Here is a 42,934-nt window from a genome sequence, read left to right as displayed (position 1 = left end):
ATGTAGGTTGCCAGTAGTGTGTAGGGGGAGGTGGTGTTAGAAAGAGAGAAGAATGGAGAGGATATGATGTTTCGGGCAGAAGACGGATTAAGGGAGAGGCCACGGTCTCGTGGGCTGGGAGATGTGTATAAGAGACGAGAGGTGTCCGCGCGTTGCATTCCGGGGGGGGCCGTTCTAGGGCTGCTGGGGCCGGCCCCGGGTCCCACGGAGCCCCAGCAGCCCTAGAACGGCCCCGCCCGGAATGCAGCGCGCGGGCACCTCCGCAGCCGGAACCGTCAACGGTGACCGACCGCGCTCTACTCGGACGCCTGATCAGAGGCCTGGTCAGAGGCCTGGTCAGAGGCCTGGTCAGAGGCCGTAGACCCGCTCGGCGTTGTGCACCGCCACCATGTCGACGATCCGGATCGCGTCGTCGGTGGTGCAGTCACTGGCCCGCACCCAGGCGCCCAGCACCTGTCCCATGGCGCGGCGCCACAGGATCGAACCCAGTACATGCAGCTCGGGTGGTCCGAAGGCATCCGAGGAGTACAGCTGTTTGGCAAACGGAGCGGTCTCCAACGCCTCGGCCACCAACCCTGTCGATCGGACACCCAGGTAGTTGATCGCCAGGCCCACGTCGAAATTCACGTGATCGAAAGCCTGGGCCAGGTAGCCCGCGTTGCGCTGGAACGGATAGCAGTGCAACAGCAGCGTCGGCACGGGGGCCATCGAGCGCAACAGCGGTAACAGCAGCATCGGGTCGGCGCGGTGCAGATCCAGATCGCGGTCGCCGAACCCGACATGAACCTGGACGGGCAGACCGTGGGCGGCCGCCTCGTGCACCCCGAATGCGATCAGCACCGCACTGTCGACCCGCAGCGGCTGCGCCCGGGCGGCCAGTTCACGGGCATGGCTGACCACCTCGGCATCGGTCGGGCGGGACCAGTCGACGTCGAAGCCGATCCGATAGGCCGCAATCGTCTTGGTGCCCACCACAGCGGGATCACCGACCGCCGACTCCAACGCCGCGCGGAACGCCGCGGGAAAGTCCTCCGGCGCGGTGCCCCGCTCCAGCAGATCCTCGGTGAGCCGTTCGAGCCGCAGGATCTCCGACGAGGGCACATCGCTGAGCTCGGTGAGCTGTTGGGGGGTGGTGATGAGGTCGCCCTTGAACCCGGTGTCGACGACCCAGCGGGACACCTTGGCCGCGGGCAGCATGATGCGGGCCAAGTCGTCGGGGCTGAATTCGCTGCGACGCGCCCAGTATTCCGCCGCGCCGGCCAGCGGCTCGAGTCCCAGCAGCGGGGCGCACCACCGCCGGATGGAAAGGCCCAACGGAGAATCGAACTGCGTCATGAAGACCGGGATCGGATCGGTGGATGCCTCGTTGATGGCGGCCTCGAATCCGGCACGGTCGACCGTCCGGTTGAAACTGCCGTGGACATGGTGGTCGATCGGGGCGACGGCGCTCAGGTGCTCGGCCAGAGCGTCGGGCACCTCGTCGTGGACCCCGGCGAAAACGTCCGGCAACTCACCAGCCCGCATAGCGTGCGACCTCCTCGCTGTTCACTCGGCCCGCGACCGCGTCGGCGATGGCGGCGCCTATGATCTCGACCGCACGGCCGGCCTCCGCTTCGGTGATCACCAGCGGTGGCGTGATCTCCAGGACGTTGCCGCCGACGTAGTAGACGACCGCACCCAGCTGCCACGCACGGTAGACCACCTCGGCGGCCAGTTGCGGGTTGCGCTCGCCGGTACCGGGGTCGATGAGTTCCAGTCCGATGGCCAGACCGCGGCCGCGGACATCCCCGATGTGTTCGTCGTTCAACGCGTGCAGGCCCTGGGCAAGCAGCGCACCCACCTTCGCGGCACGCTGGGGTAGGTCGTCGCCAACAATGGTGGCCAGCACCGCCCGACCAGCCGCGGTGGACACCGGGTTTCCGGCCGTCGTCAGCAGTGCCGCGGCGGGCGGATGGTCGAGCATCTCGGCGGGACCCACGGCCGCCGAGAGCGGCAGCCCGCCGCCGAGCACCTTGCCGAAGGTGACGATGTCGGGTACCACGCCGTCATGCTCGAACGCATGCAAGGTGCCCGGCCTGCCCAACCCCATCTTGACCTCGTCGCAGATCATCGGGACATCGTGGCGCCGACACAGCGCATGCAGCTTGGCCAGGAACCCGTCGGGCGGCACGATCAGCCCGCCGTCGGACAGGATCGGTTCCACGATCACACAGGCGATCGTGCCGCCCGCGAGATGCTGCTCGGCCAGTTCCAGGCAACGGGCGACGTCGGCCCGGACGTCACCGTCGTCGGGGCGGTACGGGTTGGGGTACGGCAGGAACACCGCATCGGGGTCGGGCCGGACTCCGGCGTCCACATGCACACCGGACACCCCCATCGCGACGCCGACACCACCGTGGTAGCTGTGCTCGAAGGCAATGACGGTGCGGCGCCCGGTGGCGTGCCGGCACGCCCGCAGGGCCACGTCATTGGCATCCGAACCCGCATGACCGAGGTAGACCCGTCGCTCACCCACACCGGGCACCAGCGCCAACAGATCCTCGGCCAAACCCACCGAATCGGGATGCACGGCGGAGAGCCCGCCGGCGCCCGGGGCGGACCGGATGGCGCGGCTGACGGCCTCGACGACAGCGGGGTGACCATGGCCCAGCCCACTCGCCGTCCACGTCGCCGACAGGTCGAGCAATTCGCGGCCGTCGGTCGAGACCAACGTCGAGCCGAGTCCCGAGCGAACCTCCAGGGGGAAGAAGCGCAACTTCTCGATGCCCGCGATGACGGCCTCATCGCGCTGATACAGCGTGCTCACTGCACCGGCGGCGTGTTGGCGAGTTCAGCGGTCAGCGATTCACCGACCCGTTTGGCGATACCGGACGCCGCCAGCGCGATCACCAATCCGACTGCGCACCAATACAGCCCGAGCAGCGGCGCAGCGGTCCACTCGGTGGCATCCTTGACGTTGAACCACAGCACCACCGCGATCACCACGGCTCCGGCCAGTGGCAGGACCAGACCAGGGATCTTGTCCTTGCCACCGTGCACACCAAGGAACTTGGGCGCACCGACGAACCACGCGGCAGCCAGTTCGACCAGCAGGTAACACACCATCAGGCACACGGACCCGGCGACGGCGAACAGGAAGTACGTGTCGATGGCGTCGTTGCCGGTGCCCATATCGGGCCAGCCGGCCGCCCCGCAGATCAGGTTGACGACCAGCGCCACCCCGACCACCACCCAGGTGGCCAGGCGCGGGCCGCCCGTGCTCTCATGGATCTGTGCCAGCGCCCTGGGGCCGAACCCGTCTCGGCCGAAGGCGTACAGCATCCGGCCCGAGGTGGCCGAGGTGGCCAGATGACAACCGAACGCTGCGACGGTGGCGGTGAAGATGATCAGCAGCGAGAACCACTGCCCGATGTAGGTGCTCCCCAGGTCGCCCAGGGTGTTTCCCGAACTCTGGAACGCCTCGAGGCCCGCCGAGTCGGTTCCGAAGCCGATGACCTGGGCGAACATCACCACGACAAACAGCACGCCGGTGAGAAGCAGCGTCCCGCCGAGCGCCCGGGGGATGTTGCGGCCGGGGTTGTCGGTCTCCTCACCCATCGATGCGCACGCCTCGAAACCCGCCCAGGACAGGAACGCCGCGACCACAGCGCTGAGCACCGCCGAGGCCGAGACACCGTCGAAAGTGAACACACTGAAGTCGACACCGGTGGCCGGAGCGCCGCCCTTGGCGAAAATGACGACCACGAGCACGATCATCGCCAGGATGCCGATGCCCTCGATCCCGAGCAGGACCTTGGCCAATAACCTGACATCGCGACCGCCCAGCAGGAACGAGAGGACCGCGCCAACTACGACCACCACCAACCAGGGCACCTGGTAGGGATTGGGATTGTCGGGTTGCAGCTGGGCGATAAACGCGTTGACGAACGCGGACGTCAGCGCAAGCGTGCCGATGGCGAACCCCACGTAGGCACCGAGCATGGCGAACCCGGAGAAGAACCCGGCCCGCGGGCCGATGGTGCCACCGACCAGTCCGTACGCCGATCCGGCGTGGTTGAGATGCCGGGTCAGCCGGACGAAGCTGTACCCGACGAGCGACACGCCGACCAGCCCGATCAGGAATACCAGCGGGATGGCCTTGCCGACAGTGCCGATCAGGCCCTGGCCATTCCCCGACATCGCGAGTGTCGGTCCGACCAGGGCCACCGACATCGCCAGAGCCACCCAGAACGGCAGGCGGCGGTGTGGCAACTGACCGGCATCCTCTGACGGGGCGGCCGACGACGTGCTTGTACTCATCGGTGTACTCCTTTGCGGTGGGTCAACAACTCCACGCCAGGCGCAGCGCCTGGGTGATCTCGGTCGGCGAGCGATCGCCGTAGGTGCTCAGTTCGTGGCGGCGCACCGCAACAACCGCCTCGACGATCGCGGGGGTCAGCAGCTCGGCGGCCAGGTCGGAATGCGCCAGCACGTCGATCGCCTCGGCCTGCGCGGTCGGCAGTGGCGGCGGGTTCGCCGACGAGTGCGCCGGATTCTCGGGAATCTCCTCGGGGAGGTCGAGACTCGCCCGGAGGCCGCGCAGCGCGCTGCCCAGTAGCGCCGCGGCGGCCAGGTAGGGGTTTGCGCTCGGGTCGATCAGTTTCAGTTCCGCGTTGGCGCCATGCGGACTGCCGGGCGTGGCCGCGATGAATCGCAGCGCCGCCTCGCGGTTCTCCAGTCCCCAGCACGCCGCGGCTCCGGCCCAGTTGCCCGGTTTGAGCCGCAGCGCTGACAGCGCGGAGCCCGCGTAGACGCCAATCAGGTCGGGCAGTGCGGCGAGCACACCGGCGATGGCCGCACCGCCTCCGGGGCGGATGCCGTACGGTCCGCTGCCACCGGACAGCAACGGGCCCTGCTCGTCGGCCAGCGACAGGTGCAGGTGCGCTCCATTGCCGGCGATGCCGTCAAAAGGCACCGGCGCGAAAGAGATTCGTAACCCGTGCCGCGACGCCGCCCGCCCGAGGACGATCCGCGCACGGATCACGGCGTCGGCCGCCGCGACCGGTGTCGCCGGGGCCAGGGAGACCTCGAGCTGGTCGTGACCGTATTCGGTGTGGATCTGCTCGATGCTCAGACCGGCGCGTTCTGCGGTGGCGGCCAGGTCGACCAGGAACGCCGAGCGGTCCAGCGAGGTGCGCACACCGTAGGGCGACCACGCCTCGGTGGATGCCGGACTGCCGTCGGGCGCGATCATCGTGCATTCCAGTTCCGCTCCGATGCGCACGCTCAGGCCCAGGTCGGCGGCGGCCCGTTCGGTACGCGCCAGCAGGGAACGCGTGCACAGGGGCGCGGGGTCGCCGGCCTGATCGGTCAGGTTGCCGGGCGCCCAGCCGATACCTTCCTCGATGACCTCGACATCCGCCGGGTCGATGCGGATCCTGAGGTCGCCGGCGACGCCGATGCTCGGGGTGAACGCGATACCGGTGTCGACGCAGAACACGCTCCAGGACGGCGACACGCCCATACCCGAGCGCTGGAAGTCGCCGAGTCGCCGCAGCGGCACGTATTTCGCGCGGGTGACGCCGGCCGGGTCCGTGATCGAACCGGCCACCAGCTCAACGCCTTTGCCACGCAGATCATCTACACAACTGGCGAGTGCACTCGTCTCGGACTGCAACTCGGCTTCGCCCACCACCGACATCTGGCCTCCTTCGCCTCCACGAGTCTGGAGCGAACCTATGTCATAAGTGTTTCAGAAATATTTTTTTCGTGATTTTTGGTTGATTCGTAAGATCCGGGATCGGAGGATGCGTACATGTGTCGGCTCCTTGGCTACGTATCCGCTTCCCCGATCACGGTCGCGGACGCCGTGGGCGACGGTGTGCTCACCGACTTCGTCGCCCTCACCAAAATCCACGGCGACGGGTGGGGTACCGCCGCGGCGGTCGGAGCGGGGTCGCCCCCGCTGGCGCGGGTGTCGGCGCGCAGCGCACTGCATGACCCCGAATTCACCGAAGCCATACACGACGACGCGGCCGCCTCTGCACTGGTGCACCTGCGGTGGGCGACCGACGGGCTCGCCGTGGAACGGCACAACTCGCACCCGTTTGTCGCCGACGGCCTGGCCATGGCCCACAACGGCTCGATCAAACCGATGGGCCCGCTGGACGGCCTGCTCGAACCCGCCGTCGCCGCGTCGCTGCGCGGAGCCACCGACAGCGAACGATATTTCGCGGTGATCCGCCAACACCGCCGCGACGCACCGCATCTGGCCGAAGCGGTTCGGCGCGCCGTCGCACAGTTACGCGCCCTGTATCCGGAGGCCAGCCTCAACGCGCTGATCCTCGGCGAAGACCAACTCGTCGTCGTGCACGCGCACGCCCGCAGCGCGCTGCTCGACGAGGACATCGAGGAGATCAGCGCCACCGACCTGCCGGCCGAGCACCTCGAGGACTACTTCGCCTTGCGGGTGGCGCGCCCGCACGAGAAGGTGGTCGTCGTCGGTTCCACCGGCTTCGGCGACCTGGCGTGGGAGCCGCTGCCGCCGGAGTGTGTGGTGTCGATCGCGGTGAAGGACCTTTCGATGACGGTGCTTCCGCTCATGCAGGAGTGAGGACCATGACCGGCGAAGACCACCGGACGCCCGGCACCGGTGCCACCGTTGCCGAACGGACCGGCGCGGCCCTGTCCACACTGAGCAAGTCCGAACGACGAGTCGGCCGGGCCTTGCTTGCCGACTATCCGAGCGCGGGACTGACCAGCGCCGCGCGGCTGGCCGAACGGGCCGAGGTGAGCCCGCCCACGGTGCTCAGATTCGCCCAGTCCCTCGGCTACGAGGGATTCGCGGATCTGCAGGTGGCGCTGCGCGCCGAGCTGACCGCGCGGTCCAACGGGCCCATCACCCGACTGCCGATCGCACCGGCCGCCGACGGGCTGCTCGACCGTCTGCTGCAGCAGAATCAGGCTCAGAACAATCGGGCCGCGCAGACCCTGGCCCAGCTTCCTCCGGCGGCCTTGGAAGCGGCGGTCGCACTGCTGGCCGATGCGAGCCGTCCGCTGTGTCTGCACGGCGGCCGGTTCTCCCATCTGCTGGCCATGCATCTGGCCATGCATCTGGAACAGCTTCGGCCGCATGTGCGTGTGTTGGCCGAACCCGAGGGTCGCGACCTGGGCGCGATGATCGAGCTCGGCCGCAAAGACGTCTTCGTGCTGTTCGACTACCACCGCTATCAGCGCAGCGCGGCCGAGCTGGCCGCCCGGGTGCACCGGGCCGGAGCCACGATCCTGCTCATCACCGATGACCTCGCCTGCCCGGTCGCCCCCGAGGCGCAGGTCGTCCTCGCTGCCTCGAGCACCGTGGGCACCACCTACCAGAGCATGGTTGCCGGATTCGCCCTCACCGAGTTGCTCGTCCCGCTCGTGATGGAGGCCATCGGAGAACCGGCACGCACCCGGATGGCACTGTGGGAAGAACATCGCAGGGCCGAATTGCTCGAGTGATGCCCTCGAGTGATGTCCGATAGTCAGAGCCGGAGAGGCACCGATCGGGAACCCGCAACGTCGTGTTCGCACCCTGCCGGGATGCTCGCACCCCGCCGCCACACCGCGAGAGGGTCCGGCGGATATGCTTCCGGGCCTTTGGGCGGACCGCACGCCCGGCTCTAGACTCTGTGGTGATGCCTGAACGCCCCGACACCCCCGACACCACCGCCGATCTGGTCACTGCGGTGCGCACCGCGCTGGGCAAGGTGATCGACCCCGAATTGCGGCGCCCGATCACCGAACTCAACATGGTGAAGAACATCGAGGTGGCACCGGACTCGGCGGTGCACGTCGAGATCTACCTGACCACCGCGGCGTGCCCGAAGAAGACCGAGATCAGCGACCGCGTCGCCCAGGCCGTCGCCGATGTCCCGGGCACCGGCCCGGTGACCGTCGGCCTCGACGTGATGAGCGACGAGCAGCGCACCGAACTGCGCAAACAGCTGCGCGGCGACGCCGCCGAACCGGTCATCCCGTTCGCCCAGCCGGGCTCGTTGACCCGCGTCTACGCGGTGGCCTCCGGCAAGGGAGGCGTCGGCAAGTCCAGCGTGACGGTCAACCTGGCCGCCGCGATGGCCGCGCGTGGGCTGACGGTCGGGCTGGTCGACGCCGACATCTACGGCCACTCGGTGCCGCGGATGATGGGCACCACCGACCGCCCCACCCAGGTCGAGTCGATGATCCTGCCGCCCATCGCCCACGATGTGCGTGTCATCTCCATCGCCCAGTTCACCGAGGGCAACACCCCGGTGGTGTGGCGCGGCCCGATGCTGCACCGCGCCCTGCAGCAGTTCCTCGCCGACGTCTACTGGGGCGATCTGGACGTGCTGCTGCTGGACCTGCCGCCCGGCACCGGCGATGTCGCGATCTCGGTCGCGCAGCTGATCCCCGGCGCGGAGATCCTGGTGGTGACCACACCGCAGCTGGCCGCCGCCGAGGTCGCCGAACGGGCCGGTGCCATCGCCCTGCAGACCCGCCAGCGGGTGGTCGGTGTGGTGGAGAACATGTCCGGGCTGGTGCTGCCCGACGGCACCACCATGCAGGTGTTCGGCGAGGGCGGCGGCGCGCAGGTCGCCGAGCGGTTGTCGCTGGCGGTCGGCGCCGAGGTGCCGCTGCTGGGCCAGGTTCCGCTCGATCCGGCGCTGGTCACCGCCGGCGACTCCGGGGTGCCGCTGGTGCTCAGCGCGCCGGACTCGGCCGCCGGCAAGGAGTTGCGCAAGATCTCCGATGCGCTGTCGTCGCGGCGGCGCGGGCTGGCCGGGATGTCGCTGGGACTGGACACCAGCCGCCGCTAGCGCCGCTCAGGTCGCGACCCCGCCGGTCGCGCCGCTCAGGTCGCGACCCCGCCCGTCGCGCCGCTCAGGTCGCGACCCCGCCGGTCGCGCCGCTCAGGTCGCGGCCGCGCCGGTCGCGCCGCTCAGGTCGCGACCCCGCCGGTCACGCCGCTCAGGTCGCGTCGGTGTCGAACTTCGTCGGGCCCGGCGTGGCCGGCTCGCTGGGCGCGCGCTGCGCGGTGGGCGGGGCGACCACCGTGTCCTGGGGCTCGACCGCTGCGTCCGTACCGGCCTGCACGGGGTTGGGCGCCGAGACGGGCTTCTCGAATTTGCCGGTGAAGATCGAGTCGTCCCCGTCGAGCAGGTGTTTGGTGATCGCCGTGCGCGGGTTCATGCCCCGTAGTTTCTGCAGTTCGCTGAGCGGTTCCCGCAGATCCTCGAAGTCCGAGCCGAACTCCTCGCGCAGCTGACTGGTGGCGCCGGTGACGTAGTCGCGGGCCTGGCGCAGGCTCCCGGCGGTCCAGCGGATCGCCCCGGGCAGCCGTTCCGGGCCCAGCACGACGAGGCCGATGATCACCAGCACCAGCATCTCGCCCCAGCCGACGTTGGCGAACATCTCAGCTGGGTCCCGGCTCCGGGGTCACCATGAGGGTGACCTCACGGCCCTCGCGCAACACCTGGATCGGGACCTCCACCCCGGCCTTGAGCTGGCGCTCGGCGACGACGAACTCGTCGGCGTCGGCCACACTGCGGTCGCCGATCTTGATCACGACATCGTTCTCCAGGATGCCGGCCCGCTCCGCCGGGCCGCCGGCCTTCACGTTGGCCACCTGGGCGCCGGAGGCCACGTCGTTGCTGACCGACCGGGTCGTCAGCCCCAGCGTGGGGTGGACGATCTGGCCGTCGCGGATCAGTGTCTGCGCGACGTCCTTGACCTCGTTGACCGGGATGGCGAAGCCCAGACCGCTGGCGCTGTCGGATAACGACTTGCCGGCGGTGTTGATGCCGATGACCTCGGAATCCATGTTGATCAGCGGACCGCCGGAGTTGCCGTGGTTGATCGAGGCGTCGGTCTGGATGGCGTCGATGACGGTGTCGGTGTCCGAGCCGTCACCCGACAGCGGCACGGGGCGGTGCAGGGCGCTGATGATGCCGGCGGTCACGGTGCTGCGCAGCCCCAGCGGGGCGCCCGCGGCGATGACCTCGTCGCCGACGCGGACGTCGTCGGAGTTGCCCAGCCGGGCCACCTGCAGGTTGTCGACGTTGTCCACCTTCAAAACGGCCAGGTCGGACTTGGGGTCGCGGCCGACGAGGTTGGCCGGCACCTCGGTGCCGTCGTTGAACACCACCGACATCTTGTACTGACCGGGGTTCTTGGCGGCGTCGGAGATGACGTGATTGTTGGTGACGATGTAGCCGGCGCCGTCGATGACCACACCGGAGCCCTGCGAGCCCTGCTGGTCGCTGATGGCCTCGATGGTGACGACGGAGTCGGCGACCGAGGCGGCGACCTTCGCGACGCGCCCCTCGGGCGGTGCACCGTTGTCGGTGGTCTCCAGGGTGACCTTCGAGGTGGTGAAGGCCTCGACCACCTCCGCGGTCTTGCGTCCCACCCAGCCGCCGGCCAAGCCGATCACCAACGCGATCACCGCGAGCACCGCCAGCGCGGCGTAGGAGACCTTGCCGCCGAACAGGACGTCGCGCACGCCGAGCTTGCCGGTGGGGCCGCTGACGGGCGCGGGTTCCGGTGCCGTCACCGCCGGGGTGCCCAGCGCCGCGGCGGCTTCCGGGTCACGCCACGGGTCGTCGGGCTCGTCGGGTCCGCTGCCGGTCTTCTCGGCCTCCAGCGCGCCCGCGTCGACCGGGTGCCGCTGCAGGGACTCCCCGCCGGGGCCCGGCCGGCCGAAGGCCTCCTGCAGAACGGGGTCGCGGGGCTCGTCGTGGGGTACGAAGTCGGATTCGTCGCGGTAGCGCTTCGGGCGCAGGTCCTCGGCGACGAAGGACCCGTCGACCCCGGCGGGACGGCCGAAGGTGCGGCGGGATGCGTCGTCGACCGGGGGTCGGGACACGGGACGCGGCGCCAGTCGGGGACCGCCGCCTCCTGGGCCGAAATCATCCTGGTTGGAGCTCAAATCATCCTCTTCTTGCGCGCTCAACGAACCCGGGTGATCGGGTCGATGGGGATCGGAGCCGGCGCCGTCCACCCTACCGGCGCCGACGCCGGGTCCGCGGGGTGTCGTCGGGGAGCCGGTCGTCGGTGGGCTCCGGCCGGTTGTCGGTGGGCGCCAGCGGCGCGTGGGGAATCTGGGACAGCAACCCCATCAGCGAACTGGGGATGTGAATGGGACAGGAGTCCCGCAGCGCCGTGCGCGCCTGCTGCTGCGCCTCGACCTCGGCGGCGCACTCGGCGCACAGCGAGAGGTGATGGGCGGCGCGCATGTGGGCCCCCATGCGCAGCTCGCCGTCGACATAGGCGGCCACGGCCTCGGTGGACAGGTGCTCGGTGGACCCGAACTGGCGCGGCGCCCCCACCGGGGCATCGCTCTGGGAGGCGAACTGGGAGGGCAGCCAGGAGAACGCCCGGCGGAACACGTGACCACGGTCCACCATCACCCGACTCCTTCCCGCGACCGGCCCTGTGCGCGCGGCTCCACTGTTGAATGTAGCGCGCAAACCGGCCTCGGACATGCGGGCAACACGGTCAACCGCGCGCAGCGACCGCGCTTTCGTGATCCTGTGAATGTGCTGCGAGGTAGTCGCGGATCGCCTGCCGGCCGCGGTGGATGCGGCTGCGCACCGTGCCGAGCTTGACTCCGAGCGTCGCGCCGATCTCCTCATAGGACAATCCCTCGATATCGCACAGGACGACCGCGGCGCGGAACTCCGGGGCCAGTGAATCCAGCGCGGCCTGCAGATCGGCGCCCAGGCGCGAGTCGTGGAAGATCTGCTCGGGGTTGGGCTCGTCGGCGGGCACCCGGTCGTAATCCTCGGGCAGCGCCTCCATGCGGATGCGGGCACGCCGGCGCACCATGTCGAGGAACAGGTTGGTGGTGATGCGGTGCAGCCAACCCTCGAAGGTGCCGGGCTGGTAGTTCTGCACCGAGCGGAACACCCGGATGAAGGTCTCCTGCGTGAGGTCCTCGGCGTCGTGCTGGTTGCCGGACAGCCGGTAGGCGAGCCGGTAGACGCGATCGGCGTGCTGGCGCACCAACTCGTCCCAGGACGGCATGGCCGACTTGTCCCCGGTGGCGTCGAACACCGCGGTGCCCTGCGGCTCGTCGGGGGTCTCCACCCAGCCGGTGGCGGGATGGTGCTGCTCCGGGTGCGACATGGTGGTGGGCGCGAACACTGCGCTGGTCGTCGTGTCCTCCTGGCTCGGGCTGCCGTTTCGGATCGGCAGATCGTCGCGAACGTCGCCTGTGGCAACATCCACCCGCCGCGAGCTATTCCCGGGAAACCGACTGCCGCGATCCATGCGCAATACCGTCGTCCATGGGCGTGTGCTGGGCATATGAGCAAACTGAACGTTTCCTGAGAAACCCGGCGGGGCCCCGGCACGCTGCGACGATGCGGCCGAAATCGCCGGCGTTCGCCCGCACCGGCGGGCGTGTCGGAATCGCGGTCGGAATCGCGGTCGAAATCGTGGTCGGTATGCCGCCCCGCGGGGCGGGCCTTTGCGGGCGCGCCTGCTCCCGCGCCGCACGCATTGCCTCTACGCTGCGGGAATGGCCACAACTGATGATCCCCCGGCTGAGCAGACCCCGGCCCAGTCCCCGGCTCAGCCCCGGCCGAGCCGCGCCGAGGCGGTCCTGGCCCACGCCGAGGGGTCGATCACCGAGGACGCCGTGCTGGCCGCGGCGCGGGAGCGCGCCGAGGACATCGGCGCCGGCGCGGTGACACCGGCCGTCGGCGCGCTGCTGAGCCTGCTGGCCAGGCTCAGCGGCGGCAAGGCGGTGGTCGAGGTGGGCACCGGCGCGGGCGTCAGCGGGTTGTGGCTGCTGTCGGGGATGCGTGACGACGGCGTGCTGACGACCATCGACATCGAGCCCGAACACCAGCGCACCGCCAAGCAGGCCTTCGGTGAGGGCGGCATCGGGCCGTCACGGACCCGGCTGATCAGCGGCCGCGCCCAGGAGGTGCTGACCCGGCTGGCCGACGAGTCCTACGACCTGGTGTTCGTCGACGCCGAGCCGGCCGACCAGCCCGAGTTCGTGGTCGAAGGCATCCGGCTGCTGCGCCCCGGCGGCGTGATCGTCGTGCACCGGGCCGCCCTCGGTGGCCGCGCCGGCGACCCGGCCGCCCACGACGCCGAGGTCACCGCGGTGCGGGAGGCCGCCCGGCTGATCGCCGAGGACGAGCGCCTGACCCCGGTCCTGGTCCCGTTGGGTGACGGCATCCTGGCCGCCGCGCGGGAGATACCGCCGCAGGAACCCTGACCGGCGCCTTGACAGGCGCCTTGACACGGCGCCCTTGACACCGCGCCCGTGACACGACGCCCTTGACACGACGCCCTTGACACGACACTGAACGCGCGTTTAGCGTCCTAAACATGCGTTCAGTCGATGATCTGACCGCCACCGCCCGAATTCGCGACAGCGCGCTCGAGCTGTTCGGCCGCGACGGGTTCAACGTCACCGTCCGCGCGATCGCCACGGCCGCGGACGTCAGCCCCAGCCTGGTCATCCACCATTTCGGGTCCAAGGAGAAGCTGCGCAAGGCCTGCGACGACTACGTCGCCGACCTGATCGCCGACTCCAAGAGCGAATCCCTGCGCAACGCCGACCCGGCCTCGTGGCTGGCCCGGATGGCCGAGATCGACTCCTATGCCACCGTGATGGCCTATCTGGTGCGCAGCCTGCAGACCGGCGGCGAGCTGGCCCGCACCATGTGGCGGCACATGATCGACAACGCCGAGCGGTATCTGGACGAGGGGGTGACCGCGGGCACCCTCAAGCCCAGCCGCGACCCGCGGGCCCGTGCGAAGTTCCTGGCGCTGGCCGGGGCCGGAGCGTTTCTGCTCTACCAGCAGCAGCACGAGGACCCGTCGGACGTCCGCACCGTGCTGCGCGACTACGCCGCGGAGATGGTGTTGCCGGCCCTGGAGCTCTACACCCAGGGCCTGATGACCGACGCCACGATGTACGAGGCCTTCTGTGCCCAACAGGCCCAACAGGCCCAAGAGGCCCAAGAGGCCCCACAGCCCCCGGGCGCCGGCGGGACCGCGCCAGCCGACACCGACCAGGCCGGCCCACCAGAATCCCCGTCCACCGGAGGAGCAGCCGATGAGCCCGCACACGCCGTCTGAGCGGAGCCGGACCCCGATCGTCATCCAGGGCCTGACCAAGAACTTCGGTTCCGTACGCGCGCTCGACGGTTTCGACATGACCGTCACCGAGGGCGAGATCCACGGCTTCCTCGGCCCCAACGGCGCGGGCAAGTCGACCACCATCCGTGTGCTGCTGGGGTTGGTCAAGGCCGATGCCGGGCACGTCCGGCTGCTGGGCGGGGATCCGTGGTCCCACGCCGTCCGGTTGCACCGGGAGCTGGCCTATGTGCCCGGCGACGTCACCCTGTGGCCGTCGCTGACCGGCGGGGAGACGATCGACCTCCTGGGCCGGATGCGGGGCGGGCTGGACGAGAAGCGTCGCGCGGAACTGGTCGAACGCTTCGACCTGGACCCGCACAAGAAGGCCCGCACCTACTCCAAGGGCAACCGGCAGAAGGTGTCGTTGATCTCGGCGTTCGCCTCCCGGGCGCGCCTGCTGCTGCTCGACGAACCCAGCAGCGGCCTGGACCCGTTGATGGAGAACGTTTTTCAGCAGTGCGTGGCCGAGGCCCGGGACCGCGGCGCCACGGTGCTGTTGTCCAGCCACATCCTCGCCGAGACCGAGGCGCTCTGCGACCGGATCACGATCATCCGGGCCGGGCACACCGTGGAGAGCGGGACCCTGGAGTCGATGCGTCACCTGAGCCGGACGACGATCCAGGCCACCCTCGACGGTCCACCCGTGGGTCTGGCCGAGATTCCCGGCGTCGACGACGTCAGCTTCGACGGACGCACCGTGCACGCGCAGGTCGACAGCACCAGCCTCGGGGAAGTGATCAGGGTGCTCGGTGCCGCCGGGGTGCGCGACCTGGTGAGCCGCCCGCCCACGCTGGAGGACCTGTTCCTGCGCCACTACAACACCGGAGAAGACACCGGAGAAGGCACCGGAGCTGACACCGGGGACGGCAGGGGCGATGGCAGGGCCCGCGAGCGAGCGGTGCGCGCATGAGCACCGCGGTGCTGGAGCGTCCCCGCCCGCCGGCGCACCGGGCCCCGCCGACGTCCTCGGCGTTCACCGGGACGTGGTCCTTGCTGCGGCTGTATCTGCGCCGGGACCGGATCGTGGCACCACTGTGGATCCTGCTGCTGTCGGTACCGCTGGCCAGCGTCTACATCGGCAGTGTGGCCGCGGTCTACCCCACCGCGGCCGACCGCGCGGCGATGGCCGCCTCGATCATGGCCAGCCCGGCACAGCGCGCCATGTACGGCAACGTCTACAACGACTCGCTCGGGGCCGTCGGCATCTGGAAGGCCGGGATCTTCCATCTGCTGATCGGGGTGGCGGTGATCCTGACGGTGATCCGGCACACCCGCGCCGAGGAGGAGTCCGGCCGCGCCGAACTGATCGACTCCACGGCCGTCGGCCGATACGCGAACCTGACCGCGGCGTTGCTGCTGGCCTCCGGTGCCTCGATCCTGACCGGGCTGATCGGCTTCGCCGGACTGCTGACCGTCGACGTCCCCGCATCGGGCTCGCTGGCGTTCGCCGCGGCCCTGGTGGGCTCCGGCCTGGTCTTCACCGCGGTGGCCGCCGTGGCCGCCCAACTGTCCCCGAACTCCCGGACCTGCCGCGGGTGGGCGTTCGGCGCGCTGGCCGCCGCCTACGCCGTGCGCGCCGTCGGCGACGCCGGATCCGGCACGGTGTCGTGGCTGTCGCCGCTGGGGTGGTCGTTGCTGGTGCGGCCCTACGCCGGGGAACGCTGGTGGGTGCTCGCACTGCACCTGGTCACCGCCTGTGGTCTGACCGCGCTCGCCTATCTGCTGCTGGCCCGGCGCGACGTCGGCGCCGGTCTCATCGCCGACCGGCCCGGGCCCGGTTCGGCCGGCCCGGCGCTCTCGGGCGTGCTGGGCCTGGCCTGGCGGCTCGACCGCGGCGCCCTGCTGCTGTGGACGGCCGGGCTGTGCCTCTACGGGCTGATGATCGGTAGCGTGGTGCACGGGATCGGCGACCAGATCGCGGACTCGGCCGCCGCGCGGGACATCGTGGCCCGGCTGGGCGGCACCTCCGCCCTGGAGCAGGCCTTCATCGTCGTCAGTTTCACCATGCTGGGCATGGTCGCCGCCGCATTCGCCATCTCGCTGAGCCTGCGGCTGCACCAGGAGGAGTCCGGTGGCCGCGCGGAGACACTGCTGGCCGGGGCGGTGTCCCGAAGCCGTTGGCTGGCAAGCCATGCGGTCTTCGCGCTGGGCGGCCCCGCAGTCGCGATCCTGCTCGCCGGCGCGGTGACCGGGCTGACCTACGGGGCGGCCACCGGCGATATCGGGGGCGTGCTGCCGCGGGTGCTGGGCTCGGCCGCCGTCCAGCTGCCGGCGGTGTGGCTGCTGGCCGCCGTGACCGTCGCCGTGTTCGGGGTCGCTCCGAGGTTCACGCCGGTGGCCTGGGGTGTGCTGGTCGGGTTCGTCGCCGTCTACATGCTCGGCTCACTCTCGGGTGCACCGCAGTGGCTGCTGGATCTGGGTCCGTTCGCCCACACCCCGCACGTCGGAACCGGCACGTTCACCGCCGTGCCGCTGATCTGGCTGCTGGCGATCGACGTGGCACTGCTGGGGCTGGGCGCCGCGGCGTTCGGGCGCCGCGATCTGCGCTGAGCCCGCGCCCCTGGGGCCGCCGCATACTTGACGCCGCACTTGACCGCCATGGAGCAGTTGCCGACCGGTCTGGGCGTGGATGGAGAACGGCCGGATGTCGGCGATCCTGCGGCGGCCGGAAACCGGACCCTAGATCCAGACGCCCTTGCCGACCGCGACGACGCCGCCCGAGCTCAACGCGAACCGCTCACGGTCCTTCTCCAGGTCGACGCCGACCATCTCACCGGGGCCCACCACGACGTTCTTGTCCAGGATCGCCTTGCGCACCACCGCGCCCCGGCCCACCCGCACGCCGGGCATCAGGACGCTGCCGTCGACGATCGCACCGTCCTCGACGTAGACGTTCGACGACAGCACCGAATTGCGCACCGAGGACGCCGAGATGATGCTGCCGGCGCCGACCACCGACTCCTGGGCCGACCCACCGTTGACGAACTTGGCCGGCGCCAGGTTCTCCGAGCCACCCCGGATCGGCCAGCGCTTGTTGTAGAGATTGAAGACCGGATGCACCGACACCAGGTCCATGTGGGCGTCGTAGAACGCGTCGAGCGTCCCGACATCGCGCCAGTAGCCGTGGTCGCGTTCGGTGGCCCCGGGCACCTCGTTGTTGTTGAAGTCGTAGACCGAGGCCATCCCGTCGGCGACCAGACGGGGAATGATGTCGCCGCCCATGTCGTGATCGGAGTGGTCGTCGTCGGCGTCGGCGCGGATGGCGTCGATGAGAACCTTGGTGGTGAAGATGTAGTTGCCCATCGAGACGAACGTCTGATCGGGATCGTCCGGGGTGCCCGGCGGATTGGCCGGCTTCTCCACCCACCCGCGGATGCGACCGGACTCGTCGGCGTCGATGCAGCCGAACGCCGAGGCCTCCGACCGCGGAGCCCGGATGCCGGCCACCGTCGCCCCGGCCCCGCTGTCGATGTGCTGCTGCACCATCTGTTCGGGGTCCATCCGGTACACGTGGTCGGCACCGAAGATGACGATGTAGTCGGGATCCTCGTCGTAGATGAGGTTCAGCGACTGGTAGATGGCGTCGGCCGAGCCGGTGTACCACCTCGGCCCGAGACGCTGCTGCGCGGGGACCGGGGTGATGTACTCCCCCGCCAGCCCCGACAGCCGCCAGTTCTGCGAGATGTGGCGGTCCAGCGAATGCGACTTGTACTGGGTGAGAACGCAGATCCGCAAAAACCGTGCGTTGACCAGATTCGACAGCACGAAATCGATCAGCCGGTAGCCACCCCCGAAGGGGACCGCAGGCTTGGCCCGATCAGCCGTCAGTGGGTAAAGCCGCTTGCCCTCCCCGCCTGCCAGGACGATGCCCAGCACATGTGGCGCTTCCCTCATGTGGACAAACCTATCGGCACCCGCGTAATGCGGCTAGGCCAACGCCGGGATTAATGGGGCGTTTACGGGGGTGGACCCGTCGGAACAGGTGCCCCAAACGCACCACGACCAGGCCCGGCCACCGTCCCCAACACCGTCCCGAACACGGTTTGTCCATCAACGTGATTCGGCGGACACAGCACCCCCGAAGAGGGCCGCCGGCGCGTGCCGGTCCCGGGGTTCGACACAAACCTGCGCCAGACACCGCCGGGCATTACGGTCGTGGCTATGCGGGTTGCGATGATGACTCGGGAGTATCCCCCGGAGGTCTACGGTGGCGCCGGGGTGCATGTCACCGAACTGGTCGGGCAGCTCCGGCGGCTCTGCGAGGTGGACGTGCACTGCATGGGCTCCCCGCGGCCCGGGGCCTTCGTGCACCAACCCGACCCTGCCCTGAAGGGCGCCAACGCGGCGCTGTCGACGTTGTCGTCGGATCTGGTCATGGCCAACGGGGCCGCCGGCGCCGACGTGGCGCACTCGCACACCTGGTACACCGGCATGGCCGGGCACCTGGCGGCGCTGCTGCACGGCATCCCCCACGTCGTCACCGCCCATTCCCTGGAACCGCTACGCCCTTGGAAAGCCGAGCAGCTCGGCGGCGGCTACCGGATCTCGTCGTGGGTGGAACGCACCGCGATGGAGGCCGCCGACGCGGTGATCGCGGTCAGCTCGGGGATGCGTGAGGACGTGCTGCGGGTCTACCCGGCGCTGGACCCGAACCGGGTGCACGTGGTGAAGAACGGTATCGACACCGAGGCGTGGTACCCCGCCGAACCCGACCCGGCCGACTCCGTCCTGAGAGAACTCGGTGTGGACCCGGACCGACCGATCGTGGCGTTCGTGGGCCGCATCACCCGGCAGAAGGGGGTCGCGCATCTGGTGGCCGCCGCCCACCGGTTCGCGCCGGGCATCCAATTGGTGCTGTGCGCCGGGGCGCCCGACACCCCCGAGATCGCCGCGGAGGTGTCCACGGCGGTGCAGGAGCTTGCCGCCGTACGCTCGGGCGTGTTCTGGGTGCAGGAGATGCTGCCCATCAACAAGATCCGCGAGATACTCTCCGCGGCAACTGTTTTTGTCTGCCCGTCTGTCTATGAGCCGCTCGGGATCGTCAACCTGGAGGCCATGGCCTGTGCCACCGCGGTGGTGGCCTCCGACGTCGGCGGCATCCCCGAGGTGGTGGACGACGGGGTGACCGGGTCACTGGTGCACTACGACGCCGAGAACCCGCGTGGTTTCGAAACCGCCCTGGCCGACGCGGTCAACGCATTGATGGGGCAGCCCGACACCGCCGCACAGTACGGCCGCGCCGGGCGGCAGCGCTGCATCGACGAGTTCTCCTGGGCGCATATCGCCGAGCAGACCCTGGAGATCTACCGCAAGGTCTGCAGCTGACGCCGCCGCGTCAGAGATCCGGGGAGACCCGCGACCCTCGTGCATCAGGACGAACCCCGCGCACACGGCGCGGGGTTCGTTCTGCGGCGTCGGGGGGGGACGCGTCCGCCGCTAGCTGGTGACGCTGCGGAGTTCGTCGCCCAGCGCGGCGGCTTCCTCCGGGGTCAACTCGACCACGAGCCGGCCTCCGCCCTCCAGTGGTACCCGCATCACGATGCCGCGCCCCTCCTTGGTTGCTTCCAGAGGACCGTCGCCGGTCCGGGGCTTCATCGCCGCCATCGAGTGCTCCCTCCAGATCTGGGCAGGTCCGCTCCTGCGAACCAGGCCGCCGCTGGTGGCGCCCCCCGGTGCAACACAGCGTCGACCTGCCGATTCACTCCCCTATTGTTCCCTATCAGCGGCCCAGCGTGTGGAAGACCCGCTCTTCGCACCGTCGGCGGGGCACCTGTCGTGGGCGCGGTCAACCGCGACCGGGCTCCGGAGGGACCCAGCACGACCTGATGTGGTCGTCGACCATGCCGGTGGCCTGCATCAACGCGTAGGCCGTCGTCGGCCCGACGAAACGGAATCCGCGACGCTTGAGTTCCTTGGCCATTGCTGTGGATTCCGGCGTCACCGCAGGCACGTCGGACATCGCCGCCGGCCGCGGCCGCGCCGGCGGCGCGAACGACCAGAGCAGGTCGGACAGGTCGACGTCGAGGTCCGCCGTGGCACGGGCATTGGCGACGGTGGCCTCGATCTTGGCGCGGTTGCGCACGATGCCGGTGTCCGCCATCAGCCGTGCGACGTCGGCGTCACCGAACCCCGCCACCGTGTCGATGTCGAACCCGGCGAAGGCCCGCCGAAAGTTGTCACGCTTGCGGAGGATGGTGATCCAGGACAGCCCGCTCTGGAAGGCCTCCAGGCACAATCGCTCGTAGAGCGGCACCGTGCCCCGTAGCGCGCGGCCCCACTCCTGGTCGTGGTACTCGCGGTACAGCGGGGAGTTCGCCGGCACCCAATCGCAGCGGGGGCGACCGTCGTCGGCCGGTTCAGCTGCGGTCACGACGGTCCTCGGCCACCGAGCCCGGGACACCGGGGACGCCCCAGCTGCCGGGCGGGCCGGCCGGCACGTCACCGGCCTGCGGGCCGCGGCCGGGCGGGCGGCTTTCGAGGACCTCACCGCCCGGGGCGGACTCGGGATGGCGCAGCAACGCCAGCTCGGCGCGCAGCTCGTCGAGTTCCTGACCCAGCCGGTCGAGCACCCAGTCCACTTCACTGGTCTTGTAGCCGCGCATCACCTGGGTGAACTTCACCGCGTCGACGTCGGCGCCGGTGACGCCGGAGGCCGGCAGCACCGTGGCCGTGGTGGCCCGGGGAAGCGGTGGCAGCCGCTCACCCCGCCCGAAGATCAGGCTGCCCACACCGAACAACACGATGGCGACGAGTACGAGCACCACCAGGTAAAGCAAGACCAATGTCACGCCACTGATACTGCCCGATCACCCCGACAGAAAGCATCCGCGCCGCCGTGGCCGGCGCGGGAGCGTCAGCGCAGGGTGTTCATGGGAGGCCGGTCGTCGGTGGTCACCACCGAGGTACGCGGGGTGAAGCCGTCGCCGTCGGCGAAGAACTGCGTGAGCCCGACGCCGGAGTCCGGGATGCCGCAGCGGCTGAACAACGTCGCGATGATCTGGCGGCTCATCGCGCCCAGTTCGGTCAGCGGGCGGTTGCGGTGCACCCGGACACCGAGGTTGACCTGGGCGATCGCATCCAGCCCCAGCCGGTCGTAGGTGTCGACGAGCAGACCGATCTCCACCCCGTAGCCGGGGGCGAAGGGCACCGACGTGAGCAGCTCGCGGGTACCGGCGTACTCGCCGCCCAGCGGCTGGAACACGCAGCCCAGTTCCGGGCGCAGTGCCGTCAGCATGGGGCGGGCCACCAGCTGGGTGACCCGGCCGCCGCCGTTGGCGTCCTCCTTGCCGCTGACCTTCAGGGGCCTGCGGTAGAAGCCCTTGACCAGGTGCACGTCCTCGACCGTCAGCAGCGGCCCCACCAGGCGGGGCACGAACATCGGATCCGGATCCAGCAGGTCGGAGTCGACGAAGACGATGATGTCGCCGGTGGTGGCCGCCAGCGAGCGCCACAGCACCTCGCCCTTGCCGGGCTGGGGCGACACCTCGGGCAGGGCCTGCTCGCGGCTCACGACGCGGGCGCCGGCGGCGATCGCCCTGATCTCGGTGTCATCGGTGGATCCGGAGTCGAGGACGATCAGCTCGTCGACGAGGCCTCCGACCAGCGGCTGAATGGTGTCGACGACACCGGCGACCGTCTCCTCCTCGTTGAGGGCGGGCAGGACGACCGAGATCGTCCGGCCGGCCTTGGCCGCCTCCAACTCGGCGACCGTCCACTCCGGGCGATTCCAACTGTGGCTTCGCAGCCAGGCATCGGTGGTCACTGAAGTTCCCGAGCCGAGATCGGGTGTGGTCGTCATGCCAGTCCCCTCACCGTCCGCGTCGGTGGACGCTTTCCTTGGATCGACGCGACCATCTCCAGTACGCGCCGAGTGGGTCCGACCTCGTGCACCCGGAACATCCGGGCACCGTCGGCGGCCGCGAGCGCGGTCGCCGCCAGCGTGCCCTCCAGGCGCTCGGTCAGACCCACGCCCAAAGTCTCCCCGACAAAATCTTTGTTGCTCAGTGCCATCAGGACGGGCCATCCGGTCTTAACGAGAACTTTTACGTGGCGCAACAAACTAAGGCTGTGATGAGTGTTCTTACCGAAATCATGGGTGGGATCGATCAGGATCGCGTCCCGCGACACCCCGAGGGACACCGCGCGTTCGGCCGCCGTCGTGACCTCGCGGACCACGTCGTCGACCACCCCGGTCGTGGTGGTGCCGTAGCTGACGCGAAACGGCCTGGTGCGCGGCACGGCGCCGCCGGTGTGCGAGCAGACCAGCCCGACGCCGAACTCCGCGGCCACCTCGGGCAGGCCGGGATCGGCCCCCGCCCAGGTGTCGTTGATCAGGTCGGCGCCGGCGGCACAGGCCAGCTTGGCGACCTCGGCGCGCCAGGTGTCGACGCTGATCAGCTGGTGTGGGTAGGCCGCCCGCAGCCACTCGATGAACGGCACGACCCGGGCGATCTCCTCATCGACGTCGACGAGCTGGCCGGGGCCGGCCTTGACCCCGCCGATGTCGACGACGTCGGCGCCCTCCTCGATGACGCGGTGCGTCGCGTCCTTGGCCGCCTCGTCGGAGAAGGTGGCACCGCGGTCGTAGAACGAGTCCGGGGTGCGGTTGACGATGGCCATGATGAGCGCCCGGTCACCGGCCACCGGGCGGCCCAGGAAGGTCGACTGCACGGCTTCCAGGCTAGATGGCGCCGCGCGCCGGCCACGGCGACCGCGTCAAAAGGGCTGTCAAAAGGGCTGGTGCAGGGGCCGGCCCCTCAACCCTTCGGACGCTGGCCCAACCCCACGGCCAGCGCTCCTTCAGGGCTTCGAAAAACCCGTTCGTTCCTCAGCCCTTCGGACGCTGGCCCTCGGCCACCTCGTCGGGGTACGCGTCGTGGTACGGCACATACCCCTCACGACGGCCGGCCAGCACGAACAGCGGGTCGTCGATGTGGTTGCCGTAGGCCTCCTTGCGCAGGTCGACCTTGCGGCTCTTGAACGTCGACGTGTGCTCCAGGGAGTCCACGATCCGGATGAACAACGGGATCGCGTAGGTCGGCAACCTGTCGTAGAGCGTCTCGGCCAGCTCGATCGGGTCGAACTCGTCGTCGTAGCGCACCTTGACCGCGGCCATCCCCGCCCGGCCCCCGGTGTTGGGGATCTCCACCCCGAACACCGTGCACTCCTCCACCTGCGGGTCGGCGGCCAGCGCCGCCTCGACCTCGGTGGTGGCGACGTTCTCGCCCTTCCACCGGAAGGTGTCGCCGAGCCGGTCGGAGAACGCGGCATGCCCCATGCCCTGTGGGCTCATCACGTCGCCGGTGTTGAACCACACGTCGCCGTCGCGGAACGCGTTGCGGATGAGCTTCTTCTCGGTGGCCTCCGGATCGGTGTAGCCGTCGAACGGGGAGAGCCGGTTGACGGGGCTGATCAGCAGGCCCGGCGTCCCGGCGGGCACCTTGGTCACCCGGCCGTCCTCGTTGCGGGTGGGCTCGCCGGTCTCGGCGTCGTACTCGACGTAGGCCAGCGGCGTGGGGCTGATCCCGGTGGTCTTGGGCATGTTGAAGATGTTGATGAACGCCGTGTTGCCCTCGCTGGCGGCGTAGAACTCACATACCCGCTCGATCCCGAACCGGGAGGTGAACTCGTCCCAGATGTCGGGCCGCAGGCCGTTGCCGGCGATCACCCGCACCTTGTGGGCGCGGTCGGTCGGCTTGGGCGGCTGGTTGAGCAGGTAGCGGCACAGTTCACCGATGTAGACGAAGGCCGTCGCGCCGTAACCGATCGCCTCGTCCCAGAACTTCGAGGCGGAGAACTTCTCGCCCAGCGCCAGCGTCGCTCCGGCGTTGATCACCGAGGCGACCGCCACCGTCAGCGCATTGTTGTGGTACAGCGGGAGGCAGCAGTAGAGCACATCGTCGCTGTTGAGCCGCAGCCCGAGCCCGCCGAACACCGCCAGCGCCCGCAGCCAGCGGAAGTGGGTCATCACACTGGCCTTCGGGTGGCCGGTGGTACCCGAGGTGAAGATGTAGAACGCGGTGTCCTTGGCCAGCACCGCCGAGACGCTGGCCGGGTTGGTCGCCGGGGCGGTGGCGGCCTGGCGCACCAGCTCGTCGATCGTCATCGGGTCCGGAGCCCCACCGTCGAGGGCTCCGGACTCCACGAAATGCGACACCAGGTCGGTCTCGGTGACGATCACCCTGGCCTTGAGCAGGCCGACGCTGTGGGCGAGCACATCGCCGCGCTGGTGGAAGTTGAGCATCCCGGCCACGGCACCGCACTTGACAGCGGCCAGCATCATCAGCACGGCATTGGGCGAGTTGCGCAGCATGATGCCGACGACGTCCCCGTGCCCGACGCCGCGCGCCGCCAGCACCGCCGCGAATCGGTTGACCGTCGCGTTGGCCTCGGCATAGGTCAGCGACTGGTCGTGGAAACGGATGAAGTCCCGGTCGGCGTACTTCTCGGCGCGCTCCTGGAACACCTTGCCGATCGACGTCTTGGACGTCGGGCGCGCCAGCAGGCCCGTCGTGACACCCCGCAGTATCGACGGGGTGTCCATCAGGACCTCGGGCAGCTTGGTCGCGATGTCGAGCAGACCGACGGAGTTACGCGAATCGGAATCGTGGTCGGACATGCCTGTATCAAGCCCCTCAACTCGTCGAATCTGCCCGGCGGATGTGCGCGCCAGCCTAGCCGTGCCCCTTTCATGCCCGGACAAGCGGTGTTGTCAAACCCCCGCCGTGACCGCCCTCACTCCATGTCGCGGGGGCCGCACAGCCCCAGGGCCGCCTCGACGTCGCGGACCACCAGCAGGCGGTCCAGCGCGGACTCGGCGACGTAGCCCGACCCCTTCAGCTCGTCGAGCCACCGCAGCAGGCCGTCGTAGTGACCGTGCGGGTCGCACATCACCACCGGCTTGTCGTGCATGCCCAGATAGCCCGCCGTCCAGGTTTCGAAGAGCTCCTCCAGGGTGCCGATACCGCCCGGCAGCGTGACGAACGCATCGGCGCGTTCCTCCATGATCTGCTTGCGCTGCCGCATGGTGTCGGTGACGACGAGCTCGTCGGCGTCGACGTCGGCGAGCTCGCGGTGCACCAGCGCCTTCGGGATCACGCCCACGGTCCGGCCGCTGTGGGCCCGGGCCCCGGCCACCAACGCGCCCATCGCCGAGACGTTGCCGCCACCGGAGACCGTCGTCCAGCCGCGGTCGGCGATCGCCTCGCCGAGCTGGGTGGCCAGGGCCAGAAGTTCCGGATGCGTCGGACCCGACGCGCAGTACACACATACCGCCCACTCACGCTGCACACGCAGATCGTATGGGCCGGCCGGTGTACGCCCCCGAGGCGGTCAGGCGCTCAGGTACGCCCGCAGCATCTCGGTCACGGTGGTGATCTGCGCGATCTCCACGCTCTCGTCGCGCCGGTGCGCCAGGTTGGGATCGCCGGGCCCGTAGTTGACCGCGGGGATGCCCAGGGCGGCGAACCGTGACACGTCGGTCCAGCCGTACTTGGCGCGCACCTGCCCGCCCGCGGCGGCGACCAGCTGGGCGGCCGCCGGTTGCCCCAGCCCCGGCAGCGCGCCCGCCGCCGAATCGGTCAGGTCCATGGTCACCGGCAGGCCGTCGAACACCTCGGCCACATGCTCGAAGGCCTGCTCCGGGGTGCGGTCCGGGGCGAAGCGGAAGTTCACCGTCACCGAGGCGGCGTCGGGAATCACGTTGCCGGCCACGCCGCCGTCGATCCGCACCGCCGACAGGCCCTCGCGGTAGACGCAGCCGTCGATGTCGACGCTGCGCGGCCGGTAGTCGGCCAGCCGGGCCAGCACCCCGGACAGCTTGTGAACGGCGTTGTCGCCCATCCACGATCGCGCCGAGTGGGCGCGGGTGCCGGCGGCCCCGATGACGACCCGCAGCGTGCCCTGGCACCCGGCCTCGATGAAGCCGCCGGTGGGTTCACCGAGCACGGCCAGGTCCGCAAGCAACCAGTCCGGCAGCTCGCGCTCGATACGCCCGAGCCCGTTGGCCGACGCCTCGATCTCCTCGCAGTCGTAGAACACCAGCGTCAAGTCGTGCGCGGGCTCGGTGACGGTGGCCGCCAGGTGCAGGAACACCGCGTCACCGGACTTCATGTCGGAGGTGCCGCAGCCGAACATCCGCTCGCCCTCGACGCAGCTGGGCAGATTGTCGGCGACCGGCACGGTGTCCAGGTGCCCGGCGAGCATGACCCGGCTGGGCAGGCCCCGGTGGGTGCGGGCCAGCACCGCGTTGCCGCTGCGGATCACCTCGAACCCGGCGGTCTGGGTGCGCAGCGCCTCCTGCACAAGATCGGCCAGGCGCGCCTCGTCCCGCGACTCGCTGGGGACGTCGACCAGCGCCGCGGTCAGGGCGACGGGGTCGCCGTGGAGGTCGAGCACGTTGCTCAGGCTAGCGGGTCGGCACACCGACGGATCCGGGCCGCCCGCGGGGGCTGCCGGGAACGGACACGCAGCCGGTACCGTATAGCACCGTGACTGGAGCTTCGGGTATCGGACTGGCGACGCTGACCGACGACGGGACTGTCCTCGACACCTGGTTCCCCGCACCGGAACTGGGTGACTTCGATCCGCCGGGCAATCTGCACCTCACCGACGCCGAGGCGCCGCCCGAGCTGGTGGCGCTGGCCGGCTCCGACCCCGACCGCGGCACCAGGACGGTGGTGCTGCGCACCACCGTTCCCGACCTGGGCGCACCGGCCACCGACGCCCATGACGTCTACCTGCGCCTGCATCTGCTCTCGCATCGCCTGGTGGCCCCGCACGCACTCAACGCCGCGGGGTTCTTCGGCCTGCTGTCCAACGTGGTGTGGACCAACCACGGCCCGTGCGCGGTCGACGGCTTCGAGACGGTGCGGGCCCGGCTGCGCCGGCGCGGCCCGGTGACCGTCTACGGCATCGACAAGTTCCCCCGGATGGTCGACTACGTGGCGCCCGCCGGGGTGCGGATCGCCGACGCCGACCGGGTGCGCCTGGGCGCGCACCTGGCCTCGGGCACCACCGTCATGCACGAGGGCTTCGTCAACTTCAACGCGGGGACGCTGGGCTCCTCGATGGTCGAGGGCCGCATCTCGGCCGGGGTGGTCGTCGACGACGGTTCGGACGTCGGCGGGGGTGCGTCGATCATGGGCACGCTCTCCGGCGGCGGCAGCGAGGTGATCTCGGTGGGCAAACGCTGCCTGCTCGGCGCCAACTCCGGGCTGGGCATCTCGCTGGGCGACGACTGCGTGATCGAGGCGGGGCTGTACGTGACCGCAGGCACCAAGGTGACGACAGCCGACGGCAAATCGGTCAAGGCGCGGGAGCTCTCCGGCTCCGACAACCTGCTGTTCCGCCGCAACTCGGTGTCCGGTGCGGTGGAGGTGGTCCGGCGCGACGGCCACGGCATCACCCTCAACGAAGCCCTGCACTCCAACTGAGGTTCGGGTCAGACATGAGCCGACGGCCGTGACCGCGCACGCGTTCAGCGAACCTGAGCGCCGGGCCGTCTACCGCGCGATCTTCGCGCGCCGCGACATGCGCAGATTCCTCCCCGACTCCACCGTGCCCGAACTGGTGCTGGCCCGGATCCTGCAGGCCGCGCACGCCGCGCCGAGCGTGGGCCTGATGCAGCCGTGGCGGTTTCTGCGCATCACCGATCCCGTGCTGCGCACACGCATCCACGCCCTGGTCGGCGACGAACGGCTGCGGACGGCCGCGGCCCTGGGGCGGCGCGAGGACGAGTTCCTGGCGCTGAAGGTGGAGGGCATCCTCGACTGCGCAGAACTGCTGGTGGTGGCGTTGGGCACCGACCGCGGCCGCCACGTGTTCGGGCGGCGCACCATGCCGCAGATGGATCTGGCGTCGGCGTCCTGCGCGATCCAGAACGTGTGGCTGGCCGCCCGGGCGGAGGGCTACGGCGTGGGCTGGGTGTCGATCTTCGAGCCCGCGGACCTCTCGGCGCTGCTGGACTTCCCCACCGGGGCCGAACCGATCGCCATCCTGTGCCTGGGCCCGGTCGCGGAGTTCCCGGACCGCCCGCAGCTCGAACTCGACCGGTGGGCGACGCCGCGACCGCTGGAGGAGTTCGTCTTCGAGAACACCTGGCAGTGAGCGGGCCGCCGGGTCAGCCGGCGGCCAGCCCAGGGCCTTCGACCACCAGGCGCCCAGGGCGTGGATGTCGGCGGCGTCGATGCAGATCTCGGTGCAGCGCAGGCTCATCGCTGCAGCTCCTTCTTGAGCACCTTGCCCATCGCGTTGCGCGGCAGCGCGGCCACCAGCCTGACCTCACGCGGACGCTTGTGCGCGGAAAGTTGTTGTGCCACATGGTCGATGAGGGCCTGCGGCTCGGCGTCACCGACCACGAACGCGACGATGCGCTGGCCCAGGTCGTCGTCGGGGACCCCGACGACGGCGACCTCGTCGACGCCCGGATGCCCCAGCAGGGCGGTCTCGATCTCGCCGGCGCCGATCCGGTAGCCCCCGGACTTGATCAGGTCCACCGACTCGCGCCCGACGATGCGGTGCATCCCGGAGCCGTCGGCGACGGCGACGTCGCCGGTGCGGTACCACCCGTCCGGTTCGAGAACCTCCGCGGTGGCCTCGGGCCGGTTCAGATAGCCGTCGAAGAGCATCGGCCCGCGGACACGCAGGTGCCCGATCGTCTCGCCGTCGTGCGGCACCGCGGCCCCGGCGTCGTCGACCAGCCGGGTGTCCACCCCGGCCAGCGGATGCCCGACCCACCCGGGCCGGCGCTCACCGTCGGCGCGGGTGCTCAGGGTGATCAGCGACTCGGTGCTGCCGTAACGCTCCACCGGTGCATGGCCGGTGAGCTCGGCGAGCCGGTCGAAGACCGGCACCGGCAACGGTGCGCTGCCCGACACCAGCAGCCGCGCCCCGCGCAGGGTCTGCGCGACGGCCGGGTCCGCGGCCACCCGTGACCACACCGTCGGCACTCCGAAGTACAGCGTCGCCCCGGACTGCTCCCGCGCCGCGGCATAGGCGTCGGGGGTCGGCTTTCCGGTGTGCACGAATCGGTTTCCCACCCGCAGCGAACCGAGCAGGCCCAGCACCAGGCCGTGCACGTGGAACAGCGGCAGTCCGTGCGCCAGCGTGTCCTGCGGTGTCCACTGCCAGGCCGCCGCCAGCGCGTCGATATCGGCGGCGATCGCCCCGCGGCTGGTCAGCACGCCCTTCGGCAGACCCGTCGTCCCCGAGGTGTACATGACATAGGCCAGCGCCTCCGGCGGCGGTTCGGGATAGCGGTGCCAGGACCGCGCGTGCCGGCGCACCGGGATGTGCGGCAGCCCCTCCGTCTCGGCCGGCAGCTCACCGAGCCAGGCCTGCGCGCCGGAGTCGGTCAGGATGTGGGCGCGCTCGGCGGTGCCGACGTCGGCGGGCACCGGGACGAACGGCACGCCGGCGATCAGGCAGCCGGTGACGGCGAGCACCGTGGTGGCGGTCGGGACGGCCAGGATCGCCACCCGGTGGGCACCGCCCACACGCTCGGCCACCGACGTCGCGGCACCGACGAGGTCGCTGCGGCTCAACGACACACCGTCGATGGTGACCGCGTCGGCCAGGTCGGCACCGGCCGCGACCGCCGCGGGATTCAGGGATGCGAGCAACACGGGTCAGACGCTACCCGCCGGCCTCGGCGATACTGGCCGCGTGGACCACATCGAACGGATCGCGTCACGCGAGGTGTACCGCAACAACTGGATGATCTTGCGGGAGGACGCCATCCGCCGGCCCGACGGCAGCGAGGGGATCTACGGCGTCGTCGACAAACCCACGTACGCGCTGGTGATCGCCCGCGACGAGGCGGGCCGGTTCCGCCTCGTGGAGCAGTTCCGGTACCCGCTGGGACTGCGCCGCTGGGAGTTCCCGCAGGGCACCGCCCCGGACCGCGCCCACCTGGATCCCGCCGAGCTGGCGGCCCGGGAACTGCGCGAGGAGACCGGGCTGCGGGCGGCCCGGATGACCCCGCTGGGCCTGCTCGACGTCGCTCCGGGGATGAGCAGCCAGCGCGGGCGGGTGTTCCTGGCCACCGACGTCGTGGAGGGCGAACCGGACCGCGAACACGAGGAGCAGGACATGCGCAGCCGGTGGTTCGGCGGGGACGAGGTGCGCCGGATGATCCGCGAGGGCGAGATCACCGATGCGCAGTCGATCGCGGCCTGGGCCCTGCTGGCGTTGTTCGAGTCGCGCTGACGGGGTAACCCGGCCGACGGTGTAACTCAGCGGTGATGCCGACGAGAAGCCGGCGAAACCCGGCCTGCAAAAGATGTCTGCATGGTGGCTACCGCATTGCTGACGAAGGGTCGACAGGCACCACGTCCCGTCGACGACATCCCGCCGCTGAAGCGGCTGCTCCCGCTGGCCGTGCAGCACGTGCTGGCGATGTACGCCGGCGCGGTGGCGGTGCCGCTGATCGTGGGCGGCGCGATGGTCGGCGCGGGACAACTGCAGCAGTCCGACATCGTCCACCTGATCATGGCCGACCTGTTCGTCGCCGGGATCGCCACGATCATCCAGTCGGTCGGGTTCTGGCGGTTCGGGGTGCGGCTGCCGCTGATGCAGGGCGTCACGTTCGCCGCGGTGGGCCCGATGATCACCATCGGGGCCAACCACGGGATCACCGCCATCTACGGTTCGGTGATCGCCTGCGGGTTGTTCATGATCGTGCTCGCGCCGGTGTTCGGCAAGCTCATCCGGTTCTTCCCGCCCCTGGTGACGGGCACCATCATCCTCATCATCGGGGTCTCGCTGATGCGGGTGGCCGCCGGCTGGTTCGGAGGCGGCACCGGCCCGGACTTCGGCGACCCCAAGGCCATCGGGATGGGCTTCTTCACCCTGGCGGTCATCATCGCCATCGAGCGCTTCGCCCCCGAGTCGATGCGCCGCGTGTCCATCCTGCTCGGGCTGATCATCGGCACCGTCGTCGCCGTGCCGTTGGGGATGACCGACTGGAGCCACATGGGCGACTACGGCTGGATCGGGGTGGTGGCACCGTTCCAGTTCGGCCTGCCCACCTTCGAGATCAGCTCGATCATCGCCCTGCTGATCGTCGCGATCGTGATCATGACCGAGACCACCGGCGACATCGTCGCCGTCGGCGAGATCGTCGACGAGAAGATCACCCCGCAGAAACTGGCCGACGGACTGCGCGCCGACGGGTTGGGCACGGTGCTGGGCGGGGTGTTCAACACCTTCCCCTACACGGCCTTCGCCCAGAACGTGGGCCTGGTGGCGATCACCGGGGTACGCACCCGCCATGTCGCCACCGGCGCCGGGGTCATCCTGGTTCTGCTGGGCCTGCTGCCGAAGATGGCCGCGGTCGTCGAGGGAATCCCGCTGCCGGTCCTCGGCGGCGCCGGGGTGGCACTGTTCGGCATGGTGGCCGCCAGCGGCGTGCGCACCCTGAGCAAGGTGAAGTTCGACAACACCAACATCCTGGTGGTCGCCATCTCGATCGGGGTGGCCATGCTGACCGAGGCCAAGCTGTACTACACCGACCGCGCGCTGGCCGAGAATCCGGTCAACGTCGCCGTCGACCTCTACGCCAAGTTCCCCGACTGGTTCCAGACGATCTTCCACTCCGGGATCTCCGCGGGTGCGATCACCGCGATCCTGCTCAACCTGTTACTGTGCCGCCGCGGCCCGGGCACCGAGGAAGGGGCTGAACCGGCGGGCGACCTGGCGGGCGACCTGGCGGGCTTTGACGCCCCGCGCGGCGCGCTGATCGACCCGCTCGACGCGTTACGCGCCGCCGATCCCTCAACGCCGCCCGAGCGGCTGCGCGCCCTCGCCGAGGAACGCCCCGAGCTGCGGACCATCCTGGTCACAAACCCGTCCACGGACGCACAGACCTGCGCCTGGATCCGCGAGCAGGGCGACCCCCAGGTGGCCACCATCTGCCAGAAGTGGGACGACGTCACCGACGGCAGGTTCTCGCGGCGCTCACCCTGATGAGGTCCGCTCAGTTGCAGCGCACGGTGTAGGTCGCCCCGGACGATACGGTGCAGCCGGAGTCTGACGCGGCGGACTTGGAGCCGGACCCGCCGCCGGATTCGGTGGCCGACATCGCCGACGCGTTGTAGTTGCCGCTGCTCTGTGAGGACGTGCCGTGCTGGCCGGCCATCTTCTCGACGGCCTTCCCCGACAGGTCGGCCTCTCCCGGCAGTCCGAGACGCTTGCGACCGAAGTCGTAGAACTCCTTGGGCCCGATCCCACCGGCCCCGGGCGTGTTGAGGAAGCCCTTGTAGATGCCGTTGGTGCCCTGGGACGGGTCGGCGTAGTCACCGGTGCCGAACATGGAGTGGTAGCGCTTGCCCGCCTGCGAGTTGTCGAGCATGGTGTTGAACTTGGTGTTCTGGTTGTAGACCTTGTCGCCGAGCGCCTGGGTCATACGCATGCCGGGTGCGGGATTGTCCAGTGCCGGCCTCCCGACCGCGTCCGCCGACGCGTCGCCGCTGTCGGCGAAGGCCAGGCCCGCTGGTGCGCAGACCAGCAGGCCCGCCCCGATCAGGATGCCGCCGTAGATCGCCCGATTTGTGATGATGGCCATGGCCGTGAGGTAGCCCTTCTGTGACTGTGACAACAACGCCGGGTACTGCGAGCGAGACCCTGACGCGGTGGTGTCGACGTCGGCACTACCGGGCTCGCACACCTATCTCGCCACACGAACTTCGCCGCTCGCTTGTATCTGGCTGTGAGTTGCCTGCCAACCCGAAAACGGCCCACCCCCAACGTTCCTCGACGTCGCCCGACGTCCCTGAACGTCGTCGCACTCGCCGGCTAACCGCACCTGACGGTGTAGGTCTTGCCCGCGCTGATCACACAACCCGAGCCGGAAGACTCGGCGGCCAGCGACACCGGTTGCGCCGCAACGCCGTTCTCGTCGCTACCGTGTCCTTCTTCCCCCTCGCCGTGATCGTGCCCGCCGCCGGAGGCTCGCCCGGCCACCGCCTTGACCACCGCGGCGGGCAGGTCGGCCTCGCCGGCCCAGCCGAGATGCTCGCGACCGAAGTCGTAGAGCTCCTTGGGCCCCACGCCGCCGGCGCCGGGGGTGTTCAGGATGCCTCGGTAGGTTCCGTTCGTGCCGGAGTGCGGGTCGTCGTGGTTCGGGGTGCCGAACATCTCGTGGTAGCGCCGCCCCGAAGGTGAGGCGTCCAGCGCCCGGTTGACCGCGGTCTTCTGGTTGTAGATCCGGTCGCCGATCGCCTGGGTGACGCGCACCCCGGGAGCCGGGTTGTCCAGCGGATGACGCCCAACGGCGTCCGAGGACGGATTGCCTTCGTGCGCCGCGGCCGCACCCGCCGGGGCGCCGACGGCCAGGGCCGCGCCCAACAACACGCCGCCGACCAGTATCCGGTTCCCCGCGATTCCGCGTGCCATGAATTCCTTTCCCGCAGTTGCTTTTTTCTTGGTTGCTGTTCCCGCTGTTGCCATGACGATGAGTAGTTCCCTTCTGTGACGGCGAATCCGGCCGGTCATCGGCAGTTCGGCCGGACCGCGACCGACGCGCTGTTCTCGCAGGTGCCGTCGCCGCCGCCGCCGCGGTTCACGCCGCCACCGCCCTTGGACGTGCCGCCGGAGCCGCTGCCCGACCCTCCCCCGGAGCCGCCGTGGTCATGTCCGGGGTGCGCCGAGGCGACACCGGCACCGGTGAGAGCCAGCACAGCGGATACCAGGGCTGCGGCGACGGCCGGCACGCTCCTGCGTGCGCCTGTGGTTCGGGGCATGGCGACAAACGTCCTCTCTGGTCACTGCGGGGGCGCACGGCCGCGTCCACCGCGTCAGGAGTGTTGGTCGCTGAAAGATCGCTGTGAGTTCCCGTGCCGAAACACTCGTCACGGGTCACACCGCCGGGTCACACTTCGGACACGGTTGGGTTGAGGCGCCTGTCCATGGCCGGGGGGTCCTCGGCGGCCTCATTACGGTGTATCGCGTGTTGACAGGGCGTCCATGGGCGGCGACGGTGGCCGTCGCGCTGATGTGTGGCGCCGGTGTGGGCGCTGCCGCGCCGGCGTATGCCGCGCCGCAGTCCTGGACCGGGCGCTACCTGATGGTGACGCACGCCTCGGCCAAGGGCGGGACGAGCCCGGCCGCGCGGCAGCGGGAGAACGACTTCAGCGCGGTGTTCACCTTCTCCACCAGCTGCGCCACCGGCTACTGCGTGGCCACCGCCCAGGGGCCGGCGTCCTCGAACCCCACGGTGCCCAACCCGCTGCGCTACACCTGGGACGGCGAGCAGTGGAAGACCACCTACGAATGGGTGTGGCAGTGTTCCCTGGGCGCCGGTCAGTCACAGTGGAGCCCCGCGCAGTCGTTCACCTTCTACACTCCTCAGCCCGACGGCTCCCTGAAGGGCCTGTGGCACACCGACATCTCCACGGGGGCCTGCCGCGGCAGCGTGATCATGCCGGTGGCGGCCACCCCGGGCTGAGCGCACCACGCGGACCGGTCAGCCGGCGCGTTCGCTCAGCGCACGCAGGAAGAACGTCAGGTTGGCCGGCCGTTCGGCCAGCCGCCGCACGAAGTAGCCGTACCACTGGGTGCCGAACGGCACATACACCCGCACCGCGTCGCCCTCCGCGGTCAGCCGCGCCTGCTCGGCGTCGCGGATGCCGTAGAGCATCTGGTACTCGAAACCCTGCGCACCCCGGTCGTTGTCACGGGCCAACCCGGGTGTCGCGGCGATGACCACGGGGTCGTGGCTGGCCACCATGGGATATCCGGACCCGCCCATCAGCACGTTCAGGCAGCGCAGATAGGCGTCGGTGACCTCGGCGGGATCGCGGTAGGCCACGGACGCGGGTTCGTCATAGGCGCCCTTGCACAGCCGGATCCGGGCCCCGGACGCGGCGAAGTCAGCGCAGTCGGCCTCGGTGCGCCGCAGGTAGGCCTGCAACACGGTGCCCAGCCAGTCGAAGTCGGCACGCAGCTCCCGCACGATCGTCAGCGTCGAGTCCGTGCTGCGATGGTCCTCGGCGTCGACGGTGACCCAGATACCGGCCCGCCCCGCCCGGGTGCAGATCTCGTGGGCGTTCTCCAGGGCGATCTTCTCCCCGTCGCGCGGCAGAGCCTGACCCAGCGCCGAGAGTTTCAGCGACACCTCCAGCGGCCTGACGGCCCCGCCCGCATCGCCGCCGAGGTCCTCGCGCGCGGCCAGTGCGTCGATCAGGCCCCGGTAGGCCCGCACGGTCGCGGTGGCGGTCTCGCGGTCGGTGACGTCCTCGCCCAGGTAATCGACCGAGACCAGCCGACCCGATGCCCGCAGCGTCGCCACCGCCGCCAGTGCCGCGTCGACATCCTCACCGGCCACGAAGCGGCGGACCACACTGCGCGTGACCGGCATCCGCTCGACCGCCCGGCGCAGCCGGGTCGACCGGCTGGCGGCGAGGATCGCCGGCCGGGCGACCCGCCGGAACGCCCGGTGCGTCGCGGTGGACACCATCGCCGTGGACACCGTCGCCGTGGACACCGTCGCGGGGGACACCTCAGCCCTCCATATGGGGATAGGTGTGCTCGGTCGGCGGGACGAAGGTCTCCTTGATCGAGCGCGCCGACGTCCAGCGCAGCAGGTTCATCATCGAGCCCGCCTTGTCGTTGGTGCCCGAGGCGCGGCCGCCGCCGAACGGCTGCTGACCGACCACGGCCCCGGTGGGCTTGTCGTTGACGTAGAAGTTGCCCGCGGCCTGGCGCAGCCGGTTCTCGGCGGCCAGCACCGCGGCGCGGTCGTCGGCGATCACCGCACCGGTCAGCGCGTACCTGGCGCCGGTATCGACCACCCCGAGGATCTTCTCGTACTCGTCGTCGGGATAGACGTGCACGGCCAGGATCGGCCCGAAGTACTCCTCGCGGAACGCCTCGTCGGTCGGATCGTCCGACAACAGCACCGTCGGACGGACGAAATAGCCCTGGCTGTCGTCGTATTCGCCGCCGACCGCGATGGTGACATCGGCGTTCTTGGCCCGCTCGATGGCGCGCACGTTCTTGGCGAAGGCACGATCGTCGATCAGCGCTCCCCCGTAGTTGCTCAGATCGGTGACGTCACCGTAGCTGAGTTGCTCGGTGGCGGAGAGGAAGTCGTCTCCCATCCGCTGCCACACCGAGCGGGCGACGAACGCGCGCGAGGCCGCCGAGCATTTCTGGCCCTGGTAGTCGAAGGCACCGCGGATCAGCGCCGTACGCAGCACCTCGGGGTTCGCCGAGCTGTGGGCCACCACGAAGTCCTTGCCCCCGGTCTCACCGACAAGCCGCGGATAGCCGTGATAGCGCTCGATGTTCATGCCGACCTCGCGCCACAGGTGCTGGAACGTCGCGGTGGATCCGGTGAAGTGGATACCGGCCAGCCGGGGGTCGGCCAGCACCACATCGGAGACGGCGAAACCGTCACCGGTCACCAGGTTGATCACCCCGGGCGGCAGTCCGGCGGCCTCCAGCAGCTGCATGGTCAGGTATGCCGAAAATGTCTGAGTGACCGAGGGTTTCCACACGACGGTGTTGCCCATCAGGGCCGGCGCCGTCGGCAGGTTGCCCGCGATGGCGGTGAAGTTGAACGGCGTGACGGCGTAGACGAAACCGTCCAGCGGCCGGTAGTCGGAGCGGTTCCACACCCCGCGGCTGCTGACCGGCTGTTGGGCCAGGATGCGGCGGGCGAAAGCGACGTTGAACCGCCAGAAGTCGATGAGCTCGCACGGCGCGTCGATCTCGGCCTGGTAGGCCGACTTCGACTGACCCAGCATGGTGGCCGCGGCGATCTTCTCCCGCCAGGGGCCGGACAGCAGGTCGGCGGCACGCAGGAACACCGCGGCACGCTCGTCGAAGGGCAGGGCCGCCCAGGCGTCCTTGGCTTTCGCGGCGGCTTCCACCGCCGCGACGGCCTCGGCGTGTTCGGCGTTGGTGAGGGTGCCGAGCACCGCGCGGTGATTGTGCGGCTGCACCACGTCGATGCGCTGCCCACCTCCCATCACGTGCCTGCCGCCGATCACGTGCGGCAGGTCCACGGGGTCGGTGGACAAGGCGGCCAGCGCCGCGGTCAGGCGGGGCCGCTCGGGGGAACCCGGGGCGTAGTCGTGCACCGGCTCGTTGGCCGGCATCGGCACCGCGGTGATGGCGTCCATGCGTTCGAGCATTCCCCATGACCGTCGTCACCGAGTTGGCCGATCAGCCAAAGTCGATTCACACCGTTAGTAGAATCGGCCAATATGACCTCGCCGGGTGTCACACTGGGCCAGCTGCTGCTGGCCCTCGACGCGACGATGGTCACGTTGGTCGAGGCGCCCCGCGGTCTGGACCTGCCGGTGGCCTCGGCGGCACTGATCGACCCCGACGACGTGCGCCTCGGTCTCGCGGAGGCCGCCGGGTCGGCGGACCTGTTCTTCCTGCTCGGTGTCGCCGACGGCGACGCGGTGGAGTGGTTCGACCGTCAGACGGCAACCCGGGCGCCGACGGCCGTGTTCGTCAAGGAACCCTCGGAGGCGGTGGTGACCCGCGCGGCGGCCGCGGGGACCGCGGTGGTCGCGGTGGACCCGCGCGCCCGCTGGGAGCGGCTCTACCGGCTGGTCAACCACGTCTTCGAGCACCACGGGGACCGCGCGTTCCGCGACACCGGCACGGACCTGTTCGGGCTGGCGCAGTCGATCGCCGAACGCACCCACGGCATGGTCAGCATCGAGGATGCGCAGTCGCACGTGCTGGCCTATTCGGCGTCCAACGACGAGGCCGACGAGTTGCGCCGGCTGTCGATTCTGGGCCGTGCCGGGCCGTCGGAGCACCTGCAGTGGATCGCCCAGTGGGGAATCTTCGACGCGCTGCGCGCCCGCCCCGATGTGGTTCGCGTGGCCGAACGGCCCGAGCTGGGCCTGCGCCCGCGGCTGGCGATCGGGATCTTCCAGCCGGCCCCCGACGCGCGGCGCGCGCCGGCGTTCGCGGGCACGATCTGGGTACAGCAGGGAACCCGCCCCCTCGCCGAGGACGCCGAGCAGGTGCTGCGCGGTGCGGCGGTGCTGGCGGCGCGGATCATGGCCCGATTGGCGGCGGCTCCGTCGACGGACACGGTGCGGGTGCAGCAGCTGCTGGGCCTGCGCAGCGGCGAGCGCACCGCGGCGGAGGACGCCGAGCAGATCGCCCGGGAACTGGGCATCCCGGCGGACGGCCGGGCGGCGCTGATCGGGTTCGACAGCACCACCGCGGCGCCGCGGCTGCCCGACGTGCTTGCGCTGAGCGCCAACGCCTTTCGTTCCGATGCGCAGGTGACCTCGGCGCGCTCGCGCGTCTACGTGTTGTTTCCGGCCGTCGGCAAACCCGCCGCGGTGACGTCCTGGATCCGGGGCACCATCGCGGCGTTGCGCGCCGAACTGAACCTCGAGCTTCGGGCCGTCATCGCGATTCCCGGTGGCGGTGTGGCCGGGGCGGCGGCCGCCCGCGTCGAGGTCGACCGCGTGCTGGACAGCGCGCGCCGCCATCCCGGCGCACTGGAACCGGTGACCTCGCTGGCCGAGGCGCGGACCACGGTGCTGCTCGACGAGATCGTCACCGCGATCGCCGGCGACCCGCGCCTGGTCGACCCGCGGGTGCGGGTGCTGCGCGAGGAGGAGCCGATGCTCGCCGAGACCCTGCAGGCCTACCTCGACAGCTTCGGCGATGTCGGCGCGGCCGCGCGGTGGCTGCACGTACATCCCAACACCGTGCGCTACCGGATCCGCCGCATCGAACAGGTGCTCGCCACCTCCCTCGACGACCCGGACGTGCGACTGCTGCTGGCGTTGAGCCTACGGGCGACCGCCTGAATCCCGGCCCGCGATCCCGGCCCGTCTCCGGCCCGTCTCCGGCCCGTCTCCATGGCCTCGGCATGCGTGGGCCGCCCACCGAACTCGCACGTTGGTCGCGCGCCACTCGCTCGTTCGGATGGGTGTGGGCGCCGCGGCGGCCACGGGTGCTAGGGATCACTGCTTGGGTCACCGGCTCGGTCACCGCCGCCGGGGTCACCGCTTGAATCGGCCCCGCCGGGGCCACCGGTGTCGGTATGCCCGCCGTCCCCCTCCTCACCGTTCCCATCACAGTCGACCCCACAGCTCCCCTCGTCGACGAGATAGCGCTCGGGATGGTGATAGTCGTTGGTGCGGCTCTGGCCGGTGTCGAGGTGGGCCGGCGGGATCCACTCCACCGTCCCGTCGCGGCGGCGTCGGGTGACCCAGCCGCCCTCGGTGGCCAGCCGGTTGTGCGGCCCGCAGGCCAGGGCGAGCTCGTCGATATCGGTGGTTCCGCCCGCCGCCCAGTCGGTCAGGTGGTGGGCCTGGGTCAGAAACCCGGGCACCGTGCAGCCCGGGAACGTGCAGCCGCGGTCACGCGTCAGCAGAACCAGACGCTGATCGGCCGAGGCGACGCGGCGGGTGCGGCCCAGCCACAGGCATTTTCCGGAGCCGTCGAACAGGGTCAGGTAGTGCAGGGCGTGGCCGGCCATGCGCAGGACGTCGCTCATCGGCAGCAGTGTGCCGCCGGCGGTCACGGCGTGCCCGGTCGCCGACTCCAGCTCGGCCACCGTGGTGGAGACGACCACGGTGACCGGCAGTCCGTTGAGCCGGCCCAGATCCCCGCTGGCGAGCACCGCGCGCCCGGCCGCCGTCAGCGCGTCGTGGCGGCGCTGGGCGGCGGTGCGGGTGTCTGCGCGGATCTCATCCTCGGTCGGCGAGCCCGAGACCCGGGGATGCTCGGACTCGGGGTTGCACATACCGGGCGCGGCCAGTTTGGCCAGGACGGCGTCCAGGGTGGCGCGCGCCTGCGGATCCAGGAAGCCCGAGATCCTGCTCATCCCGTCGGCCTGCTGGGTGCCGATGGTCAGACCGCGGCGACGGGCCCGCTCGACGTCGTCGAGTGTGCCGTCGGGGTCGAGCAACGCCTCCAGCCGCGCGGCGGCCTTGCGCAGCGCCTCCGGTCCCAGCCCGCAGGCCAGCTGCGCCAGGTTCCGCTCGGCCTCCTCCCGGGTCGCGTGGTCGACGTGTCCGGGCAGACGGTCGAAGAACCCGCGGATGATCTTGACGTGCTCGGCGTCGAGCTCGCCACGGGCCTGCGCCGCCGCGGTGGCCGTCAGACGCGGGGGCATCGGGGTCCCGGTCAAAGCCAGTCGCGGCCCCAGGTCGGCGGCCTCGCCCACCCGCCTGGTGGCCTCGGTCCTGCTGATCCGCAGCCGGGCGGCCAGCACACCGGCCAGGCTGGACCCGCCCAGCTGCGACGGGCTGCTCCGGCGCGCCAACTGCTCGAGCACCGGATGATCGAGGGCCGCCGCGCGGCGGGCCAGGACCTCCTTGCGGTCCAGCACCATCAGCAGTTCGGGTGGCGTGAGTCTCTCCCAGGTCACCGTCGCCAGCTTGCCCAGGGCAGCCTCGACATCGTCCAGAGCGGCCTGCACCGCCTCGTGATCCGAAGTCGACCCCATATTCGAACACTAGTTCGACGGTCCGACAGGAAACCGTCCTCAGGACAGCCGCTGCACCGCCGCCTCGATGCGTTCGTCGGTGGCGGTCAGGGCGATGCGCACGTGGCGGGCACCGCGGGATCCGTAGAACTCCCCCGGCGCCACCAGGATCCCGCGCTCGGCCAGCCAGCCCAGGGTCTGCCGGCACGGCTCGTCGCGGGTGGCCCACAGGTACAGACCGGCCTCGGAGTGGTCCACCGTGAACCCGGCGCCACGGATCGCGGGCAGCAGCGCCGCCCGGCGGCGGGCGTAGCGCTCCCGCTGCTCCTCCTCGTGCGGATCGTCGTCGAGGGCGGCGACCATCGCGGACTGCACCGGGGTGGGCACCATCATGCCGGCATGTTTGCGGACCGCCAGCAGCTCCGCGACCAGCTCCGGATCACCGGCGACGAACCCGGCACGGTATCCGGCCAGCGACGACGTCTTCGACAGCGAGTGGATGGCCAACAGCCCGGTGTGGTCACCCCCGCACACCGCGGGGTGCAGCACCGATAACGGCTCGAATTCCCAGGCCAGTCCCAGATAGCACTCGTCGGAGGCCACGACGGCGCCGCGTTCGCGGGCCCACTCCACCACCTTGCGCAGGTGATCGACGCCGAGTACGCGGCCCGTCGGATTACTCGGCGAGTTGAGGAAGATGACGGCGGGCCGGCGCGGGCCGAGCTGGGTCAGCGAGTCGGCGGCCAGCACCTGTGCGCCCGCCAGCCGCGCGCCGACGTCGTAGGTGGGGTAGGCCAGTTCGGGAATCACCACCAGGTCGTCGGCCCCCAGCGCCAGCAGCGTCGGCAGCCACGCGATCAGCTCCTTGGTGCCGATCACCGGGAGCACCGCCGACTCCGGCACGCCGGTCACGCCGTAGCGGCGCGCCAGCGCCGCCACCGCCGACTCGCGCAGCCGGGGGGTGCCCGCCGTCGTGGGATAGCCCGGAGAGGCGCTGGCAGCGGCCAGCGCCTCCCGGATCACCGGCGCGACCGGATCCACCGGGGTGCCGACCGACAGGTCGACGATCCCGCCCGGATGGGCCCGGGCCGTCGCGGTGACGTCGGCGAGGGTGTCCCACGGGAAGACGGGAAGGTCCGCCGACAGTCGCCGGCGCGTCATGGTCGCGCTCAGTCCTCGCCCTGCGGCGCGAGGTCCTTGACGAACTGGGGATCGTTGTCGGTCTGACCCACCTTCGACGCGCCACCCGGGGAGCCGAGCTCCTCGAAGAAGTCGGCGTTGATCTGGGTGTAGTTGCTCCACTGATCCGGGACGTCGTCCTCGTAGAAGATGGCCTCAACCGGGCACACCGGCTCGCAGGCACCGCAGTCCACGCACTCGTCGGGGTGGATGTACAGCATGCGGGCGCCCTCGTAGATGCAGTCGACGGGGCATTCCTCGATGCATGCCTTGTCCTTGAGGTCGACGCAGGGTTGGGCGATCGTGTACGTCACAGAACTCTCCTCGGGCTCCTGTTCGGTGTTCATCTGCGGGGCTGCTGCACGTGTGGTTCCGGTGGGCGTCCCTTTGGGTGTTGACCAGTATCCGGTGGCTGAACCCGAATGCCTGTGTCAGTGTCCCCTAACTTTGCCGGAGGGCACACCCAGCCGACAGTTACTGATACTAGACGTCGCATATACAAACCGCGCAAGGACATGGGCCTATGCATCTCGGTGCAGTGCAACTGATTGCATATGCCCGGGGGGCCGCCTACCCTCGCGCCCATGGCACTCCCGCACGCGATCCTGGTCGCGCTGAGCGAGCAGTCCGGCACCGGATACGAGCTCACCCGCCGCTTCGACCGGTCGATCGGATACTTCTGGAGCGCCACTCACCAGCAGATCTACCGCACCCTGCGGGCGATGGAGCACGACGGCTGGGTGGCGGTGACCGAGGTCAGCCAGCGGGGCCGGCCGGACAAGAAGATCTACACCGTGGCCGACGCCGGCCGCGCCGAACTCGCGCGGTGGATCGCCGAGCCGCTGCGCCCGCGCAGGGGCTCCGGGAGCACCGTCACCGACACCGCGACCCGCGACCTGGCCGTCAAGCTGCGCGGCGCCGCCTACGGGGACCTCACGGCGGTGCGCGGGCAGGCCGGGGCGTTGCGCGCCGAGCGCGCCGCGCTCCTGGACACCTACCGCGGCTACGAAAAGCAGCAGTTCCCCGATCCCGCGGAACTATCCGGCACCGCCCTGCACCAGTACGTGGTGCTGCGAGGCGGTATCCGCGCCGAGCAGAGTTGCGTCGACTGGCTCGACGAAGTGCTGGACGCGCTGAAAGGTGACCGATGACCCTGTCCCTCATACACATCCCCGAGCC

The 42,934-nt window shown here is 70.2% G+C and carries 41 protein-coding genes; 15 read left to right on the top strand and 26 right to left on the bottom strand.

What is annotated here, in order from left to right; translation table 11 throughout:
• Positions 1 to 348: 348 nt before the first annotated feature.
• The 4 genes from CSR00_RS19260 to CSR00_RS19245 are packed head-to-tail and all read right to left on the bottom strand — an operon-like array spanning position 349 to position 5,680.
• Positions 349 to 1,524 carry an amidohydrolase family protein gene (locus CSR00_RS19260; RefSeq protein ID WP_099024027.1) on the bottom strand — a complete coding sequence of 392 codons (1,176 nt, stop codon included), beginning with the start codon at positions 1,522 to 1,524 and terminating at the stop codon, positions 349 to 351.
• Positions 1,511 to 2,806: an aspartate aminotransferase family protein gene (locus CSR00_RS19255; RefSeq protein ID WP_099024026.1), complete on the bottom strand. Its 1,296-nt coding sequence runs from the start codon at positions 2,804 to 2,806 to the stop codon at positions 1,511 to 1,513. The genes CSR00_RS19260 and CSR00_RS19255 overlap by 14 nt, the downstream gene beginning before the upstream one ends.
• Positions 2,803 to 4,299 carry an APC family permease gene (locus CSR00_RS19250; protein ID WP_099024025.1) on the bottom strand — a complete coding sequence of 499 codons (1,497 nt, stop codon included), beginning with the start codon at positions 4,297 to 4,299 and terminating at the stop codon, positions 2,803 to 2,805. Before CSR00_RS19250 ends, CSR00_RS19255 begins: the two co-directional genes overlap by 4 nt.
• 22 nt (positions 4,300 to 4,321) lie before the next feature.
• Positions 4,322 to 5,680 (bottom strand): type I glutamate--ammonia ligase, encoded by a 1,359-nt coding sequence (locus tag CSR00_RS19245; protein ID WP_099024024.1) that lies wholly within the window; start codon positions 5,678 to 5,680, stop codon positions 4,322 to 4,324.
• A gap of 114 nt (positions 5,681 to 5,794) precedes the next feature.
• Between CSR00_RS19245 and CSR00_RS19240 the strand changes: the two genes are divergently transcribed.
• The 3 genes from CSR00_RS19240 (at position 5,795) to CSR00_RS19230 (ending at position 8,816) form a co-directional block, all read left to right on the top strand.
• Complete coding sequence (locus tag CSR00_RS19240) at positions 5,795 to 6,592, top strand: class II glutamine amidotransferase (RefSeq protein ID WP_099024023.1); 798 nt, start codon at positions 5,795 to 5,797, stop codon at positions 6,590 to 6,592.
• Between the two features lie 5 nt (positions 6,593 to 6,597).
• Positions 6,598 to 7,479, top strand: coding sequence for a MurR/RpiR family transcriptional regulator (locus CSR00_RS19235; protein WP_099024022.1), 882 nt, complete (start codon positions 6,598 to 6,600; stop codon positions 7,477 to 7,479).
• Positions 7,480 to 7,655: 176 nt separating this feature from the next.
• Complete coding sequence (locus CSR00_RS19230) at positions 7,656 to 8,816, top strand: Mrp/NBP35 family ATP-binding protein (protein WP_099024034.1); 1,161 nt, start codon at positions 7,656 to 7,658, stop codon at positions 8,814 to 8,816.
• A 151-nt stretch (positions 8,817 to 8,967) separates the two neighbouring features.
• Here the strand turns inward: CSR00_RS19230 and tatB are convergent, their stop codons facing one another.
• The 4 genes from tatB to sigE all read right to left on the bottom strand — a co-directional run bounded on the left by tatB (position 8,968) and on the right by sigE (position 12,270).
• Complete coding sequence (tatB, locus tag CSR00_RS19225; RefSeq protein WP_099024021.1) at positions 8,968 to 9,411, bottom strand: Sec-independent protein translocase protein TatB; 444 nt, start codon at positions 9,409 to 9,411, stop codon at positions 8,968 to 8,970.
• 1 nt (position 9,412) lies between these two features.
• Positions 9,413 to 10,927 carry a serine protease HtrA gene (htrA, locus tag CSR00_RS19220; protein ID WP_099024033.1) on the bottom strand — a complete coding sequence of 505 codons (1,515 nt, stop codon included), beginning with the start codon at positions 10,925 to 10,927 and terminating at the stop codon, positions 9,413 to 9,415.
• Positions 10,928 to 11,000: 73 nt separating this feature from the next.
• Complete coding sequence (rseA, locus tag CSR00_RS19215) at positions 11,001 to 11,405, bottom strand: anti-sigma E factor RseA (RefSeq protein WP_099024032.1); 405 nt, start codon at positions 11,403 to 11,405, stop codon at positions 11,001 to 11,003.
• Between the two features lie 91 nt (positions 11,406 to 11,496).
• Positions 11,497 to 12,270, bottom strand: a complete 774-nt coding sequence (sigE, locus tag CSR00_RS19210) for an RNA polymerase sigma factor SigE (RefSeq protein ID WP_099024020.1) — start codon at positions 12,268 to 12,270, stop codon at positions 11,497 to 11,499.
• Between the two features lie 250 nt (positions 12,271 to 12,520).
• Here sigE and CSR00_RS19205 point away from each other — a divergent pair, with 250 nt between their 5' ends.
• From CSR00_RS19205 to CSR00_RS19190, 4 genes are all read left to right on the top strand, one after another.
• Complete coding sequence (locus CSR00_RS19205; protein WP_099024019.1) at positions 12,521 to 13,231, top strand: O-methyltransferase; 711 nt, start codon at positions 12,521 to 12,523, stop codon at positions 13,229 to 13,231.
• 113 nt (positions 13,232 to 13,344) lie between these two features.
• On the top strand, positions 13,345 to 14,100 hold the full coding sequence (locus CSR00_RS19200) for a TetR/AcrR family transcriptional regulator (protein WP_099024018.1): 756 nt from the start codon (positions 13,345 to 13,347) through the stop codon (positions 14,098 to 14,100).
• Positions 14,078 to 15,070, top strand: coding sequence for an ABC transporter ATP-binding protein (locus CSR00_RS19195; protein WP_099024017.1), 993 nt, complete (start codon positions 14,078 to 14,080; stop codon positions 15,068 to 15,070). Before CSR00_RS19200 ends, CSR00_RS19195 begins: the two co-directional genes overlap by 23 nt.
• On the top strand, positions 15,067 to 16,710 hold the full coding sequence (locus CSR00_RS19190; RefSeq protein WP_099024016.1) for an ABC transporter permease: 1,644 nt from the start codon (positions 15,067 to 15,069) through the stop codon (positions 16,708 to 16,710). The genes CSR00_RS19195 and CSR00_RS19190 overlap by 4 nt, the downstream gene beginning before the upstream one ends.
• Positions 16,711 to 16,839: 129 nt before the next feature.
• Here CSR00_RS19190 and glgC read toward each other — a convergent pair whose 3' ends face one another.
• Complete coding sequence (gene glgC, locus CSR00_RS19185) at positions 16,840 to 18,054, bottom strand: glucose-1-phosphate adenylyltransferase (RefSeq protein WP_099024015.1); 1,215 nt, start codon at positions 18,052 to 18,054, stop codon at positions 16,840 to 16,842.
• 267 nt (positions 18,055 to 18,321) lie between these two features.
• On the opposite strand from glgC, the gene glgA reads away from it, so the two are divergent.
• Positions 18,322 to 19,485 carry a glycogen synthase gene (gene glgA / locus CSR00_RS19180; protein WP_099024014.1) on the top strand — a complete coding sequence of 388 codons (1,164 nt, stop codon included), beginning with the start codon at positions 18,322 to 18,324 and terminating at the stop codon, positions 19,483 to 19,485.
• A 111-nt stretch (positions 19,486 to 19,596) separates the two neighbouring features.
• Here glgA and CSR00_RS19175 read toward each other — a convergent pair whose 3' ends face one another.
• From CSR00_RS19175 to dapE, 8 genes are all read right to left on the bottom strand, one after another.
• Positions 19,597 to 19,764 (bottom strand): DUF3117 domain-containing protein, encoded by a 168-nt coding sequence (locus tag CSR00_RS19175; RefSeq protein WP_099024013.1) that lies wholly within the window; start codon positions 19,762 to 19,764, stop codon positions 19,597 to 19,599.
• Between the two features lie 181 nt (positions 19,765 to 19,945).
• Complete coding sequence (locus tag CSR00_RS19170) at positions 19,946 to 20,530, bottom strand: DNA-3-methyladenine glycosylase I (protein ID WP_099024012.1); 585 nt, start codon at positions 20,528 to 20,530, stop codon at positions 19,946 to 19,948.
• Positions 20,517 to 20,948: a DivIVA domain-containing protein gene (locus CSR00_RS19165; RefSeq protein WP_099024011.1), complete on the bottom strand. Its 432-nt coding sequence runs from the start codon at positions 20,946 to 20,948 to the stop codon at positions 20,517 to 20,519. Before CSR00_RS19165 ends, CSR00_RS19170 begins: the two co-directional genes overlap by 14 nt.
• A 65-nt stretch (positions 20,949 to 21,013) precedes the next feature.
• Positions 21,014 to 21,958 (bottom strand): glucosyl-3-phosphoglycerate synthase, encoded by a 945-nt coding sequence (locus CSR00_RS19160; protein ID WP_099024010.1) that lies wholly within the window; start codon positions 21,956 to 21,958, stop codon positions 21,014 to 21,016.
• Positions 21,955 to 22,830 (bottom strand): dihydropteroate synthase, encoded by an 876-nt coding sequence (gene folP, locus CSR00_RS19155; RefSeq protein WP_099024009.1) that lies wholly within the window; start codon positions 22,828 to 22,830, stop codon positions 21,955 to 21,957. Before folP ends, CSR00_RS19160 begins: the two co-directional genes overlap by 4 nt.
• A gap of 157 nt (positions 22,831 to 22,987) precedes the next feature.
• Positions 22,988 to 24,778 (bottom strand): long-chain-acyl-CoA synthetase FadD6, encoded by a 1,791-nt coding sequence (gene fadD6, locus CSR00_RS19150; protein WP_099024008.1) that lies wholly within the window; start codon positions 24,776 to 24,778, stop codon positions 22,988 to 22,990.
• 116 nt (positions 24,779 to 24,894) lie between these two features.
• On the bottom strand, positions 24,895 to 25,455 hold the full coding sequence (locus tag CSR00_RS19145; protein WP_099024007.1) for a cytokinin riboside 5'-monophosphate phosphoribohydrolase: 561 nt from the start codon (positions 25,453 to 25,455) through the stop codon (positions 24,895 to 24,897).
• Positions 25,456 to 25,491: 36 nt separating this feature from the next.
• Complete coding sequence (gene dapE, locus CSR00_RS19140; protein WP_099024006.1) at positions 25,492 to 26,556, bottom strand: succinyl-diaminopimelate desuccinylase; 1,065 nt, start codon at positions 26,554 to 26,556, stop codon at positions 25,492 to 25,494.
• 92 nt (positions 26,557 to 26,648) lie between these two features.
• Here dapE and dapD point away from each other — a divergent pair, with 92 nt between their 5' ends.
• Positions 26,649 to 27,593: a 2,3,4,5-tetrahydropyridine-2,6-dicarboxylate N-succinyltransferase gene (gene dapD / locus CSR00_RS19135; RefSeq protein ID WP_099024005.1), complete on the top strand. Its 945-nt coding sequence runs from the start codon at positions 26,649 to 26,651 to the stop codon at positions 27,591 to 27,593.
• 28 nt (positions 27,594 to 27,621) lie between these two features.
• A complete protein-coding gene (gene bluB / locus CSR00_RS19130) occupies positions 27,622 to 28,266 on the top strand; it encodes a 5,6-dimethylbenzimidazole synthase (RefSeq protein ID WP_099024004.1) in 645 nt (214 codons plus the stop codon).
• 104 nt (positions 28,267 to 28,370) lie between these two features.
• Here the strand turns inward: bluB and CSR00_RS19125 are convergent, their stop codons facing one another.
• Positions 28,371 to 29,783, bottom strand: coding sequence for an acyl-CoA synthetase (locus CSR00_RS19125; RefSeq protein ID WP_099024003.1), 1,413 nt, complete (start codon positions 29,781 to 29,783; stop codon positions 28,371 to 28,373).
• A 40-nt stretch (positions 29,784 to 29,823) separates the two neighbouring features.
• Between CSR00_RS19125 and CSR00_RS19120 the strand changes: the two genes are divergently transcribed.
• Positions 29,824 to 30,366, top strand: a complete 543-nt coding sequence (locus CSR00_RS19120; RefSeq protein ID WP_099024002.1) for an NUDIX domain-containing protein — start codon at positions 29,824 to 29,826, stop codon at positions 30,364 to 30,366.
• Between the two features lie 81 nt (positions 30,367 to 30,447).
• Positions 30,448 to 32,124, top strand: a complete 1,677-nt coding sequence (locus CSR00_RS19115) for a nucleobase:cation symporter-2 family protein (protein ID WP_099024001.1) — start codon at positions 30,448 to 30,450, stop codon at positions 32,122 to 32,124.
• 10 nt (positions 32,125 to 32,134) lie between these two features.
• Here the strand turns inward: CSR00_RS19115 and CSR00_RS19110 are convergent, their stop codons facing one another.
• The 3 genes from CSR00_RS19110 to CSR00_RS19100 form a co-directional block, all read right to left on the bottom strand.
• Positions 32,135 to 32,722 (bottom strand): hypothetical protein, encoded by a 588-nt coding sequence (locus tag CSR00_RS19110; RefSeq protein ID WP_099024000.1) that lies wholly within the window; start codon positions 32,720 to 32,722, stop codon positions 32,135 to 32,137.
• 230 nt (positions 32,723 to 32,952) lie between these two features.
• Positions 32,953 to 33,552 carry a hypothetical protein gene (locus tag CSR00_RS19105; RefSeq protein ID WP_099023999.1) on the bottom strand — a complete coding sequence of 200 codons (600 nt, stop codon included), beginning with the start codon at positions 33,550 to 33,552 and terminating at the stop codon, positions 32,953 to 32,955.
• Positions 33,553 to 33,647: 95 nt separating this feature from the next.
• Positions 33,648 to 33,899 (bottom strand): hypothetical protein, encoded by a 252-nt coding sequence (locus CSR00_RS19100; protein WP_141564402.1) that lies wholly within the window; start codon positions 33,897 to 33,899, stop codon positions 33,648 to 33,650.
• 206 nt (positions 33,900 to 34,105) lie between these two features.
• On the opposite strand from CSR00_RS19100, the gene CSR00_RS19095 reads away from it, so the two are divergent.
• On the top strand, positions 34,106 to 34,603 hold the full coding sequence (locus CSR00_RS19095; RefSeq protein WP_407662477.1) for an Rv2253 family sensor-like surface protein: 498 nt from the start codon (positions 34,106 to 34,108) through the stop codon (positions 34,601 to 34,603).
• A gap of 18 nt (positions 34,604 to 34,621) precedes the next feature.
• Here CSR00_RS19095 and CSR00_RS19090 read toward each other — a convergent pair whose 3' ends face one another.
• Together CSR00_RS19090 and pruA are read right to left on the bottom strand one after the other, a co-directional pair.
• Complete coding sequence (locus tag CSR00_RS19090) at positions 34,622 to 35,614, bottom strand: proline dehydrogenase family protein (RefSeq protein WP_099024030.1); 993 nt, start codon at positions 35,612 to 35,614, stop codon at positions 34,622 to 34,624.
• Between the two features lie 43 nt (positions 35,615 to 35,657).
• Positions 35,658 to 37,283 carry an L-glutamate gamma-semialdehyde dehydrogenase gene (gene pruA, locus CSR00_RS19085; RefSeq protein WP_099024029.1) on the bottom strand — a complete coding sequence of 542 codons (1,626 nt, stop codon included), beginning with the start codon at positions 37,281 to 37,283 and terminating at the stop codon, positions 35,658 to 35,660.
• Positions 37,284 to 37,367: 84 nt separating this feature from the next.
• Between pruA and CSR00_RS19080 the strand changes: the two genes are divergently transcribed.
• A complete protein-coding gene (locus tag CSR00_RS19080; protein ID WP_099023997.1) occupies positions 37,368 to 38,951 on the top strand; it encodes a PucR family transcriptional regulator in 1,584 nt (527 codons plus the stop codon).
• Positions 38,952 to 39,100: 149 nt separating this feature from the next.
• Here CSR00_RS19080 and CSR00_RS19075 read toward each other — a convergent pair whose 3' ends face one another.
• From CSR00_RS19075 to fdxA, 3 genes are read right to left on the bottom strand one after another with little or no spacing between them, the layout of a single operon-like run.
• On the bottom strand, positions 39,101 to 40,597 hold the full coding sequence (locus CSR00_RS19075) for an HNH endonuclease signature motif containing protein (protein WP_099023996.1): 1,497 nt from the start codon (positions 40,595 to 40,597) through the stop codon (positions 39,101 to 39,103).
• A 39-nt stretch (positions 40,598 to 40,636) separates the two neighbouring features.
• Positions 40,637 to 41,737 (bottom strand): succinyldiaminopimelate transaminase, encoded by a 1,101-nt coding sequence (gene dapC, locus CSR00_RS19070; RefSeq protein WP_099023995.1) that lies wholly within the window; start codon positions 41,735 to 41,737, stop codon positions 40,637 to 40,639.
• Positions 41,738 to 41,745: 8 nt separating this feature from the next.
• Positions 41,746 to 42,069 carry a ferredoxin gene (gene fdxA / locus CSR00_RS19065; protein WP_099024028.1) on the bottom strand — a complete coding sequence of 108 codons (324 nt, stop codon included), beginning with the start codon at positions 42,067 to 42,069 and terminating at the stop codon, positions 41,746 to 41,748.
• 270 nt (positions 42,070 to 42,339) lie between these two features.
• Between fdxA and CSR00_RS19060 the strand changes: the two genes are divergently transcribed.
• Positions 42,340 to 42,906, top strand: coding sequence for a PadR family transcriptional regulator (locus CSR00_RS19060; protein ID WP_099023994.1), 567 nt, complete (start codon positions 42,340 to 42,342; stop codon positions 42,904 to 42,906).
• Positions 42,907 to 42,934 lie beyond the last annotated feature (28 nt).

The organism is Mycolicibacterium palauense (assembly GCF_002592005.1).
Taxonomy (GTDB): domain Bacteria; phylum Actinomycetota; class Actinomycetes; order Mycobacteriales; family Mycobacteriaceae; genus Mycobacterium; species Mycobacterium palauense.
The sequence above is the reverse complement of the archived record's forward strand: the minus strand, read 5'-3'. Positions and strand labels throughout refer to the sequence as shown.

Excerpts from the sequence above, each read along its gene's own strand:
- CSR00_RS19190 (WP_099024016.1), top strand. The coding sequence starts at position 15,067 with ATGAGCACCGCGGTGCTGGAGCGTCCCCGCCCGCCGGCGCACCGGGCC.
- fadD6 (WP_099024008.1), bottom strand. The coding sequence starts at position 24,778 with ATGTCCGACCACGATTCCGATTCGCGTAACTCCGTCGGTCTGCTCGAC.
- CSR00_RS19250 (WP_099024025.1), bottom strand. The coding sequence starts at position 4,299 with ATGAGTACAAGCACGTCGTCGGCCGCCCCGTCAGAGGATGCCGGTCAG.
- CSR00_RS19115 (WP_099024001.1), top strand. The coding sequence starts at position 30,448 with ATGGTGGCTACCGCATTGCTGACGAAGGGTCGACAGGCACCACGTCCC.
- CSR00_RS19230 (WP_099024034.1), top strand. The coding sequence starts at position 7,656 with ATGCCTGAACGCCCCGACACCCCCGACACCACCGCCGATCTGGTCACT.
- dapC (WP_099023995.1), bottom strand. The coding sequence starts at position 41,737 with ATGACGCGCCGGCGACTGTCGGCGGACCTTCCCGTCTTCCCGTGGGAC.
- CSR00_RS19060 (WP_099023994.1), top strand. The coding sequence starts at position 42,340 with ATGGCACTCCCGCACGCGATCCTGGTCGCGCTGAGCGAGCAGTCCGGC.
- rseA (WP_099024032.1), bottom strand. The coding sequence starts at position 11,405 with ATGGTGGACCGTGGTCACGTGTTCCGCCGGGCGTTCTCCTGGCTGCCC.
- CSR00_RS19105 (WP_099023999.1), bottom strand. The coding sequence starts at position 33,552 with ATGGCACGCGGAATCGCGGGGAACCGGATACTGGTCGGCGGCGTGTTG.
- CSR00_RS19100 (WP_141564402.1), bottom strand. The coding sequence starts at position 33,899 with ATGCCCCGAACCACAGGCGCACGCAGGAGCGTGCCGGCCGTCGCCGCA.
- CSR00_RS19160 (WP_099024010.1), bottom strand. The coding sequence starts at position 21,958 with ATGACGACCACACCCGATCTCGGCTCGGGAACTTCAGTGACCACCGAT.
- CSR00_RS19240 (WP_099024023.1), top strand. The coding sequence starts at position 5,795 with ATGTGTCGGCTCCTTGGCTACGTATCCGCTTCCCCGATCACGGTCGCG.
- CSR00_RS19110 (WP_099024000.1), bottom strand. The coding sequence starts at position 32,722 with ATGGCCATCATCACAAATCGGGCGATCTACGGCGGCATCCTGATCGGG.
- glgC (WP_099024015.1), bottom strand. The coding sequence starts at position 18,054 with ATGAGGGAAGCGCCACATGTGCTGGGCATCGTCCTGGCAGGCGGGGAG.
- CSR00_RS19090 (WP_099024030.1), bottom strand. The coding sequence starts at position 35,614 with ATGGTGTCCACCGCGACGCACCGGGCGTTCCGGCGGGTCGCCCGGCCG.
- CSR00_RS19080 (WP_099023997.1), top strand. The coding sequence starts at position 37,368 with ATGACCTCGCCGGGTGTCACACTGGGCCAGCTGCTGCTGGCCCTCGAC.
- sigE (WP_099024020.1), bottom strand. The coding sequence starts at position 12,270 with ATGGATCGCGGCAGTCGGTTTCCCGGGAATAGCTCGCGGCGGGTGGAT.
- tatB (WP_099024021.1), bottom strand. The coding sequence starts at position 9,411 with ATGTTCGCCAACGTCGGCTGGGGCGAGATGCTGGTGCTGGTGATCATC.
- CSR00_RS19200 (WP_099024018.1), top strand. The coding sequence starts at position 13,345 with ATGCGTTCAGTCGATGATCTGACCGCCACCGCCCGAATTCGCGACAGC.
- CSR00_RS19175 (WP_099024013.1), bottom strand. The coding sequence starts at position 19,764 with ATGGCGGCGATGAAGCCCCGGACCGGCGACGGTCCTCTGGAAGCAACC.
- CSR00_RS19195 (WP_099024017.1), top strand. The coding sequence starts at position 14,078 with ATGAGCCCGCACACGCCGTCTGAGCGGAGCCGGACCCCGATCGTCATC.
- CSR00_RS19075 (WP_099023996.1), bottom strand. The coding sequence starts at position 40,597 with ATGGGGTCGACTTCGGATCACGAGGCGGTGCAGGCCGCTCTGGACGAT.
- CSR00_RS19260 (WP_099024027.1), bottom strand. The coding sequence starts at position 1,524 with ATGCGGGCTGGTGAGTTGCCGGACGTTTTCGCCGGGGTCCACGACGAG.
- CSR00_RS19205 (WP_099024019.1), top strand. The coding sequence starts at position 12,521 with ATGGCCACAACTGATGATCCCCCGGCTGAGCAGACCCCGGCCCAGTCC.
- CSR00_RS19245 (WP_099024024.1), bottom strand. The coding sequence starts at position 5,680 with ATGTCGGTGGTGGGCGAAGCCGAGTTGCAGTCCGAGACGAGTGCACTC.
- glgA (WP_099024014.1), top strand. The coding sequence starts at position 18,322 with ATGCGGGTTGCGATGATGACTCGGGAGTATCCCCCGGAGGTCTACGGT.
- CSR00_RS19235 (WP_099024022.1), top strand. The coding sequence starts at position 6,598 with ATGACCGGCGAAGACCACCGGACGCCCGGCACCGGTGCCACCGTTGCC.
- pruA (WP_099024029.1), bottom strand. The coding sequence starts at position 37,283 with ATGGACGCCATCACCGCGGTGCCGATGCCGGCCAACGAGCCGGTGCAC.